The sequence below is a fragment of the Brevundimonas sp. FG8 genome (assembly GCF_057808845.1).
The window spans coordinates 54268-110128 of record NZ_JBMDIU010000003.1; the positions used below are offsets into that span (position 1 = coordinate 54268).

58 protein-coding genes (2 of these 58 running past the window's edge) are annotated in these 55861 nt (G+C 67.7%); 40 read left to right on the forward strand and 18 right to left on the reverse strand.

What is annotated here, in order from left to right; genetic code table 11:
• Positions 1–267: the 5' end (the start) of an amino acid permease gene (locus tag ACODRV_RS06545; RefSeq protein WP_141626658.1), read on the reverse strand. The gene continues 1302 nt to the left of window position 1, outside the view; 267 of the gene's 1569 nt are visible here — the first part of the coding sequence; its start codon is at positions 265–267; its stop codon lies off the left edge, out of view.
• 178 nt (positions 268–445) lie between these two features.
• Between ACODRV_RS06545 and hrpB the strand changes: the two genes are divergently transcribed.
• The 15 genes from hrpB (at position 446) to ACODRV_RS06620 (ending at position 17914) form a co-directional block, all read left to right on the forward strand.
• Positions 446–2863 carry an ATP-dependent helicase HrpB gene (gene hrpB / locus ACODRV_RS06550; RefSeq protein ID WP_488907795.1) on the forward strand — a complete coding sequence of 806 codons (2418 nt, stop codon included), beginning with the start codon at positions 446–448 and terminating at the stop codon, positions 2861–2863.
• Positions 2864–2910: 47 nt separating this feature from the next.
• Positions 2911–3732 (forward strand): hypothetical protein, encoded by an 822-nt coding sequence (locus ACODRV_RS06555; protein WP_488907796.1) that lies wholly within the window; start codon positions 2911–2913, stop codon positions 3730–3732.
• Between the two features lie 182 nt (positions 3733–3914).
• The gene (gene rpsB, locus ACODRV_RS06560; RefSeq protein ID WP_141626656.1) at positions 3915–4787 is read left to right on the forward strand and encodes a 30S ribosomal protein S2; all 873 of its coding nucleotides are present in this window, start codon (positions 3915–3917) and stop codon (positions 4785–4787) included.
• Positions 4788–4894: 107 nt separating this feature from the next.
• Complete coding sequence (gene tsf / locus ACODRV_RS06565; protein ID WP_141626655.1) at positions 4895–5836, forward strand: translation elongation factor Ts; 942 nt, start codon at positions 4895–4897, stop codon at positions 5834–5836.
• A gap of 142 nt (positions 5837–5978) precedes the next feature.
• Positions 5979–6242 (forward strand): hypothetical protein, encoded by a 264-nt coding sequence (locus ACODRV_RS06570; RefSeq protein ID WP_488907797.1) that lies wholly within the window; start codon positions 5979–5981, stop codon positions 6240–6242.
• A 79-nt stretch (positions 6243–6321) separates the two neighbouring features.
• Entirely contained in the window at positions 6322–6726 is a 405-nt protein-coding gene (locus ACODRV_RS06575) for a hypothetical protein (protein ID WP_488907798.1), read from the forward strand.
• Between the two features lie 81 nt (positions 6727–6807).
• The gene (locus tag ACODRV_RS06580; RefSeq protein ID WP_488907799.1) at positions 6808–8427 is read left to right on the forward strand and encodes a M20/M25/M40 family metallo-hydrolase; all 1620 of its coding nucleotides are present in this window, start codon (positions 6808–6810) and stop codon (positions 8425–8427) included.
• Between the two features lie 256 nt (positions 8428–8683).
• Positions 8684–8944 (forward strand): DUF1467 family protein, encoded by a 261-nt coding sequence (locus ACODRV_RS06585; RefSeq protein ID WP_141626652.1) that lies wholly within the window; start codon positions 8684–8686, stop codon positions 8942–8944.
• A 9-nt stretch (positions 8945–8953) separates the two neighbouring features.
• The gene (locus ACODRV_RS06590) at positions 8954–9292 is read left to right on the forward strand and encodes a DUF3088 family protein (protein WP_488907800.1); all 339 of its coding nucleotides are present in this window, start codon (positions 8954–8956) and stop codon (positions 9290–9292) included.
• 179 nt (positions 9293–9471) lie between these two features.
• Positions 9472–10788: a proline--tRNA ligase gene (proS, locus tag ACODRV_RS06595; RefSeq protein WP_488907801.1), complete on the forward strand. Its 1317-nt coding sequence runs from the start codon at positions 9472–9474 to the stop codon at positions 10786–10788.
• Entirely contained in the window at positions 10785–12104 is a 1320-nt protein-coding gene (locus tag ACODRV_RS06600; protein ID WP_141626649.1) for a lipoprotein-releasing ABC transporter permease subunit, read from the forward strand. Before proS ends, ACODRV_RS06600 begins: the two co-directional genes overlap by 4 nt.
• Positions 12097–12810, forward strand: coding sequence for an ABC transporter ATP-binding protein (locus tag ACODRV_RS06605; RefSeq protein WP_141626648.1), 714 nt, complete (start codon positions 12097–12099; stop codon positions 12808–12810). The genes ACODRV_RS06600 and ACODRV_RS06605 overlap by 8 nt, the downstream gene beginning before the upstream one ends.
• The gene (locus tag ACODRV_RS06610) at positions 12810–13631 is read left to right on the forward strand and encodes a GIY-YIG nuclease family protein (RefSeq protein ID WP_488907802.1); all 822 of its coding nucleotides are present in this window, start codon (positions 12810–12812) and stop codon (positions 13629–13631) included. Before ACODRV_RS06605 ends, ACODRV_RS06610 begins: the two co-directional genes overlap by 1 nt.
• 330 nt (positions 13632–13961) lie before the next feature.
• Positions 13962–17459 carry a DNA polymerase III subunit alpha gene (dnaE, locus tag ACODRV_RS06615; protein ID WP_488907803.1) on the forward strand — a complete coding sequence of 1166 codons (3498 nt, stop codon included), beginning with the start codon at positions 13962–13964 and terminating at the stop codon, positions 17457–17459.
• Positions 17459–17914 (forward strand): DUF3224 domain-containing protein, encoded by a 456-nt coding sequence (locus ACODRV_RS06620; RefSeq protein WP_488907804.1) that lies wholly within the window; start codon positions 17459–17461, stop codon positions 17912–17914. Before dnaE ends, ACODRV_RS06620 begins: the two co-directional genes overlap by 1 nt.
• On the opposite strand, the gene ACODRV_RS06625 is transcribed toward ACODRV_RS06620, so the two are convergent.
• The 4 genes from ACODRV_RS06625 to ACODRV_RS06640 form a co-directional block, all read right to left on the reverse strand.
• Positions 17915–19069, reverse strand: coding sequence for a PDZ domain-containing protein (locus ACODRV_RS06625; protein ID WP_488907805.1), 1155 nt, complete (start codon positions 19067–19069; stop codon positions 17915–17917). It lies immediately after the preceding gene.
• A 64-nt stretch (positions 19070–19133) separates the two neighbouring features.
• Positions 19134–19931 (reverse strand): TrmH family RNA methyltransferase, encoded by a 798-nt coding sequence (locus ACODRV_RS06630; protein ID WP_488907806.1) that lies wholly within the window; start codon positions 19929–19931, stop codon positions 19134–19136.
• Positions 19928–20842 (reverse strand): class I SAM-dependent methyltransferase, encoded by a 915-nt coding sequence (locus ACODRV_RS06635; protein WP_141626643.1) that lies wholly within the window; start codon positions 20840–20842, stop codon positions 19928–19930. Before ACODRV_RS06635 ends, ACODRV_RS06630 begins: the two co-directional genes overlap by 4 nt.
• Positions 20814–22289: a glycosyltransferase family 2 protein gene (locus ACODRV_RS06640; RefSeq protein ID WP_488907807.1), complete on the reverse strand. Its 1476-nt coding sequence runs from the start codon at positions 22287–22289 to the stop codon at positions 20814–20816. Before ACODRV_RS06640 ends, ACODRV_RS06635 begins: the two co-directional genes overlap by 29 nt.
• Before the next feature lie 94 nt (positions 22290–22383).
• Here ACODRV_RS06640 and ACODRV_RS06645 point away from each other — a divergent pair, with 94 nt between their 5' ends.
• Genes ACODRV_RS06645 through ACODRV_RS06660 form a run of 4 tightly spaced genes read left to right on the forward strand, consistent with a single transcriptional unit; the run spans position 22384 to position 25563 of the window.
• Positions 22384–23013, forward strand: coding sequence for a TetR/AcrR family transcriptional regulator (locus ACODRV_RS06645; protein ID WP_488907808.1), 630 nt, complete (start codon positions 22384–22386; stop codon positions 23011–23013).
• Positions 23013–23807: an ABC transporter substrate-binding protein gene (locus ACODRV_RS06650; RefSeq protein ID WP_488908064.1), complete on the forward strand. Its 795-nt coding sequence runs from the start codon at positions 23013–23015 to the stop codon at positions 23805–23807. The genes ACODRV_RS06645 and ACODRV_RS06650 overlap by 1 nt, the downstream gene beginning before the upstream one ends.
• On the forward strand, positions 23804–24784 hold the full coding sequence (locus tag ACODRV_RS06655; RefSeq protein ID WP_488907809.1) for a FecCD family ABC transporter permease: 981 nt from the start codon (positions 23804–23806) through the stop codon (positions 24782–24784). The genes ACODRV_RS06650 and ACODRV_RS06655 overlap by 4 nt, the downstream gene beginning before the upstream one ends.
• Positions 24781–25563, forward strand: coding sequence for an ABC transporter ATP-binding protein (locus tag ACODRV_RS06660; RefSeq protein ID WP_488907810.1), 783 nt, complete (start codon positions 24781–24783; stop codon positions 25561–25563). The genes ACODRV_RS06655 and ACODRV_RS06660 overlap by 4 nt, the downstream gene beginning before the upstream one ends.
• Here ACODRV_RS06660 and ACODRV_RS06665 read toward each other — a convergent pair.
• Positions 25527–27620, reverse strand: a complete 2094-nt coding sequence (locus ACODRV_RS06665; protein WP_488907811.1) for a lytic transglycosylase domain-containing protein — start codon at positions 27618–27620, stop codon at positions 25527–25529. The genes ACODRV_RS06660 and ACODRV_RS06665 overlap by 37 nt on opposite strands.
• A 112-nt stretch (positions 27621–27732) precedes the next feature.
• Here ACODRV_RS06665 and dapA point away from each other — a divergent pair, with 112 nt between their 5' ends.
• On the forward strand, positions 27733–28614 hold the full coding sequence (gene dapA, locus ACODRV_RS06670; protein WP_488907812.1) for a 4-hydroxy-tetrahydrodipicolinate synthase: 882 nt from the start codon (positions 27733–27735) through the stop codon (positions 28612–28614).
• Between the two features lie 15 nt (positions 28615–28629).
• Complete coding sequence (smpB, locus tag ACODRV_RS06675) at positions 28630–29100, forward strand: SsrA-binding protein SmpB (RefSeq protein WP_141626638.1); 471 nt, start codon at positions 28630–28632, stop codon at positions 29098–29100.
• A gap of 174 nt (positions 29101–29274) precedes the next feature.
• Here the strand turns inward: smpB and ACODRV_RS06680 are convergent, their stop codons facing one another.
• Together ACODRV_RS06680 and ACODRV_RS06685 are read right to left on the reverse strand one after the other, a co-directional pair.
• Positions 29275–29469 carry a hypothetical protein gene (locus ACODRV_RS06680; RefSeq protein WP_141626637.1) on the reverse strand — a complete coding sequence of 65 codons (195 nt, stop codon included), beginning with the start codon at positions 29467–29469 and terminating at the stop codon, positions 29275–29277.
• Positions 29470–29589: 120 nt separating this feature from the next.
• Positions 29590–30147, reverse strand: a complete 558-nt coding sequence (locus ACODRV_RS06685; protein ID WP_141626636.1) for a LabA-like NYN domain-containing protein — start codon at positions 30145–30147, stop codon at positions 29590–29592.
• Between ACODRV_RS06685 and folK the strand changes: the two genes are divergently transcribed.
• The 11 genes from folK (at position 30146) to ACODRV_RS06740 (ending at position 40366) form a co-directional block, all read left to right on the forward strand.
• Positions 30146–30706: a 2-amino-4-hydroxy-6-hydroxymethyldihydropteridine diphosphokinase gene (folK, locus tag ACODRV_RS06690; protein WP_488907813.1), complete on the forward strand. Its 561-nt coding sequence runs from the start codon at positions 30146–30148 to the stop codon at positions 30704–30706. The two genes, ACODRV_RS06685 and folK, sit on opposite strands and share 2 nt — an antisense overlap.
• 99 nt (positions 30707–30805) lie before the next feature.
• Positions 30806–31165, forward strand: a complete 360-nt coding sequence (gene rpoZ / locus ACODRV_RS06695) for a DNA-directed RNA polymerase subunit omega (RefSeq protein ID WP_141626634.1) — start codon at positions 30806–30808, stop codon at positions 31163–31165.
• Positions 31166–31383: 218 nt separating this feature from the next.
• Positions 31384–33450: a RelA/SpoT family protein gene (locus ACODRV_RS06700; RefSeq protein ID WP_488908065.1), complete on the forward strand. Its 2067-nt coding sequence runs from the start codon at positions 31384–31386 to the stop codon at positions 33448–33450.
• Entirely contained in the window at positions 33447–34265 is an 819-nt protein-coding gene (locus ACODRV_RS06705; protein WP_488907814.1) for an LOG family protein, read from the forward strand. Before ACODRV_RS06700 ends, ACODRV_RS06705 begins: the two co-directional genes overlap by 4 nt.
• 9 nt (positions 34266–34274) lie before the next feature.
• Positions 34275–34862: an orotate phosphoribosyltransferase gene (pyrE, locus tag ACODRV_RS06710; protein ID WP_141626630.1), complete on the forward strand. Its 588-nt coding sequence runs from the start codon at positions 34275–34277 to the stop codon at positions 34860–34862.
• Positions 34863–34866: 4 nt separating this feature from the next.
• Positions 34867–35634 (forward strand): pyridoxine 5'-phosphate synthase, encoded by a 768-nt coding sequence (locus ACODRV_RS06715; protein ID WP_141626629.1) that lies wholly within the window; start codon positions 34867–34869, stop codon positions 35632–35634.
• Entirely contained in the window at positions 35631–36032 is a 402-nt protein-coding gene (gene acpS, locus ACODRV_RS06720) for a holo-ACP synthase (RefSeq protein ID WP_488907815.1), read from the forward strand. Before ACODRV_RS06715 ends, acpS begins: the two co-directional genes overlap by 4 nt.
• A 687-nt stretch (positions 36033–36719) precedes the next feature.
• The gene (gene lepB / locus ACODRV_RS06725) at positions 36720–37463 is read left to right on the forward strand and encodes a signal peptidase I (protein ID WP_488908066.1); all 744 of its coding nucleotides are present in this window, start codon (positions 36720–36722) and stop codon (positions 37461–37463) included.
• A complete protein-coding gene (gene rnc / locus ACODRV_RS06730; protein WP_141626626.1) occupies positions 37463–38179 on the forward strand; it encodes a ribonuclease III in 717 nt (238 codons plus the stop codon). The genes lepB and rnc overlap by 1 nt, the downstream gene beginning before the upstream one ends.
• Positions 38176–39123: a GTPase Era gene (gene era, locus ACODRV_RS06735; RefSeq protein WP_488907816.1), complete on the forward strand. Its 948-nt coding sequence runs from the start codon at positions 38176–38178 to the stop codon at positions 39121–39123. The genes rnc and era overlap by 4 nt, the downstream gene beginning before the upstream one ends.
• Before the next feature lie 13 nt (positions 39124–39136).
• Positions 39137–40366 carry a serine hydrolase domain-containing protein gene (locus ACODRV_RS06740; protein ID WP_141626624.1) on the forward strand — a complete coding sequence of 410 codons (1230 nt, stop codon included), beginning with the start codon at positions 39137–39139 and terminating at the stop codon, positions 40364–40366.
• Here ACODRV_RS06740 and ACODRV_RS06745 read toward each other — a convergent pair.
• From ACODRV_RS06745 to ACODRV_RS06765, 5 genes are read right to left on the reverse strand one after another with little or no spacing between them, the layout of a single operon-like run.
• Entirely contained in the window at positions 40363–41028 is a 666-nt protein-coding gene (locus ACODRV_RS06745; protein ID WP_488907817.1) for a dihydrofolate reductase family protein, read from the reverse strand. The genes ACODRV_RS06740 and ACODRV_RS06745 overlap by 4 nt on opposite strands.
• A 56-nt stretch (positions 41029–41084) precedes the next feature.
• Positions 41085–41528 (reverse strand): VOC family protein, encoded by a 444-nt coding sequence (locus tag ACODRV_RS06750; protein WP_141626623.1) that lies wholly within the window; start codon positions 41526–41528, stop codon positions 41085–41087.
• Positions 41529–41552: 24 nt separating this feature from the next.
• Positions 41553–42029, reverse strand: a complete 477-nt coding sequence (locus ACODRV_RS06755; RefSeq protein ID WP_488907818.1) for an SRPBCC family protein — start codon at positions 42027–42029, stop codon at positions 41553–41555.
• Between the two features lie 16 nt (positions 42030–42045).
• Positions 42046–42549 carry an SRPBCC family protein gene (locus ACODRV_RS06760; RefSeq protein WP_488907819.1) on the reverse strand — a complete coding sequence of 168 codons (504 nt, stop codon included), beginning with the start codon at positions 42547–42549 and terminating at the stop codon, positions 42046–42048.
• Positions 42533–42883 carry an ArsR/SmtB family transcription factor gene (locus ACODRV_RS06765; protein ID WP_141626620.1) on the reverse strand — a complete coding sequence of 117 codons (351 nt, stop codon included), beginning with the start codon at positions 42881–42883 and terminating at the stop codon, positions 42533–42535. The genes ACODRV_RS06760 and ACODRV_RS06765 overlap by 17 nt, the downstream gene beginning before the upstream one ends.
• Positions 42884–43167: 284 nt before the next feature.
• On the opposite strand from ACODRV_RS06765, the gene ACODRV_RS06770 reads away from it, so the two are divergent.
• Positions 43168–43647: a nuclear transport factor 2 family protein gene (locus tag ACODRV_RS06770; protein WP_488907820.1), complete on the forward strand. Its 480-nt coding sequence runs from the start codon at positions 43168–43170 to the stop codon at positions 43645–43647.
• A gap of 29 nt (positions 43648–43676) precedes the next feature.
• Here the strand turns inward: ACODRV_RS06770 and ACODRV_RS06775 are convergent, their stop codons facing one another.
• Positions 43677–44555 carry a hypothetical protein gene (locus tag ACODRV_RS06775; protein ID WP_141626618.1) on the reverse strand — a complete coding sequence of 293 codons (879 nt, stop codon included), beginning with the start codon at positions 44553–44555 and terminating at the stop codon, positions 43677–43679.
• 127 nt (positions 44556–44682) lie between these two features.
• Here ACODRV_RS06775 and recO point away from each other — a divergent pair, with 127 nt between their 5' ends.
• Positions 44683–45414 (forward strand): DNA repair protein RecO, encoded by a 732-nt coding sequence (recO, locus tag ACODRV_RS06780; RefSeq protein WP_141626617.1) that lies wholly within the window; start codon positions 44683–44685, stop codon positions 45412–45414.
• A gap of 3 nt (positions 45415–45417) precedes the next feature.
• On the opposite strand, the gene ACODRV_RS06785 is transcribed toward recO, so the two are convergent.
• Positions 45418–47145 (reverse strand): cytochrome c biogenesis protein DipZ, encoded by a 1728-nt coding sequence (locus ACODRV_RS06785; RefSeq protein ID WP_141626616.1) that lies wholly within the window; start codon positions 47143–47145, stop codon positions 45418–45420.
• A gap of 55 nt (positions 47146–47200) precedes the next feature.
• Positions 47201–48280, reverse strand: coding sequence for an NAD(P)H-dependent flavin oxidoreductase (locus ACODRV_RS06790; RefSeq protein ID WP_141626615.1), 1080 nt, complete (start codon positions 48278–48280; stop codon positions 47201–47203).
• A gap of 164 nt (positions 48281–48444) precedes the next feature.
• Here ACODRV_RS06790 and ACODRV_RS06795 point away from each other — a divergent pair, with 164 nt between their 5' ends.
• From ACODRV_RS06795 to ACODRV_RS06810, 4 genes are all read left to right on the forward strand, one after another.
• Complete coding sequence (locus tag ACODRV_RS06795) at positions 48445–48960, forward strand: hypothetical protein (protein WP_488907821.1); 516 nt, start codon at positions 48445–48447, stop codon at positions 48958–48960.
• Between the two features lie 112 nt (positions 48961–49072).
• Positions 49073–51286, forward strand: coding sequence for a DNA topoisomerase IV subunit A (gene parC, locus ACODRV_RS06800; RefSeq protein WP_141626613.1), 2214 nt, complete (start codon positions 49073–49075; stop codon positions 51284–51286).
• 89 nt (positions 51287–51375) lie between these two features.
• Complete coding sequence (locus ACODRV_RS06805; protein ID WP_488907822.1) at positions 51376–51945, forward strand: LemA family protein; 570 nt, start codon at positions 51376–51378, stop codon at positions 51943–51945.
• 9 nt (positions 51946–51954) lie between these two features.
• Complete coding sequence (locus ACODRV_RS06810) at positions 51955–52989, forward strand: M48 family metallopeptidase (protein WP_141626611.1); 1035 nt, start codon at positions 51955–51957, stop codon at positions 52987–52989.
• Here the strand turns inward: ACODRV_RS06810 and ACODRV_RS06815 are convergent.
• Together ACODRV_RS06815 and ACODRV_RS06820 are read right to left on the reverse strand one after the other, a co-directional pair.
• Entirely contained in the window at positions 52959–53720 is a 762-nt protein-coding gene (locus ACODRV_RS06815) for an arginyltransferase (protein ID WP_255431452.1), read from the reverse strand. The genes ACODRV_RS06810 and ACODRV_RS06815 overlap by 31 nt on opposite strands.
• Before the next feature lie 127 nt (positions 53721–53847).
• A complete protein-coding gene (locus ACODRV_RS06820; protein ID WP_488907823.1) occupies positions 53848–54750 on the reverse strand; it encodes a flagellar motor protein MotB in 903 nt (300 codons plus the stop codon).
• Between the two features lie 126 nt (positions 54751–54876).
• Between ACODRV_RS06820 and ACODRV_RS06825 the strand changes: the two genes are divergently transcribed.
• Entirely contained in the window at positions 54877–55377 is a 501-nt protein-coding gene (locus tag ACODRV_RS06825) for a flavin reductase family protein (protein WP_141626609.1), read from the forward strand.
• Positions 55377–55861: the 5' portion of an NAD(P)-dependent oxidoreductase gene (locus tag ACODRV_RS06830; protein ID WP_488907824.1), read on the forward strand. It continues 385 nt past the right edge of the window; 485 of the gene's 870 nt are visible here — the first part of the coding sequence; the start codon lies at positions 55377–55379; its stop codon lies off the right edge, out of view. Before ACODRV_RS06825 ends, ACODRV_RS06830 begins: the two co-directional genes overlap by 1 nt.

Below are 55861 nucleotides of genomic sequence, written 5' to 3' on the forward strand. Positions count from 1 at the left end.
GGTGTAGGCAGAGCCCGAGACGGGAGCCATGGCGGCCAGTTCGGAGTAGCAGAGCGCCGCGACGGCGCAGACGGCGCCGGCGATGACGAAGCTGAGCATCATGCCCGGGCCGGCCTTCTGCGAGGCGGCGGCGGTCAGAACGAAGATCCCGGTGCCGATGATGGCCCCGATCCCCAGAAGTGTGAGTTGGACCGGACCCAGCGACCGATGAAGAGACTTCTTCTCGGCCGTGGCCAGAATCGCGTCTAGCGATTTAACGCGCCACATAAATTACCCCTCCGACATTGGTACGGGGCAGCCCTCTCGCCACCCTTTATTGAGCAGCCCTCTCGCTGCTTTGGCCGGACGCTAGCGACGTGAAAGGCCGGTGGCAACGCGGTTTCCGATGCGTGAACCTGAGACGACGCTTTCGTGAACCGGCCCGTTGCCGCTAGACCGCACCTCGATGTTACCGATCCACGCCGTTATCGACCCTCTGAAGGCCGTGCTCGCGCAAGGCAATGTCGCCGTGCTGGCCGCGCCTCCGGGGGCGGGCAAGACCACGGTCGTGCCCCTGGCCCTGCTGGACCAGTCCTGGCTGGGCGAACAGCGTGTGCTGGTCCTGGAGCCGCGACGCCTCGCCGCACGGGCCGCCGCCGACCGGATGGCCTCGTCGCTTGGCGAGCAGGCGGGCGGCGCCGTCGGCTATCGCACCCGCCTCCAGTCGCGCATCGGCCCGAAGACCCGGATCGAGGTCATCACCGAGGGGGTCTTCACCCGTATGATTCTGGACGATCCCGCGCTGGACGGCGTCGGCGCGGTCCTGTTCGACGAGTTCCATGAACGCAGTCTGGACGCTGATCTCGGGCTGGCGCTCGCCCGCGAGGCGCAGGGTCTGCTGCGCGACGATCTGCGCCTGCTGGTCATGTCCGCGACGCTCGACATCGCGGGCGTCTCGAGGTTGCTGGAGGGCGCGCCGGTCATCGAGGCCGAAGGGCGGATGTATCCGGTTGAGACCTGCTATCTCGGCCGCAATCCGGCCGAGCGGTTCGAGGACGCCGTCGCGCGCGCCGTGCGTCAGGCGTTGGCGGACGAGACCGGCTCCATCCTCGTCTTCCTGCCGGGGCAGGGGGAGATTCATCGTACCGCCCGCGCCCTCGGCGACCGCCTCGCGGCCAATGTCGATCTGGTCCAGCTCTATGGCGGCCTCGACAAGGACGAGCAGGACCGGGCTATCGAACCGGCCGCGCCGGGCCGCCGCAAGATCGTTCTGGCCACCTCGGTCGCGGAGACCAGCCTGACCATCGAGGGGGTGCGCGTGGTCATCGACGGCGGCCTGTCCCGCGTGCCCCGTTTCGAGCCGTCCAGCGGCCTGACCCGACTGGCGACGGTCAGGGTCAGCCGCTCCTCCGCCGAACAGCGTCGGGGCCGGGCGGGGCGGGTCGAACCCGGCGTCTGCTATCGCCTGTGGGACGAGGAACAGACGCGGGGTCTCGTCGCGCACCAGCGCCCGGAAATCCTCGAGGCCGACCTGACCGCCTTCGCGCTCGATCTGGCCCGTTGGGGCGCGCGCTCGCCGGACGGACTGGCCCTGCTGGACCCGCCGCCCGCCGGCGCTTTCGCCGAGGCGCGCAAGGTGCTGACCCGGCTGGACGCCCTCGACGCCGACGGCGCCCTGACCGACCACGGCCGTCGCCTGACCCGCATTCCCCTGTCGCCACGTCTGGCCCATATGGTCGCCTTGGCCAGCGACAGGGGCGACGCCCTGCTGGGCACGAACATCGCCGCCGTGCTCAGCGAACCGGGCCTCGGCGGAACCTCTGTTGATCTGACCGAGCGCCTGCGCGGCTTCGACCGCGACCGCTCGCCCCGCGCCCGCGACGCCGCGAAGCTGGCGGATCGTTGGGCGAAGGCGGCGGGGGGCGGGAAGGGAGGGCATCCCGATCCGGGCGCCCTGCTGGCGGAGGCCTTCCCGGAACGGGTCGCCAAGGCGCGCGGAAAGCCGGGCGAATTCCTGCTGGCCTCCGGCCGGGGCGCCTTCCTTGAGCCCACCGACGTCATGGCGCGCGAAGGTTGGCTGGCCGTCGCCGAGCTGGGCGGCGGAGACGCCCGCGATCGCATCCGCCTGGCCGCGCCGGTCGCGCTGGCCGATCTCGAACACCGGCTCGAGATCGAGGACCGACTCACCCGCGAGCCCTCGGGCCGCATGGTGCTGAAGCGCATCCGCCGGATCGGCGCCGTCGTGGTCGACGAGAAGATCATGGGCGCGCCGGACCGCAAGGCGATCACCGCCGCCCTGAAGAGCGAGATCGAGGCGGACGGACTGAAGGCGATCCGCTGGGGCGAACGCGCCTCGGCCTTGCGCGCCCGGCTGGCCTTCCTGTCGGCGCTTGAGGAGGGCTGGCCCGACGTGTCCGACGAGGGCCTGCTGGCCGAGCGCGAGACCTGGCTGTGGCCCCTGTTGGAGACGGTGCAGTCGCTGGACGCCCTCGCGGACGGCCCTCTCGCCGACGGCCTGCGCGCCCTGATCCCGTGGGACCGTCAGCGCGCCCTGAACGAGCTGGCGCCCGAGCGGCTGGACACCCCGCTGGGCTCCGCCGCCATCGACTACGCCGCCGAGGGCGGGCCGCGTGTCGACATCCGAGTGCAGGAGCTGTTCGGGGTGAAGGCCCATCCGACGGTCGGCCGGGGGACGCCCCTGACGCTCGCCCTTCTGTCGCCAGCCCGCCGCCCGATCCAGATGACCAAGGACCTGCCGGGCTTCTGGGCCGGCTCATGGAAGGATGTCCGCGCCGACATGCGCGGCCGCTACCCCCGCCACCCCTGGCCCGAAGATCCGTCCGTCGCCGAGGCCACGAATCGCGCCAAGCCGCGCGGGACGTGACGCACCTGCCGGTCTGCGGCAGGATGGAGCCTTGAGGGAGCTTGCGTATGAAGCAGTGTGTTGCGGCCCTGACCTGCGTCGTTCTGCTCGGCTGCGGTCGCGGCGGACCCGAAGCGCCGAAGCCGCCTGAACCACCCGCCGCTCCGGCAGCGCCCGAGGCGCCCCCGGCTTCGGAAGGGACAGCGGCCGCCGTCGTGCCGGTCGGCGACGACAACCGGCTGAACATCCCTCCGGCGATCTATCCGCCCCTGCCGGGGCGCTTCGCCGATGCGGCAGCCGTCACGCCCAAGGGGTGGCGTGTCGAATATCGGGTCGAGGGCGATCTGAACGGCGATCGGCGCGCCGATCTGGTGCTGGTGATGCGCGAGCAGAACCCGGCCAATATCGTGAACAATGACGGACTTGGCGGCGAACGTCTCGACACCAACCCGCGTCTGCTCGTGGTCGGCCTGGCCGGTCAGGACGGCTACCGGCTCGCCGTCGCCAATCACAGCTTCATCCCGCGCCACCTCGAACCGACCCTGTCCGATGCGCTCGAGCAATCACCTGAAATCCGCAACGGCGTGCTGTCGATCACGCTCAACTATTTCGCCAGCGCCGGCGGATGGACCATGTCCAACGCAACATCCCGCTTCCGCTGGCAGGACGGCGCCCTGCGCCTGATCGGCCACGACTATTCAGAAGTTCAGCGCAACACCGGCGAGACGCTGGATCGCAGCGTGAACTTCCTGACCCGCCGCGTCAGCACCACGACCTCCAGCATCGAGGCCGACAAGGATCCCGCGCCCGTCTGGACCAGACTGCCGGACGGTCCGCTTTTGACGATCGATCAGGTCGGCGACGGTCTGGAGTTCAATCCGGTCGGTTGACGACGGGCGACGGGACCGGTCTTCGCTTGCCTTTTCGTCCCATCCCGACTAAACGGCCCGCGCACTTCGCACGTGGGCGTGGCGCGGCCGGGGGAGACATCCCCGACCGCACCATTCCGAGGGTCCAGCCGGATCTTTAAAACGCCCGCGCAACGTCTATCGGAAAAAGGACACTACCGATCATGGCTCTGCCTGAATTCTCCATGCGTTCGCTGCTCGAAGCCGGCGCTCACTTCGGTCACCAGACGCACCGCTGGAACCCGAAGATGGACCGCTACATCTTCGGCGCCCGCTCGAACATCCACATCATCGACCTGTCGCAGACCATCCCGCTGCTGCACCAGGCTCTGGTTGAAGTCCGCAACGTCGCCGCCAAGGGTGGCCGCGTTCTGTTCGTCGGCACCAAGCGTCAGGCCGCCGATCCGGTCGCCGAGGCCGCCAAGCGCTGCGCCCAGTACTACATGAACAACCGTTGGCTCGGCGGCACGCTGACCAACTGGAAGACCGTTTCGGGTTCGATCGCCCGTCTGCGCGAACTGGACGGCCTGCTGGAATCCGGCGGCGAAGGCCGCAACAAGCGCGAACTGCTGAGCCTGCAACGCGAGCGTGACAAGCTGGACGCCTCGCTGGGCGGCATCAAGGACATGGGCGGCATCCCCGACATCATGTTCGTGATCGACACCAACAAGGAAGCGATCGCGATCCAGGAAGCCCGCAAGCTGAACATCCCGATCATCGCGATCCTGGACACCAACTCGGATCCGGACGGCATCACCTACCCGGTCCCGGGTAACGACGACGCCGCCCGCGCCATCCAGACCTACTGCGACCTGATCGCCGATGCCGTCCTGGACGGCCTGGCCGCCGGCGCCGGCGCCGCCGGCGTCGATCTGGGCGCTTCGGTGAACCCGGAAGAGCCGATGCTGCGCGAGGCTTCGGCCCCGGTCGCCGCTGAAGCCGCTCCGGCCGGCACGGAAGCCGTCGCCGCCGAGCTGGAAGCCGCCGCTGAACCGGCTGCCGAGCCGGCCGCCGACGAAGACAAGGCCGCGGTCTGAGACCGCAGTAAGGCCTTCCCTGAAGGCCCTACGTCGAACTGACACACGGCCGGGGCACAACACCCCGGCCGTTACCGCATACGAATACCCCTCCAAGGAGACTGAACATGGCCGAGATCACTGCCGCCCTCGTCAAGGAACTGCGCGAGCGTTCGGGCGTCGGCATGATGGACTGCAAGAAGGCCCTGCAAGAGAACGACGGCAACATCGAAGCCGCGATCGATTGGCTGCGCGCCAAGGGCCTGTCGAAGGCCGCCAAGAAGGCCGACCGCGTCGCCGCTGAAGGCCTGGTCGCCGTGGCGTCGAAGGAAGACGGCAAGGGCGAAGTCGCCGCCGCCATCGAGTTCAACGCGGAAACCGACTTCGTCGCCCGCAACGAGCTGTTCCAGAACGCCGCCAAGCAATTCGCCCAACTGGGCCTCGAGCACCACACCGTGGAAGCTCTGCACGGCGCTGAACTGGAAGCCGGCAAGACCGTCCAGGACGAAGTCACCAACATGATCGCCACCATCGGCGAGAACATGCAGCTGCGTCGCGCCGCCCGTCTGTCGGTGTCGGAAGGCGTGGTTTCGACCTATGTCCACAACGCCGTCTCGCCGGGCGTCGGCCGTATCGGCGTGCTGGTCGCCCTGGAAGGCGAGGGCGACAAGACCGTCCTGCGCGAACTGGGCCGCAAGATCGCCATGCACGTCGCCGCCACGGCGCCGCTGTCGCTGAACACCGACGACCTGGACCCGGCCGCCATCGAGAAGGAACGCGCCGTTCTGATCGAAAAGGCCAAGGAAGAAGGCCGCCCGGAAAACATGATCGAAAAGATCGTGGAAGGTCAGATCAACAAGTTCCAGAAGGACGTCGTGCTGTCGAAGCAGCCGTTCGTCATGGACCCGGACGTGACCATCGAGCAGCTGGTCGCCAACTCGGCCAAGGAACTCGGCTCCTCGAACCTGCACCTGGCCGGCTTCGTCCGTCTGGCGCTGGGCGAAGGCGTCGAGAAGGTCGAAGGCCCGGACTTCGCTTCGGAAGTCGCCTCGATGATGGGCGGTCAGTAAGACCGACTTCAGGTCCTGCCGAACCTGAGACGATCAAGGGGATCGATGGCTTGCCATCGATCCCTTTTTTCGTCCGGCTCCGGGCCTTGCCAGGACGGGGCGTCCATTTCAACATTCGCCCTTATCCGAGGGAGGGCGAGCGATGGTGATGATCGGGTTGCTGTTCATGGCGATCGGAGGTGTGACCCTCTGGCTCGCCTCACGGACCTATCATGAGCTGAAGAAATACGAGTTCGAGAACCGGACCGGCGGCGGGACAGTCCAGTTCGACACCTATGAGGACTCGCGCAGGCATGAGCGTCGCATGCGTTCCGTCATGGCCACCCGGACGCGGGGCGGGTATCTTGTAGCCATCGGCATCGCCATCCTCTGCTTCTACTTCGCCTTCAGGATGTTCGCGAACTAGCGGGATGGCGTTCGTCCCGGGACTGTGTCCGTCGGGCGATCTTTGGTATCGCCGCCGAAGCGAAGACGGAGCGGATTTCATGCAGGACGAACTGCCGCAACACGAAGAAGACGGCGGCGGCTACGACGCGGACGACTGGTCCCGCCTGACCGCCTTCACTGGCCGCATCGCGACGCTGGACGACGTGCGGGCCAAGGTCGCGGTCTTCGCCCTCAATGACACCGCCGATCCCCGCGTCATCGACATGGACCTGCCCCAGCCCGTGATCTGGTGGGAGGACGGCGGCGAGCAGGCGGCCGTGGCCGTACAGGCCGAAAGCCATCTGAGCGACGAGGGCGACGAGATGGACGTTCTGGGCCTGATCCTGCCGGACGGCGGCGCCGCTGTGGCCCTGATGGAGGATTGCGACCTCGTGGACGACACCGACCCCGTCTGGCGCAAGCTGGTCGAGGACGCGATTGATCCGGACGCCGCGACGGACTGACGCTCCGTGGACGTTCTTCCTTTGCACTGAGGCGAGGCTTGCAGTCTTATCGCCGCCGTTCAGTGATTCAGGGGAGTTTCCATGCGTCTTGCCGCCTTTTTGTCCGCCACCGCGATTGCGTTGACGGCTGTTCCGCTCGCCACGCCCGCTCTGGCCCAGTCGCCTGATCTGGTCGCCATCAACGGCATCATCGACCAGGGCCTGAACCACAGCGAGGTGATGAACACCGCCGCCTACCTGACCGACCGCATCGGCGGCCGCATGACCAACTCGCCCCAGATGCGTCAGGCCGAGGCCTGGACCCAGCAGCGCTTCCGCGACTGGGGCCTGACCAACGTCCGCGCCGATCCGTTCGATTTCGGCCGTGGCTGGTCGGTCGTCCGCTCCAGCGCCCGCATGACCGCGCCGCGTCCGCTGGACCTGCGCGCCATCCCCATCGCCTGGACCCCGTCCACGCCCGGAACCATCAGCGGCGAAGTCATCGTCGCCCCGATGAGCAGCGCCGGCGACTTCGCCCGCTATCGCGGCAAGCTGGCCGGCAAAATTGTTCTGGTCTCGCGCCCGACCGCCGGCTCCGAGCCGACCGACCCGGCCTTCCGCCGCCTGACCGAGGAAGACCTCGAGAACGCCGGGAACGCCTACAACATCCCCAACCATTCGGCCCAGTCGGTCGACAGCCTGCGCGGCCCGGATTTCGCCCGCCAGCTGGACGCCTTCCTGCAGGAAGAGGGCGCGCTGGCGTGGGTTCGCATGTCGCAACGCGACGGCGGCCTGTTGCATGGCAACGGCACCGGTTACCGCATGGACGATCAGCGCAGGACGCCGGGCATGGAACTGGCCGCCGAGGACTATCGTCGTCTCGCCCGTCTGGCCCAGACCGAAGACGCCAAGCCGACCCTCGAACTGATGAGCGAGGTCCGGTTCCACGAGGAAGACACCAACGGCTACAACATCCTGGCAGACATTCCGGGGACCAGCCGTTCGGGCGAATACGTGATGGCCGGCGCCCATCTGGACAGCTGGGCCGCCGCTGACGGCGCCGTCGACAACGCCGCCGGCAGCGCCGTGGTCATGGAGGCCGCCCGCATCCTGCGCGCCTTGGGCGTCCGTCCAAAGCGCACCATCCGCTTCGCGCTGTGGAGCGGGGAAGAGCAGGGGCTGTGGGGGTCGCTGGCCTACACGGACCGCTATCTGGCCACCCGCGCCCCGCTGGGCGACGCCGCGTTGGACGCCTTGCCGAACAACCGCACCTGGCGCCAGCGCTGGCCCGTCCAGCCGCGCGAGGGTCACGGCTCCCTGGTCGCCTACTTCAATCTCGACAACGGCTCGGGCAAGATCCGCGGCATCAACGCCGAGGGTAACGTCGCCGCCGCCCCGATCTTCGAGGAGTGGCTGAAGCCCTTCAACCCGATGGGCGCGACGACCGTCTCGCTACGCACCTCGGGCGCGACCGACCACGTCTACATGCAGACCGTCGGCGTCCCGGGTTTCCAGTTCATCCAGGACCCGCTCGACTACGGCGCGCGCCTGCACCACACCTCGATCGACACCTATGACCACATGCGCGCCGAGGACCTGCGTCAGGCCGCGGTCATTCTGGCGTCTTTCCTGCTGAACGCCGCCAACTCGGACGAGCCCCTGCCGCGCATGCCGCTGCCGACCCGCCCGAACCCGACCGACCCGTTCCCGCTGCAGCAGTAACGGAACCGGCCTGAAGGCCTGAGCAAGGGCGTCGCGGCCTCCGCTGCGACGCCCTTTTTCCGTTCACGGCAACCGCAGCAGCGGCCCCGGTCCGCCTCGAGACCGCTCCACGCTGTTGACGTGATTTCGGGAGTCCGTTCGTGATTTCGCGAACGGGCATTTCGCGAAGATGTCGGTGCGACACCCGCCGCGCCTTCTCGCCGCCGCCGACAGCCGCTAAAGCAACCTCAGCCTGTTTTCGGCGTGGAGCCCCGTCATGCCCATCGGTCCGCTGACCATGTTCGCCATCTATGTCGTCGTCTGGTGGACGGTGCTGTTCGCCGTCCTGCCGCTCGGCATGAATCAGCAGGGACAGGCCAAGCCGACCGACGGCGCCCAGTGGGGCGCGCCGGAGAACCCGCAGCTGAAGAAGAAATTCATCACCACCACCTGGGTCTCGGCCATCGTCTGGGTGGTGATCATGATTATGGTCTTCTTCGGCTGGATGCCCCTGCCGCCGATGGCGCCGCCGGTCTAGGGTCTCGTCATGACCGACCGTCTCTACCTCCTGAATCCCGACTGGCATGATGACGCCGGCGGCCCGTGGTTCTGCCCGCCGGGCGCCTTCGTGGAGGGCATGCTGTCCTTCTATCCGGCGCTGCGCGAGCAACTCCTGATCACCTATCTGGATCACCCGCGGCCACGTCCGCCGGTCATCGCCGAGGTCGGCGAGGATCACCAGAGCTGCCCGCTGCTGGTGCTGGACGGAACCTTTGACTGGCCCGACGCCGAAACCAGCGCCGCCACCGGCCGCCGTTTCCTTCAGGACCACGCCATCGCCCCCTATCTGGCGGCCCGCTACGGCATCGGTTTGCCACACCCCTGAGGGATTAGGGAACAGGGATTAGGGATTAGGATTTCTGGGACTGTGATCAGGCGTTGGCGCGTCTTCGCGCCCCTGATCCCTAATCCCCGGTCCCTAATCCCCCATCCACCGCCTAGCTTTCGCCCCGTCCTCCCGGCTACACCTGCCACTCCCAAGCCTGTTCTCCCGGATTCCCGACCATGCGCCTGTCGCGCTACTTCCTGCCCACCCTGAAAGAGGCGCCTTCGGACGCCCAGATCGTTTCCCACCAGCTGATGCTGCGCGCCGGCCTGATCAAACAGGAAGCGGCGGGCATCTACGCCTGGCTGCCGCTGGGCCTGCGGGTGCTGCGCAAGATCGAGCAGATCGTGCGTGAGGAGCAGGTGCGGGCAGGGGCCGTAGAGCTGCTGATGCCGACCCTGCAACTCGCCGACCTGTGGCGCGAGTCGGGCCGTTACGACGCCTACGGCCCGGAGATGCTGCGCATCACCGACCGTCACGAGCGCGAACTGCTGTACGGCCCCACCAATGAGGAGATGATCACCGACATCTTCCGCGGCTTCGTGAAGTCCTACAAAGCCCTGCCGCTGAACCTCTTCCACATCCAGTGGAAGTTCCGCGACGAGCGCCGTCCGCGCTTCGGCGTGATGCGCGGCCGCGAGTTCCTGATGAAGGACGCCTATTCGTTCGACATCGACGAGGCCGCCGCCCGCGTCGCTTACAACCGCATGTTCGCGGCCTATCTGAACACCTTCGCCCGCATCGGGCTGAAAGCCGTTCCGATGCGCGCCGACACCGGCCCCATCGGCGGCGACCTGTCGCACGAGTTCATCGTTCTGGCCGAGACCGGCGAGAGCGAGGTCTTCTGCGACCGCAAGCTGGTCGAGATGCCCGCGCCCGGCCACGACTTCAGCCCCGAGGCCGTGCAGGCCGTCTTCGACGAACGCACCGCCCTGTACGCCGCCACCGAGGAAATGCACGACGCGGCGGCCTTCGAGGCCGGAACCGCCGAGGGCGACCGGCTCTCGGCCCGCGGCATCGAGGTCGGCCACATCTTCTATTTCGGCACCAAATACTCCGCCGCCATGAAGGCTAACGTCCAGGGCCCGGACGGCAAGGAAGCCCCGGTGCACATGGGCAGCTACGGCGTCGGCGTCTCGCGCCTGCTGGGCGCCATCATCGAGGCCAGCCATGACGCCGGCGGCATCATCTGGCCGGACGCCGTCGCTCCGTTCGACGTGGTGGTCATCAACCTGCGCGCCGGCGACGAAGCCGTCTCGACCGCCTGTGAGGAGGCCGTTCACCGCCTCGAGGCCACCGGCAAGGACGTCCTCTACGACGACACCGACGAACGTCCGGGCGGCAAGTTCGCCACCGCCGACCTGATCGGCGTGCCTTGGCAGCTGACCATCGGGCCCAAGGGTCTGGCGGACGGCGTGGTCGAACTGAAGCGCCGCGCCACCGGCGAGAAACTGACCCTGCCGCTGGACGAAGCCATTTCGAGGCTCATCGGATGACCAACGCCACGCCGGCCGCCCAGCCGACGAAGCCGACGAAGCCCGCCGGTCCCTTCTCCGCCTGGGAGATCGGACTGGCCCTCCGCTACCTTCGCGCCAAGCGCAAGGAGGGCGGCATCGCCCTGATCGCCATCATCTCCTACGTCGCCATCGCGCTGGCCGTGATGGCGCTGATCACGGTGATGAGCATCATGGCCGGCTTCCGGGCGACGCTGCTGGACCGCATGCTGTCGTTCAACGGGCATATGTATGTGTCCGGCGACCTGCTGAACTCGCCCGAGCGGGACGCGGCAGTCGCTCGTCTGAAGGCCGTCCCGGGCGTCGCCTTCGTCACCCCGATGACCAATGACCAGAGCATCGTCCGCGCGGGCGGGGCCACGACGGGCGCCATCGTGCGCGGCGTCGCCCCCGGCGACCTGCCCTCCATGCAATACGTCTACGAGAGCCTCGAAGAGACGCCCGAGGCGATCCGCAGCTTCGGCCGGGGCGAGTTCGGCGGCGACAACGTCCTGATCGGCAAGGCGCTGGCCGAGGGGTTGGGTCTTCGCATCGGCGATCCCATCACCCTGTATTCGCCCACCGGCGCCTCCAGCGCCTTCGGCAATCTGGGCGGGCTGGAGAAGACCTACCGCGTCGGCGGCGTGTTCAGCTCCGGCACGACGGACTTCGATCAGGCTTTCATCTTCATGCCGCTGGAACAGGCCCAGCTGTTCTACGGCAAGGATTCCGTCTGGGACGTGATCGAGCTGAAGATCGACCAGCCTGACCGCGTCGAATCCATGCGCCTGCCCGTCCAGCGCGCCGTCGGTCAGACCGGCGTCGTCACCGACTGGCGCGACCGCCTCGCCGCCTTCTGGGGCGCGCTGAAGGTCGAGCGGGCGGCCATGAGCATCATCCTGGGCCTCGTCGTCGCCATCGCCGCGCTGAACATCATCTCCGGCATCGTCATGCTGGTGAAGAACAAGACGCGCGACATCGCCATCCTGCGCACCGTGGGCGCCAGCCAGTCGTCCATGCTGCGGATCTTCTTCCTGTCCGGCGCCATGATCGGCGTGGCGGGCACCCTGACCGGCCTGCTGCTCGGCCTGCTGTTCTGCCTGAACATCGGCTCGATCCAGCATTTCCTGGAGTTTGTCTTCCAGACCAAGCTCTTCGACGCCGACGTCTATATGCTGGACGCCGTCCCGGCCCTGGTCGATCCGGTCGACGTCTTCTGGGTCACCGTCTGGTCCTTCTTCATGAGCTGCGTCGCCGGACTGATCCCGTCCTGGCAGGCCGCCAAGCTCGATCCGGTCGAGGCCCTCCGTTATGAGTAAGACGACCGTGGCTCCCGTCCTTTCGGTGCGCGGCCTGACCCGCACCTACGACACCGCGGCCGGCGGCCTGACCGTCCTGCGCGGCGTCGATCTCGACATCATGCCCGGCGAGATCGTCGGCCTGATCGGCCCCTCCGGCTCGGGCAAGTCCAGCCTCCTGCACGCCGCGGGCCTGCTGGAGCATCCGACCGAGGGCGAGGTGAAGATCGACGGGGAAGCCGTGGCCGCCCTCAGCGACCGCCAGCGGACCCACATCCGTCTGGACCGCATCGGCTTCGTCTATCAGTTCCACCACCTGCTGCCCGAGTTCGACGCCCGCGATAACGTGGCCCTGCCGCTGCGCATCGCCGGCTGGAAACAGGCCGACGCCCGCGCCCGCGCCGAGGAGCTTCTGACCGCCCTCGGCCTCGGCGACCGCCTGACCCACCAGCCGTCACAAATGTCGGGCGGCGAGCGTCAGCGCGTCGCCGTGGCCCGCGCCCTGGCCAACCGTCCGCGCCTGCTTCTGGCCGACGAGCCGACCGGCAACCTCGACCCGGCCACCAGCCAGACCGTGTTCGAGGCCCTGCACGACGTGGTGAAATCCACCGGCGTCGCCGCCCTGATCGCCACCCACAACATGGAACTGGCCGGCCACATGGACCGCGTCTTCGCCATCAAGGACGGGCACCTGGAAGAGCGTCCGGCGGAAGCCCACGCTTATTGATGGGCGTCTCGGCGCCCATCCTTCTGTCTGACATCTGGCCGCTGGCGGCGCCGGCCACCTTCAAGATCCACTTCTCGCGGTGGAACCGGCAGCATGAGCCGCTGGACGTGTGGGTGAACAGCCCGGCGGATTATCAGACATGGCAGGAATACAGACCAGCTCGGGACGAGTTCAATCGCCCACGCATCTTCTCGCTCGCTCGCTTCTATCATGAGCCCGACATCTGGCTATTCACGGGCATCTTCGATGTTCTTGACCGCAAGGCTGATCAGTATGTGGTCTCCCGCTCCGCCGAGGGATCCGCATTCATCGGCCGATTGAAGATCAGACATCCTTACCGAGACCGTTCTGTCCGGTTGAACGTTGAAAACCACTATCCGCTCATGCAGGTGTCTGAGGTGCTGGCAGAGCCCTACAGCGGTCGCGCATTCCCGGGTTTCGACGGTATCGACCTGTCTTTCGCCGAACTTGAAAATCTGGCGCGCACAGGACGGGCTGATTGGATGGCGGCCCTCAGCAGCATCAAGGGCATCTACCTGATCTCCGACGTTCTGACGGGGAAACGCTATGTCGGCTCGGCGTATGGGCAAGGCGGTGTCTGGTCGCGGTGGTGCGAATACGCCGCAACCGGGCACGGCAACAACGCGGAACTTCGCCAACTCGTGACGAACCCGAACCTCGACTATGTACGCAAGGCTTTCCGGTTCGCCCTTCTCGAGCACCGCCCGGTCGCCACGCCTGATCAGACGATTCTGGATCGCGAGGGTTTTTGGAAGACTATCCTGCTCACGCGTGGCGCCTTCGGGAACAATCGGAACTGACGACCCCTTGACGCGAACAGAATGAGAACATAGAACACAACCAGAACATATATCCGGGAGGCCGTCATGGCGCGTTGGGTTCGGGAGTGTCTGTCATTGGCGTCGTGCGCCGGTTTCGTGCTGCTGGTCTGGCAGGCGGTCCTGCTGCTCCCCGCCGCCTGATCGAAAAGGCCACTAAAGTGCACTCAAAAATTAATTGAGTGCACATCCGCCCGGCGCGACGAGGTCCGCCCGGCGCCGGTCCACAGGCCATCCCCGGTCACATCCGCCCCGCGTCGCTTTCCGGTGTTTCCGGCGACCAGGATGTGAGACTCGGTTCACCATGGACGGATGGCGGACGAACGGAGCGGTGAAGCGGTGAGCGAGGTGTTGAACAGTCAGGGCTTCATCCACCTGCGGGTCCGCTCGGCCTATTCGCTGCTGGAAGGCGCGATCAAGGCGGGCAAGATCCCGAAGATGGCGGCGGACAATGGTATGCCCGCCGTGGCCGTGGCCGACCGCGCCAACCTGTTCGGCGCGCTCGAGTTCAGCCAGGCCGCCAAGGATGCGGGCGTCCAGCCCATCGTCGCCTGCGCCCTGCCGATCACCGGCATCGGCGGGCAGGGGACCGAACGCTGGACCAAGGTCCCGACCGTCGTCCTGATCGCCCAGAACGAGGCCGGCTGGCTGAACCTGTGCAAGCTGTCGTCGTCGGCCTACCTGGACATCGCCCCGACCGACGAGCCGGGCGTGCCGTGGAGCACCGTCGTCGAGCATTCCGACGGCCTTTTGCTGCTGTCCGGCGGCCCCGACGGTCCGGTCGATCCCCTCTATGTTCAGGGCAAGGTGCGCGACGGCGACGCCGCCCTGAACGAGATGTTCGCCACCTTCGGCGACCGGATGTACGTCGAGCTTCAGCGCCACGGCTTGCCGACCGAGGCCCAGGCCGAACGGGGTCTGGTCGCGTGGGCCTATGAGAACGACGTCCCGCTGGTCGCCACCAACGACGTCTATTACGCCAAGGCCTCGCAGGCGAAGTCGCACGACGCCCTGCTGTGCATCGCCGACGGCGCCTTCACCGGTCAGGAGGACCGCCGCCGCATCACCGGCGAGCACTGGTTCAAGACGCCCGCCGCCATGCGCGAGCTGTTCGCTGACCTGCCCGAGGCCTGCGACACCACCCTCGACATCGCCCGCCGCTGCGCCTTCCTGGTGAAGACCCACGCGCCGATCCTGCCGCGCTTCGACACCGGCGCCGGGAGGTCCGAGCCCGACGAACTGGCCCATCAGGCGCGCGAGGGGCTGAAGTTGCGCCTGCAACAGGTCACGCCCGCCGTGCCCGAGCAGGAGTATTGGGACCGCCTCGAATGGGAGGTCGGGATCATCGTCCAGATGGGCTTCCCCGGCTACTTCCTGATCGTCGCCGACTTCATCAAATGGGCCAAGACCCACGATATTCCGGTGGGGCCGGGGCGGGGTTCCGGCGCCGGTTCACTGGTCGCCTGGGCCCTGACCATCACCGATCTGGACCCCTTGCGGTTCGGCCTGCTGTTCGAGCGCTTCCTGAACCCGGAACGCGTCTCGATGCCCGACTTCGACATCGACTTCTGTCAGGAGCGGCGTGAAGAGGTCATCACCTATGTCCAGCAGCACTACGGCAAGGACCGGGTCGCCCAGATCATCACCTTCGGCACCCTGCAGGCCCGCGCCGTGCTGCGCGACGTCGGCCGTGTGCTGCAGATGCCGCTCGGTCAGGTCGACCGCCTCTGCAAGATGGTGCCGAACAATCCGGCCGCGCCCGTCACCCTCGCCCAGGCCATCGACCTTGAGCCGCGCCTGAAGGAGGCTCGCGACGCCGAACCGGCGGTTCGCAACCTGCTGGAGACGGCGCTGGAGCTGGAGGGGCTGTACCGCAACGCCTCGACCCACGCCGCCGGCATCGTCATCGGCGACCGCCCGCTGACCGAGCTGGTGCCCCTGTACCAGGACCCGCGCTCGGACATTCCGGCCACCCAGTTCAACATGAAGTGGGTCGAACCGGCCGGTCTGGTGAAGTTCGACTTCCTCGGCCTGAAGACCCTGACCACGCTGGACCGCGCCCACGGCTATCTGTCGCGGCGCGGGCTGGCCCCGATCTGGAACCAGCTGCCGCTGGACGACGCCCGCACCTATGAGCTGATGGCCTCGGGCCAGACGGTCGGGGTGTTCCAGCTGGAATCCCAAGGCATGCGCGACACCCTGCGCAAGATGCGCTGCGGGTCGATCGAGGAAATCACCGCCCTGATCTCCCTGTACCGGCCCGGGCCGATGGAGATGATCGACACCTACATCGACCGGAAGTTCGGCCGGGCCGAGGTCGACTATCTCCACGACAGCCTGAAGGAGACGCTGACCGAGACCTACGGCGTCATCATCTACCAGGAACAGGTGATGAAGATCGCCCAGATCCTGGCCGGCTACTCTCTCGGGGAAGCCGATCTGCTGCGCCGGGCCATGGGCAAGAAGAAGAAGGAGGAGATGGATTTCCAGCGCCTCCGCTTCGTCAGGGGCGCCGCCGAGAAGGGCGTATCCGAGGCCCAGTCAGGCGGCATCTTCGATCTGGTGGCCAAGTTCGCCGGCTACGGCTTCAACAAGTCGCACGCCGCCGCCTACGCCCTGATCTCGTTCCAGACGGGCTGGCTGAAGGCAAACCATCCGGTCGAATTCTTCGCCGCCTCGATGAGCCTCGATCTCAGCAACACCGATAAGTTGGCTGTTTTCTATCAGGATTGTCGGCGCTTCGATATTCCGGTCAGGGCCCCGGACGTCAACCGGTCCTCTGCCGACTTCGACGTGGAATGGGTGGAGGGCCAGGACGGGCCGGAAGGCGCTGTCCTCTATGCGCTGGGCGCCGTCCGCAACGTCGGCCTCGAAGCCATGAAGCATCTGGTCGAGGTGCGCGAGGCGGGCGGCCGCTTCACCGACATCTTCGACTTCCTCGAACGGGTCGACCCGCGCTTCGTCAACAAGCGGGCGCTGGAGAACCTGGCCCGCGCCGGCGCCTTCGACAGTTTCCATACCAACCGTCGCCAGCTGTTCGAACAGGCCGACAAGCTGATCGCCTACTGCCAGAGCGTGGCCGCCGAGCGCGCGTCCTCGCAGGTCTCCCTGTTCGGCGGCGATCAGGTCGCCGCCGGTCGTCCGCGCCTCCAGCCGGTCGAGCCCTGGGTCGGGCCGGAGAAGCTGGATCAGGAACTGGCCGCCGTCGGCTTCTACCTGTCCGGCCACCCGCTGGAGGACATGGCCCCGGCGCTCAAGCGCAAGCGCGTCACCTTCGTCGCCGAGGCCACCGCCCTGGCCGAAAGCGGCCACGAGGCGTTCATGATGGCCGGCGTGGTCCGTCGCCGTCAGGAGCGGGCCAGCGCCCGGACCGGCGAGAAATTCGCCTTCGTCACCTTCTCGGACCCGACCGGCGAGTTCGAATGCCTGTTCCCGCCCGAACAACTGCGCAAATGCCGCGACGTGCTGGAGACCGGCGCCTCCGTCATGGTCAAGGTCCGGGCCAAGAGCTCGGACGGCGAGGTGCGCTTCTTCGGCGACGACGCCAGCCGTCTGGATAATCTCATCGACGACGGCCAGATGGGCCTGCGCATCCACGTCTCGGCGCGCGGCGCCGACCCGGAGACCCTGCGAACCCGTCTGGAGCGCGCCGCCGCCGCGGGCGGGAAGGGCGGAGAGGTCTTCCTCGTCGCCAGCCTCGACGGCCGCCGCGAGGTCGAGATGAAGCTGCCCGGCCGCTACCGCCTCGACGGCGCCCTGCGCGGCGCCCTGAAGTCCGCGCCGGGCGTCAGCTATCTGGAGGACGCGTGATGCTGGCGTCCATCCTCGCCGCCGTCAGCCTTGCCATCGCCCCACAGGAGGCCCCCATGTCCCATCAGGCCAGCGGAACGTTCACCGTCTCCATCACACCGGTCCCGCCCGCCGAGGGCGCGGCGGCGGACCTTCACGGCCGCATGACCCTGTCCAAGACCTTCCACGGCGGCCTCACCGGAACCGGGGAGGGCGAGATGCTCGGCTCCATGGGCCCGAACCAGTCGGGCGCCTATGTCGCCATGGAGCGGGTGCGCGGCGCCCTCGACGGCCATGAGGGGACCTTCCTTCTGGTCCATCGGGGGATCATGGATCGCGGCGCGCAGGACCTGTCCATCACCGTCGTCCCCGGCTCGGGCACGGGCGCGCTGGAGGGCCTCGTCGGCGTCTTCCACCTGACCATCGCTGACGGCGAGCACCGCTACGTCCTGGACTACACCCTGCCGGCGGAGTGATCAGCGGACCGGAACGAAGGCCTCCCGGGGTGTCCCGTCCACGGCATGGAGCCGCTCCACAGGGATCTTGATGACCAGCCCGGAGTTCTCCAGCCGCAGGTCGTAGATAGCTCCAAGAAGGCCCGCCATCCGGTCCCCCTCGACCCGCGCGCCCAGCGCATCCATCCCGACCGCCAGCCCTTCGCCCATGCTGCCGGTCCAGCGCCCCACGCGCACCACGACCCGCCCCTCAAACCGCTTGCCCGCCCGGGGCAGGACCTGCTCGACCCACTGGCGCGGCACCCCGGTCTCCCGCGCCTCGGCGGGCAGGTTGTGGATCTGATAGGGCCGGGCCTCGCTGACGAACCAGCCCATCACGCCCCGCGCCACCACCGTATTGCCGCCGCTCGCCGTGTCGGTCAGGTCCAGCACCACCGTCTGCCCCCGCCGCGCCCGCGCCATGGCCGTGTCGAAGGCCGCGACCGTGTCGTTGTTCCCCAGCGAGTCATTGAACCGGATCGTCAGCCGGTCTCCGGCCTCGGTCACGGTCACCGGCGGCCGATCGCCCGCGCTGACCGTATAGAGATTGGCCAAGGTCAGTCGCCGCCCCGAGACGGTCAGGTCCCGCGGTCGATCCCGCCGCCCCGCCGCCAGCACCCGCGCCGCATAGCCGTCCCGCTCGCCGCCCGGCGTCAGCCCGATCTCGCTCCAGAAGGCGCGCACCGCCTCGGTCGTGACGACCCCGCCGACCGCGTCCAGCGTCTCGCCGGCCCTTACACCCGCCGCCTCGGCCGGGGAGCCTTCACGCACGGCGGTGATCCGCCAGACCTCGCCCTCCCGCTCGACCCACAGGTCCCCGTAGCTGGGAACCAGCGCCCAGCTGTCACGGAACGAGCTGCCGGTGATCGCATGATGGTCCGCCAGCGCCGTGACCGCATGCTCGAGATAGCGCAACAGGCTGGACCGGTCGTGTACCGCCGAGGCCTCCGCCCGCAGGGCCTCGGTCATCGGCATGACCCCGTCAGGGAAGCGATCCAGATAGGCGTACTGGCGGTTCACCAGCCCTTCGACCGACAGGGCGTCGGCCCGGTACGCCTCCGGCGTCAGGTCCGTCGTCTGGGCCTGAACGGACCCCGCGAAGGGCAGGAGGACGGTGAGGAGCAGGAGTAAGCGCATGCGCCGAAGCTTCACCCGTCCCGTCGTCCGGGCAAGTGAATCTCCCGTCACCTTCGGGGCGGCCTCAGACGGCGTCAGTCACCGCATAGACCATCACGCCCGTGGCGATGGCCAGGTTCAGGCTGTCCGCCCGACCGCGCATGGGAATCTTGACGTTCACATCACAGGCGGCCGCGAGCGTATCGGTCAGCCCCGCCTGCTCATTGCCCATGAGGATGAGGGCAGGATGCTGAATCGCCGCGTCGCGATAGCCGTGGGTCGCGTCCAGACGGGTGCCGATCACGCTGCCTGGCCAGGACTGCCGCCAGGCGATGAACTCGGCCGTCGTCGCCTTCGCGATGGCCACGGCGAAGACCGAGCCCATGGTCGCCCGCACCGCTTCGGTGGAATAGGGGTCCACGCAGTCGTCGATCAGGATCACCCCGCCACAGCCCGCCGCATCGGCGGTGCGGATGATGGTGCCCAGATTGCCCGGGTCGCGCACCTGCTCCAGCGCCACCCAGCAGGGCGCGCTCTTCGGGTTGATGGCCGACAGGGGCGTATAGACCTGCTCGAACACCCCCAGCACGGTCTGCGGGTTGTCCCGGCGGCTGATCTTCTCGAGGATCGGGTGGGTGACCACGATCACCTCGCCGCCCGCCTTGCGCGTCTCGGCCTTGGCGCGCTCCAGCAGCGGATGCTCCCGCGCCTCCATCCCGACCAGCAGCAGCTTCGGCGTCTGGCCCTGATCCAGAGCCTCGCCGATGAACTTGAGCCCTTCCGCCAGGAAGCGACCCGTGGTCTCGCGCTCCTTGCGCATGTTCAGCGCGCGCACGGCCTTGACCGTCTCATTGGTCAGGGAGGTGATCAGGCGGTCGCTCATTGCCCGTTCCCTCCATCCTTGCTCCATCGGGCGAAGAAGCTCAGGCCGATAGCCCTTCCGTCATTGCCGTGCTCAGCCAGCGCCAGCTCGCCCCAGTCGATGACGCCGCCCCGGTCCGCCGTGGCTTCCGCCATCATGTGGGCCAGAGACAGGCCCGAGATGCGGGCGGCATAGGCGTTCAGCAAAAGGAAGGACGCGTCGTCCGACAGCAGGGCGGCGCAATCCTTCAGCAGGCCCGGCAGGTCCTCGAACAGCCGCCAGACCTCGCCGGTCGGCCCGCGCCCGTACTTGGGCGGGTCCAGAATGATGCCGTCATACTTCACACCGCGACGCACCTCGCGCGCCACATATTTGCGGCAGTCCTCGACGATCCAGCGGATCGGACGGTCGGCCAATCCCGACTGCTCGGCGTTCTCACGAGCATAGGCGACGGACTTCTTTGAAGCGTCCACATGGGTCACCTCTGCGCCCGCCGCCGAACAGGCCAGAGAAGCCACGCCGGTATAGCCGAACAGGTTCAGCACCTTCGGGCGTTTCAGGGTCCGCACCCGCGCATCCAGCCACTCCCAGTTCGCTGCCTGCTCCGGGAAGAAGGCGAGGTGGCGGAAGGGCGTGAAGCGGCCGGTGAAGCGCACATCACGCCAGGCCAGCGGGAAGGTCTCGACCGGCTTGCCGGCGAAGCGCCAGCGGCCGTCGTCGTCCTCGTCCTGCGCCTGCGGGGCGAAGGTGGCGTCGGCCCTCTCGAAGGCCGCGGGATCCCGCGGCGACCAGAAGCACTGGGGCTCGGGCCGTACCACGGTGAACCGGCCGTAGCGCTCAAGCTTCAGCCCGTTGCCGCTGTCCAGCAGGGCGTAGTCCTGCCACCCCCGGGTGAAGAGCGTTTCAGGCGATGGGTTCAGGCGTGGCGACATGGGCCGCTGATAGGCCGGGCAGGGCCGTTTCGTCCAGCGCGGCGTCATCCGCCGGGGGTGCGACCTCCAGCCGATGCCGGGTCTTGTCCCACCTGAAGGGCTCGATCAGCAGCCGCCAAAGCGCATGGCTGAACGCCAGACTGAGCAGGCACCAGTAGATCGGCGCACGGATCATGTCCCACGGACCATAGGCTATGCCCGCCCGCCGTGCGCCGACCTTGCACGACAGCCAGGCGGTCGCCGCGCCCAGCACGAGAACGCTTAGCGCCAACTGCGAGGTTTCCGGCGGCAGGCCCGCCGCCAGCGCCACCAGCACAGACGCCGCCACCCACGACAATGTCGGCCCATAGAGCGCCGCCGAAGCCAGACCCACGCCTAGCGTCACGCACAGTGAAATTAGCCCCCTCGGCCCGAGCGCAAGTGGGTTTCGCGTGTGCACGCCCCACGTCTGCATATAGCCCTTGAGCCAGCGCGTGCGCTGGGGCAGCCAGTCATACAGCGCCCCCGGCGGGGTCTCCCACGTCGGCCGGTTCATGACGCCCAGCCTCCAGCCGCGCCGCCAGAGACGGAACCCCAGGTCGGCATCCTCGGTGACGTTCCAGGAGTCCCATCCCCCGACCGCGCGGAGCACATCCACGCGGAAGTGGTTGCTGGTGCCGCCGAGCGGGAAGGGCAGCCCCAGCCGGGCCATGCCGGGCAGGGTGGTCTCGAACAGGCTGGCGTATTCGGCGGCGAACTGCCGATCAATGAAGGGCGTGGTCGATCCGTCCGGGGCGCGGACCCGAAGCGGCGCCTGCAGGCAGGCCAGTCGCCCGTCGCCCTCGGCCAAGAACCGCGACGCGGCTTCCCTCAACTGGCCGGGGTCCGGCGCATCCTCGGCGTCATAGATGGTCAGCAGATCGCCGGTGACGAAGGGCATGGCGCAGTTCAGGGCGCGCGGCTTGGTCTTCGGCTCGCCCGGCGGCGCGATGAAGACCTCCAGCCAGTCCGGCTTCGGCGCGGCGCGGGCGGCGGCTATGGTCGCGACGTCCCGCGCCTCCAGAACCAGAAATCCCTGCAGCCGATCTGCCGGATAGTCGAGAACGGCCAGACGCGCGATCAACTGTCCCACCACCTCCGCCTCGTCATAGAGGGCGGCGAGGATGGTGTAGCGCGGCCAGATGTCCGGAGCCGCCGGAACGGGAGTCCGCTTCGAGCCGACGACCACCAGAAGACATCGCCACCCGGCGACGCCCAAGAAGCCGACGCCGGCGACCGCGGCGGCCTGATCGAACAGCGCGCGAGAGGCGTTGCGGGCGACCCAGACCACCAACAGCAGCACGACGGCGCCCACGCCCCACTGAAACAGGGACAGGCCGCGACGGGCGGCGCTCTGGTCGCGCGGAAGCCCGCCAGACGGGGACTCGCCGCCCGATTTCCCGTTTTTGATGTGCGTATACAGCCCCACACGCAAAAGTTAACGTCCAGTTGCGCGACTTTGCAACTGCTTGGCGTGTGGGAGAGAATGTCGCTATTCAGTGGGCAGACCTTCGGAGTCGCGCGTGACAGCCACCACAGCCACCGCCAAATCCGCCCGCAAGCCCAAGGGCGAGGGCCACGAGCGGCGCGCCGAGATTCTCGCCGCCGCCGAACGCATCTTCGTCGAACTGGGCTATGAGGGCGCGACCATTCGCAAGATCGCGGATGAAGTCGGCCTGTCCTCGACCGCCCTCTACATGCATTTCGCCGACAAGGGCGAAATCCTTCAGGAGATCTGCCGACAGGCGTTCGAGTCCCTGCTGAAGGCCAATCGGGAAGCCCTCGCCGAGGCCGTTTCGCCCGAGGAACGCATGCGCAAGATGATGCGCGCCTATGTTGACTTCGGCTTCCACAACCCGAACGCCTACCGGCTGGTCTATATGACCCGGCCGTCCGAGCTGCGCGAGGGCGCCCAGGACGCGGCCCAGACGATGGGCGGAGAACTGTTCGGCGCCTTCCTGGAAGTCATTCAGGAACTGGAGTCCGCCGGGCGGCTGAAGAGCGACGCCCGCACGACCGCCCAGGCCTTCTGGGCGGGCGGCCACGGCGTGATTTCGCTGATGATCGCCAAGCCCTATTTCGATTGGGTTGACCGGGAGGAGCTGGTCCGGACCCTGCTGGAGGGTCTGTTCGCGGGCCTGCTCAAGTCTTGATCCGGCGGGCGGCCATCGCCGCCACGGGGCTGATGATCATGGCCGGCCCCGCCGAGGCGAGGCCGACGCGTATCCTGTCGCTGGATCAGTGTGCGGACCAGTATGTGCTGGCCCTGCGTCCCGACGCGGACCTGGCCCTGTCGCCCCGCGCTGACGATCCCGATTCCTGGCTCCGGGAAGCCGCGAAGGGCAGGGCGCGGGTCCGCCCAACGCTTGAAGCCGCCGTCGCCTTCCAGCCCGATGTCGTGGTGCGCTACTGGGGCGGAGAGCCGCGCCTGTTGAACCGACTTGAGGATCGCGGAACGGCCACCGTCGTCATCGCAGACGCCACGGACTTCGACGGAATCCGCGCCAACATCCGCGCGGTCGCACAGGCGCTGGACGCCGAGATGCGCGGCGAGGCCCTGATCGCCCGAATGAACGCCCGGCTGGCGCAGGCCGCGCCGACGGCGCCGGAGCGCCCCACGGCCCTCTACCTGACGCCCGGCGGCTTCACGGCGGGCAAGGAAACCCTGATCGACGCGATCTTGCGCGCCGCCGGCTACCGCAACGCCGCGGACAAGCCCTACTTCAATCCGGTCAGCGTCGAGCGCATCGCCCTGTTCCCGCCCGTGCGGTTCGTGCTGGGTTTCTTCGACCAGTCCCGGGCGGACTGGCGCGGCCCCGGCCGCCACCCCGTCGTCCGTGAGGCGGCCCGGGGCAAGGTCGCCGCCAAGCTCCCGGCCGCTACCCTGACCTGTCCGGCTTGGTTCGCCGCCGATGCGGCGGCAATGTTGAGAGACGGCGCTGCGTGAACCGTCTGATCCTGATCCTCGCGGCGACCATCATCGTCGCCCTGGTCCTCGCCGTCAGTTTCGGCGAGAGCGCGCTGACCGCCGTCCAGTTTGGACAGGCCTTCGCTGATCCCGCGTCAGCCCCCGGCGAAGTGCTGTGGGCCGTGCGGGCGCCCCGCGCCGTGACCGCCTTGCTGGTCGGGGCGGCCCTGGGCCTGTCGGGCGCCGTGATGCAGGGCCTGTTGCGCAATCCGCTGGCCGATCCCGGCGTCCTCGGCGTATCGGCCGTGGCCGCCTTCGGCGCCGCGAGCGCCATCGTGCTGGGCGCGGCCGCCGTTCCCGGCGCGGTCGAGGTCTCGGCCCTGATCGGAGCAGGTCTGGCGGGCGGCCTGCTGATCCTGTTTTCCAGCCGGGTGCGGTCGCCGGAGGCCCTGATCCTGTTCGGCGTCGCCCTGTCCAGTTTCGCGGGCGCCGCGACGGCGCTCATCTTCAACCTGTCGCCATCACCCATCGCCTCGGCGGAGGTGATGAGCTGGCTGCTTGGCTCGGTGCAGAACCGCAGCTGGATCGACGTCCTGTGGGTGGCGCCGGTCCTCGCCGTTTCGGCCGGTCTATCCGTTGTGGCCGCGCCCGGCCTGAAGATGCTCAGCCTCGGGGACGAAACGGCCCGAACCTCGGGCCTGCCGATGGCCCGGCTGCGTCTCTTGGCTCTGCTGGCGGCGGCGCTGGCGACCGGGGCGGCGGTGGCGGTGTCCGGCGTCATAGGTTTCGTCGGACTGGCCGCGCCCCATCTGGTGCGCGCCACGGTGAGAGGCGACCCGGCGCGGCTGCTCCTCCCGGCGGCGCTGGCGGGTGGCCTGATGCTGATTGGCGCGGATCTTCTGGCCCGGATCACGCCGACGGATCAGGAGCTGAAGCTGGGGGTCTTCACCGCCCTGGTCGGCGCGCCTCTGTTCGCCCTGATCGCCTGGCGCGCGGCGCGGGAGTGGCGGCTGTGAGCGCCCTGCAACTGATCGACGCGACCGCAGCCCTTGGCGGGCGTGAGGTCTTGAAGACCGTCACTCTCTCGGTGGCGACCGGAGAGCTGGTGGCGATCGTCGGTCCGAACGGCGCGGGCAAGTCCAGCGTCATTCGCGCCCTCGCAGGCCTGCTTCGGCTGACGGGCGGGAGCGCGCGGCTGGACGGAACGGACCTGCCCCGGCTGTCGGCCCGTGAACGGGCAGAGCGGCTTACCTATCTGCCCCAGGGAGGGCGGATCGCCTGGAACCTGCCCGCCGTCGAGGTCGCCGCACTCGGTGCGCCCTTCCTGTCCGGCGACGAGGCGTTGGCGGCGGCGCACGCGGCGCTGGCCGAGGTTGAAGCCGCCCATCTGGCGGACCGCGGCGTGGCAGAAATGTCCGGCGGGGAAAGGGCGCGCGTGCTGCTTGCGCGGGCTCTGGCGACGGGGGCGAAGGGGCTGCTGGCCGATGAACCGGTCGCCGGACTGGACCCCGACGCCCAGCTTCTGGTGCTGGAACGAGTGCGGGCAAGGGCGAGGGCAGGGCAGGCCGTCCTGATCAGCCTGCACGACCTTGCGCTGGCGGCCCGCTACGCCGACCGGGTCATCGTCCTGCACGAAGGGCAGGTGGTCGCCGACGCCTCGCCGCTGAAGGCGTTGACGCCAGAGGTTATGAAGACTGTCTTCGGCCTGAACGCCCACTGGATCGACGGGCCGTATGGCCCGCTGCTGTCCAGCCTGCGTCACTCGCCCGAAGGATCGGGCTCCGGCGTCCGGTAAGGTTCCTCGCCGTCCACGGCCGAATAGGCTTGGGGCCCGCGCGGAACGCCACGACGCAGATCGTCCGACAGGGTCAGCGGCGCCGTGCCGCCGTTCAGCCGGGCCTTGTAGATCGACATATTCTCCATGACCCGCATCATGTAGTTGCGGGTCTCGGTGAAGGGCGCGCACTCGATGAAGTCGACCGGATCGACTGAGCCCGCGCGCGGATCGCCGCACCGCGCCACCCACTGCGGCGGTCGCGCCGGACCGGCATTGTAGGCCACCGTCGTCAGCAGCATCGACCCGTTGAAATTGTTCATCAGGTCGCCGAGGTGGAAGCTGCCCAGCGTCATGTTGAAGTCGGCGTCATAGAGCCGCTCGTCCGAGAAGGGCAGGCCCAGCTGGCGCGCCACCCCGCGTCCGGTGGCGGGCAGGAATTGCATCATGCCACGCGCATTGGCGTGCGACCGGGCGCGCGGATCGAAGCTGGATTCCTGACGGGTGATCGCCTGGGTGAACTCCTGCGGCGCGGCGCCCGGCACGACCGGCGGAATGCGGATCGGATACTGGCGCTCGGGCAGCAGATAGCCGCGCTGGCTGGCGGCGCGCCCGATCATCATGGCCGTGAAGCCTTCGCCATAGCCTCGCGACGTATCCATCATGAGGGCCAGTTGTTCGATGTTCGGAACGTCATCGTCCAGCTGGTAGGCGAAGACGCGGAACAGGCTGGCCTCGCCGGTCTCGCCCAGAATGCGCCAGGCGCGCACGACCTCGTTGCGCTCGAACGCGGCGCGGTCGGCGTCGGACGGAACGGGGTCGGCGGGCAGGGTGATGCTGCGCTGTCCGGCCTTCTCGGCGGCCAGCTGGCCATAGAAGGTCTGGAAGTGCCGCGATCCCGCGCGGTAGTACTCGACCGCCGAAGGCGTGTTGCCCTGCGCCTCGGCGGCGCGGCCCAGCCAGTAAAGCGCCCGCCCCTGGGTGATCGGGGTGGACGAGGTCTGGCGCAGAACCTCGAAATGCTGCGCCGCCCGCGCCGGATCGTTCAGCTTTACCAGCGCAACCCAGCCGGCGAAGAACTCGGCGTCAACCTTGCGGTCGCCGCCAGGGAAGCCGTGGCCGTTGAAGGCGTCATAGGCCGCCTGCCAGTTCCGGGCCTGCAAGGCGTCGAGGTAATAGTTCCGTCGCTCGGCCCACAGGGTGTTCTGGGCATCTGTCGAGGACGGCGCGGCGGGCAGGTAACGGAGGATCGGGAAGGCTTCGGACTGACGATTCTGCGAACGCAGGACGCGAACGCGCTCCAGCACGACGGCGGGCTCGATCGCCTGCGACGGGGTCAGTCCGGCGACGATGGCGTCGGGACTGTAGGCGGTTCGCAGAGCCATAACGGCATTGGCCACCGTCTGCCGCTCGGGCGAAACCATGGTCACCATGGCCCGGGTCGCGGGTCCATGTGGCCCGAGCAGAAGCATGTTCAGCCGGGTCTCGTGATCGTCCTGCGTCAGGGTCGAGCCCCAACGAGCCAGAACACGGGCCTGCTGGTCCGCGTCGAAGGTGCGGGTCCGCCACCAGTCCTTGATCAGACGACGCGCCTCGTCGCCGCGGCCACGCTGATCCAGCGCCTCCGCCAGAACAATGGCGCCCTGCACCGTGGTCGGGGCGTCCCGGCTGAACAGGGCGATGGCGGCGTCCGGCCCGGCATAGGCGCGATCCAGCGCCCGCTCGACGGCCTGACGGCGGCTGTCGGCGCGGGGCCACCCGGCGAAACGGGTGTTCACGTCCGACAGGTCGCCCCAGGACATCGCGTCTGCCGAGGTGTCCAGCAGCGCCCATTCCACCAGCTTGCGGGCGGCCGGATCTCCGATCCGGGCCATGGCCGCGCGGGCGCCGGGCACGTCACGCGCACGGGCGGCGGCCAGTCCCTGACGGAAAAGCGCGGTGTCCTGATCGTTCAGCGTGCGCGGCTGGTTGCTGGCCGGATTGACGGGGGTGGAGGCGTAGTAGGGCACTTCCTGCGACAGCAGGACTTCCGGCGCGGGAGAAAGAGCCAGTACGGCCGCGAGACTGATTCCGATCATTCCGTGTCCGATTCCCATTCGTCGCGGTTGCGGTCGCCGAACCGGCAACCTACCCTCCGGCGCTTCATATTCAGGCGACTACCGCCCAACTCCACGCAGGACCATCGTTTCAATGACCGCCCCCTTGTTCAAGGGCGTGATCACCGCCCTGATCACACCACTTCGTGACGGAAAGGTGGACGAAGCCGCCTTCACGACGCTGCTCGAACGCCAGATCGCCGCCGGAGTTCACGGCGTGGTGCCCATGGGCACGACCGGAGAGAGCGCTTCCCTGCATCCGGAGGAACATCAACGGGTTGTCGAACTTTGCGTTCAGGTCGCGGCCGGTCGCGTGCGGGTGATCGCCGGCGCCGGCGCCTCGTCCACCGACAAGGCCATTGATCTGGTGCGTCATGCCAAGACCGTCGGCGCCGACGGCGCCCTGGTGGTGACCCCCTACTACAACCGGCCCTCGCAGGCCGGGTTGGCCGCGCATTTCGAGGCCATCGCCGAAGCCGTCCAGCTGCCGGTCCTGCTGTACAACGTGCCGGGACGCACCGGCGTGGATCTGGCCAATGAGACTGTGGCCCGTCTGGCCGCCCATCCGAACATCGTCGGGATCAAGGACGCCACCGGCGACCTGTCGCGGATCAGCTGGATGCGTGCCAACATCGACGGCCAGTTCGACCTGATCTCGGGCGATGATCCCAGCTACCTCGGCTATCACGCTCACGGCGGGGTCGGGGTGATCTCGGTCACCTCGAACGTCGCGCCGGAAGGCATGGTCGCCCTGCACAACGCGGCCCAGTCGGGCGACTACGCCACGGCGCGCCAGTGGCAGGACCGTCTGATCGGCCTGCACAAGGGCCTGTTCCTGGACAATTCGCCGTCGCCCTCCAAATACGCCCTGTCACGTCTGGGCTTCTGCACCGAGGAGGTCCGCCTTCCGCTGGCGCCGACCGCCGACGCCGTGAAGCCCGCGATTGACCGCGCGATGGCGGACGCCGGACTGTAAGGACAAGAAGGGCTCATGGCCTCCGAGAAACCCAAGATGAAGGTGCTGGCCGAGAACCGGCGCGCCAGGTTCGACTACTTCCTCGAGGACTACACCGAGGCGGGCATCGCCCTGCTCGGAACCGAGATCAAGGCGTTGCGCGACGGCCGGGCCAATATCGCTGAATCCTACGCGGCGGTGGAGGGCAGGGAGATCGTTCTCGTGAACGCTGACATCCCGCCCTACAAGCAGGCCAATCGCTTCAACCACGAGCCGCGCCGCCACCGGAAGCTGCTGCTGCACCGCAAGCAGATCGACAAGTTCATCGGCGCCGTCCAGCGCGACGGCCAGACCATCATTCCGGTCCGGCTGTATCTGAACGAGGCGGGCAAGGCGAAGATCGAGATCGCGCTGGCCAAGGGCAAGAAGCTGCACGACAAGCGTGAGGCCAGCGCCGAACGCGACTGGCAACGCGACAAGGCGCGGCTGATGAAGGAACGGGGCTGAGCGCCTCCGAGCGGACGGAATGTCGCGCGCGATAACGCCGCATCCTCGCCCCGAGCCGATCAGGATAACGTTGAAATCAGTGAGCGCCCCCGCCTCCTGGGAGCGTTCACGCGGCGGTGCGCCGGGATTTCGATCCGGGCGCACCGCTGATCGGCGCAAGGTTCAGCCCAAGGGTCAGCCGAGCGGCACAGCATCCATAACGCCCTGCGCCGGCGCGGAACTGTAGGCGTCCGCGCCGCCGGGACCGAGCGACGGCTTGATCATCGGTTGCAGCACGATCCCGCCGGCCGCGATCGCGGCGGCGCCCAGCAGTGCGATGATTGCGGTTCTCCGTTCGCGGGGGGAGAAGACCCCGTTGCCCCTGATCATGACAGCCTCCAAAGCTGCGCGATCAACGTAACCGACTGTCCGCCGTTCCACGCTCGCTGAGCGAGGTTTTTCGGGGTCTGATTCCCGTGGCGCCGTGGCCACAGGCGCGATCCCCTCTCGTCAGTCCCGCAAAGGCGCTCCACCCGAATGCCGGGGGCGTCCGATCTCGCCCAGCAGGTCGATCAGGTCCACGAAGGCGTCGGCCTGACGGCGCAGTTCATCGGCGATCTGGGGCGGCTGGCTCTTCACGGTCGAAACGACGGTGACCTTCACCCCCTTGGCCTGCACCGCCTGCACCAGACGCCGGAAGTCCCCATCGCCGGAGAACAGCACGACGTGGTCCAGCCTCGCCGCCAGCTCCAGCATGTCGACGGCGATCTCGATGTCCATATTGCCCTTGGTTCGCGTATGACCCTGGGCGTCAGTGAAGCGCTTCACCGGCTTCTTCACGACCGTGAAGCCGTTGTAGTCCAGCCAGTCGACCAACGGCTTGATCGGCGAGAACTCCTCACCCTCGACCACGGCGGTGTAATACAGGGCCCGAACCAGATCGCCCTTCGCGCGATACATTTCGACCAGCTTGCGAAAATCGAGGTCTGTATTCAGCGCCTTGGCGGCGGAGTAGAGATTGGCGCCGTCGATGAACAGGGCGGTGCGGTCAGCGGGATTGGGCGTCATGGAAAAGGGCTCCGAGGAAATGGGCGTCCAGCTCCCCGTCGAAATAGACGGCGAGCCTGATCCGGACACCGCTGTGATCGTCGCCCTCGGCTGCAATGACAAGGGGGCCTGGCGCGATTGCCGTGAAGCGCTGGAGGCGGCGCTGGCACGGTTTCGAACGGAGGGTATCGACATCGTCGCCCGCTCGTCCTGGTGGAGTTCGGCCGCCTGGCCGGACCCGACCGATCCGCCGTTCCTGAACGGGGTGGTCATCGTGCGTACCGACCACGACGCCCACGCCCTGATGGCCGCGCTCGGCCGCATCGAGGACGCCTTCGGCCGCCAGAGGTCCGTGGCCAATGCGCCACGCACCCTGGATCTGGACCTGATCGCCTATGGCCGCCTGACCGGCGATCTGGATGGCCTGATCCTGCCCCATCCGCGCGCGCGCCAGCGCCTGTTCGTCATGGGGCCGCTGGCGGAGATCGCGCCGGACTGGATCGAACCGGAGTCAGGCCGCCGCGCCGCGGAACTGGCGAGAACCGCCGATGGCGGCCGGGACGCCCGTCCGACGCCCTGATCATCAAGGGCTTATCGCCCAAAATACGCCCATGTGGCGTTGCACAAACAGGTCCACATCTATATTTTGCGCGGTTCTATCCCGCGTCCGAGGAAATTCATGGCCCGCGTCACTGTCGAAGATTGCATCGAAAAGGTGCCGAACCGCTTTGGTCTGGTTCTGCTGGCCGGTCACCGCGCCCGCAACATCGCAAACGGCGCCGCCCTGACGATCGACCGCGACAACGACAAGAACCCGGTCGTCGCCTTGCGCGAACTGGCCGATGACACGGTCATCCCGGACGAGCTGCAAGAGAACATCATCACCACGCTGCAACGCGTTGACGAGCGGACCGAAGCCGAGGACGAGGCCGAGACCGTCGCCCTGCTGGCCGAGCCGCAGCACATGAACATGGCTGAAGCCGAGCTGATCCGCGCGCTGCAAAGCGACCGCGACGGCGGGCAGGAGGAGCGATACTGACGGCCGATCCCGCCAACGGTATCACCATCCTGCCGGCGCGGCAGTCCGCGCCGCCCCCTGAAGCTGCCAATCTGAACGACCCTGACGGCGCGGCTCCGGTAAAGACCCCGGAGCCCGTTCGAAGCAAGGTGTTGCGCCAGTTCGAACTGGTCGAAGCCGTTCGCGCCTATGACCCGACCGCGGACGAGAACCTTCTCAACCGCGCCTACGTCTATGCGATGAAGATGCACGGCTCGCAGCTGCGGGCCTCGGGTGATCCGTATTTCGCTCATCCGATCCAGGTCGCGGGCATCCTGACCGACTACCGGCTGGACACCGCCACCATCGTCACGGCCCTGCTGCACGACGTGGTCGAGGACACCTCGGCCACGCGCGACGACATCGCCCAGATGTTCGGCGAAGAGGTCGCGGTTCTCGTCGAGGGCGTGACCAAGCTGTCGCGCCTCGAGCTTCAGGCCGAACACACACGTCAGGCCGAGAACCTTCGCAAATTCATCCTCGCCATCAGCCGTGACGTCCGCGTCCTGCTGGTCAAGCTCGCCGACCGTCTGCACAACATGCGGACGCTCCAGTATGTGAAGCCCGAGAAGCGCGAGCGTATCAGTCGCGAGACCCTGGAAGTCTATGCCCCGCTGGGCCGTTCCATCGGCATCCACTCGATCGCGTCCGAGCTGGAAGAACTGGCGTTCGAGCATCTGAACCCGACCGCCCGCACCGCCATCGAGCGCCGTCTGGAGGCGCTGAAGCTGGAGCACGGCCGCGCCATCGACGGCGTGTCGCGCGAGGTCGAGCGGGTGCTGGCCGAAGCCGGCGTCACGGCCCGCGTTCTGGGCCGCCAGAAGACGCCGTACTCGATCTGGCGCAAGCTGCAGCGCAAGTCGGTCGGCTTCTCGTCCCTGTCCGACATCTACGGCTTCCGCGTCATCGTCGAAGCGGAGGACGACTGCTATCGCGCCCTGGGCGTCATCCACCGCGCCTGGCCGATGGTGCCCGAGCGGTTCAAGGACTTCATCTCGACGCCCAAGTCGAACAACTACCGCTCCCTTCACACCACCATCGTCGGGCCGGGCGGCCTGCGCATCGAGATGCAGATCCGCACCGAAGCCATGGACCGCGTGGCCGAGGACGGCGTGGCCGCGCACTGGGCCTACAAGAACAAATCCTATGGTTTCGACAAGGAAGCCATGGAGGCCGACGGCGGCCGCGACCCGCTGCAGAACCTGCGCCACCTCGTGCAGGTCATCGAGCATGGCGAGGGCGGCGAGGACTGGGTCGAGCACGCCAAGCTCGAGATGTATCTGGATCAGGTCTTCGTCTTCACGCCGAAGGGCTCGCTGATCACCCTGCCGCGCGGCGGCATGCCGCTGGACTTCGCCTATGCAGTTCACACCGAGGTCGGCGATTCCGCCGTCGGGGTGAAGGTCAACGGCGAACTGAAGCCGATGCGGACCCAGCTCCAGAACGGCGACGTGGTCGAGATCATCCGCGGCGCCAAACGCGAGATTCCCGTCGACTGGCGCTCACTGACCGTCACCGGCCGCGCCCGCTCGGCTATCCGGCGCCACATCCGCACCTCCGAGCGCGGTGAATTCCAGAAACTGGGCCGCGCCACGCTGGAACAGACCCTGTCCCGCGCCGGCAAGGCGATGGACGAGGTGTCGCTGAAGCCCGCGCTGGAAACCCTGGCCGTCGCTTCGGAAGACGATCTGTTCGAGGCCATCGGCAAGGGGCGTCTGTCGGCGGCCAAGGTCGGCGAAACCCTGTTCCCGGCCCTGAAGGGCCGCCTGAAGGCCGGGCCGGACCGCAAACGGATCGCCGACGATCAGGCCCGCCTGTTCGTGCGCGGCGGCGGCCTGACGCCGGGCGTCAGCATCCACTTCGGCCAGTGCTGCTCGCCGGTGCCGGGCGACCGCATCGTCGGCATCATGGAACCGGATGTCGGCCTGACCGTGCACACCATCGACTGCCAGCGTCTGGCGGACTTCGCCGACGACGATTCTGTCTGGCAGGATCTGCAATGGACCCCGCAGGCCGAACAGGGCGCCGTCGCCGCCGCCCGCCTGCGCGCCACCATCAAGAACGCGCCCGGCGTCCTGGGTCAGGTCGCCACCCTGATCGGCGAAGCGGGCGGAAACATCCTGAACCTGGTAATGAGCCACCGGCAGCAGGACTTCTTCGACGTGGAGATCGACGTCGAGGTCGAGGACGCCCGCCACGCCACCATGATCATGGCCGCCCTACGCGCCAATCCGTCCGTTGATACAGTGGAGCGCGCCCGCGGGTGAGTGAAGAGCGTCCCCTGAATGCGGCGCAGCTGGCGTCGCCCTCCTACCGTCTCGCCGCCCTCGATCAGGACTTCGTGCTCAGCGAAGCCATGCGCGGCGCCCGCTTCCTGATGGAGTACGAGAAGGCCGAACAGGCGCTGAAGGCCTGGGGCGTGCGCTCGACCATCGTGGTGTTCGGCAGCGCCCGGGTAGGCGAGGACGCCGGACCCAGCCACGCCCGCTGGTACGCCGAAGCCCGGAGGTTCGGCCGCATCGCGTCGGAACGGGGCGGCGCGATGCGCGGCGATGTCGGTCATCCGCGCGACAATGTCATCGCCACCGGTGGCGGACCGGGCATCATGGGTGCGGCCAACCGGGGCGCCCATGACGTCGGCGCCCCCTCCATCGGCTTCAACATCACCCTGCCGCACGAGCAGGAGCCGAACCCGTGGTCGACGCCGGAACTGACCTTCCGCTTCCACTACTTCGCCATGCGCAAGATGCATTTCGCCATGCGCGCCAATGCGCTGGTGGTGTTCCCGGGCGGCTTCGGCACCTTTGACGAACTGTTTGAAATCCTGACCCTGCGCCAGACCGGCAAGGAACGGGCGATCCCGATCGTGCTGGTGGACGAGGCCTACTGGAAGGCCGTTGTCGGCTTTGACGCCCTGGTGGAGCACGGCATGGTCGCGCCCGCCGACCTTGAACTGATCAGCTTCGCCGAGGACGCCGAAGGCGCCTGGGCCGAGCTTCTGGCCCGCGGCCTGAACCCCGGCGGCGAAAACCGCACCGATCCGCATCAACCGGCCCTTCAAAGCGAGGCCGTGACGGAGTAGGGGACGCATATGACCTCCGAAGACGTTCTCTCCGAATTCCGCGACGCCGGCGCCCTGCGCGAAGGCCACTTCGTCCTGTCGTCCGGCCTGCACAGTCCGACGTTCCTGCAGAAAAACCTGGTCTTCATGGACGCGGAGCGCTGCGCCCGCCTGTGCAAGGCGTTGGCGGAGAAGATCGTCGCTGCCGTCGGCCCGGTGGACGTGGCCATCTCGCCCGCGGTCGGGGGCATCATCCCCGGTTACGAGACCGCCCGCTGGCTGAAGGTCCCCTCGATGTACGTCGAGCGGGTGGACGGCGAATTCAAATTGCGGCGCGGTTTCCACGTCGAACCCGGCCAGAAGGTCGTCATGGTCGAGGACATCGTCACCACGGGCCTGAGCTCGCGCGAGTGCATCGCCGCGATCAATGCCGCGGGCGGTGAAGTCGTCGCCGCCGCCTGCATCGTGGACCGCTCGGGCGGCCGCGCCGATGTCGGCGTGCCCCTGATCGCCCTGGCGACGCTGGACGTGCCCGCTTACCCCGCTGACGCCCTGCCGCCGGAACTGGCCGCCATTCCGGTGGAAGACCCGGGCAGCCGTCGTCTGTCGAAAGGCTGATTGAATGAGCGAACGGGTCCGGCTGGGCGTCAACATTGACCATGTCGCGACCGTGCGGAACGCGCGCGGCGGCCTGGCGCCCGACCCGGTACGCGCGGCGCAGGACGCCCTGATCGCCGGCGCCGACGGCATCACCGCCCACCTGCGCGAGGATCGCCGCCACATCTCGGACAGCGACATCGACAGCCTCTCAGCGGTGCTGCGCAGCCAGTCGCGCCCGCTGAACCTCGAGATGGCCGTCACGCAGGAGATGCTGGCCATCGCCCTGCATCACCGCCCGCACGCCGTCTGTCTGGTGCCGGAGAAGCGCGAGGAACGGACGACCGAGGGCGGTCTGGACGTCGTCGGCGGCCACAACTGGATCACGCCGGTCGTGCGCCAGCTCACCGAAGCCGGATCGCGCGTCTCCCTGTTCATCGGCGCGGACGCCGCGCAGATCGCCGCCGCGCACAGCACCGGCGCGGCCGTGGTTGAGTTGCACACCGGCGCCTTCTGCGACGCCGTGCGCGAGGGCCGCGAGGAAGAGGCCAAAGCGGAGCTGGCCGCCCTGCGCGCCGGCGCGGCGCAGGCCTCCGCTCTGGGGCTCGAAGTCCACGCCGGACACGGCATCGACTACGACACCGTCATTCCGGTCGCGGAAATCCCCGAGATCGTGGAACTGAACATCGGCCACTTCCTGATCGGTGAGGCCATCTTCGTCGGTCTGGGACCGGCGATCAGCAGGATGCGCGATCTGATGGATCAGGCGCGTGGGATCGGAACGGCGGCATGATTCTCGGCGTCGGCGCGGACCTGTCGGATATCCGGCGTATCCAGGACACGCTCGACCGCTATGGCGAACGCTTCAAGGAGCGCTGCTTCACGCCGTTGGAACGCGCCCGTTCGGACCGCAAGCCGGACCCGTCGTGGAGCTACGCCAAGCGGTTCGCCGCCAAGGAAGCCTGCGCCAAGGCGCTGGGCACCGGCATGCGTTCGGATGTGTACTGGCGCGACATGGGGGTGGTGAACCTGCCCTCCGGCCAGCCGACCCTCGCCCTGACCGGTCCGGCGGCCGAGCGTCTGGCCCGTATGACGCCCCCCGGACATGAAGTCCGTATCCATCTCACTCTCAGCGACGAACACCCTTACGCCTTGGCTTTCGTGGTCATCGAAGCCTTGCCCGTCGCTTAATCACGTTATACCGCTTTGCCCGCTGAAAACCGCGCAAAGCGGCTGGGGGACAGGGTTCACATGAGCGACGAACACAAGCCGCACGACGACCACGCCGCCGACGGCGCGCATGACGCCGCGCACGGCCACGACGATCACGCCGCGCCGGAAGCCGCTGCGCAAGCGCACGACCACGCGGACCAGGCGCCGACCTCCGACGCCGCGCAGGGGGAGCCCCCCGCTGAAGCCGGGGTCGTGTCTGAAGAGACTCACGCTCCGATCGAAGCCCACGATGCGCCTGCCGCAGAGCAGGTGACTCTCGAGGACGCGCCAGCCGAAGCCGCTCCGGTCGAGGCGGCCGCTGTCGTCGAGGACACGCCCGGCGACTCTCCGGCCGAAACTCACGAGCCGGCGCCCGTCGCCGAAGAGATCGTGCACGAGGCGCCCGCGGCTCCGGTGGAAGCCATCGAGGAACCGGCGCACATCGAGCCTGTCCACGAAGAGCCCGTCCACGAGGGCTCCAGCGTCCCCGAGACCACTGCCACCGCCGCCACCGTTGCGGGCGCCGCCGCTGTCGCGGCCAGCACGGAACAGAAGCGCCCGATCTGGAGCGACGCGGGCGACGCCCCCTTCGAGGACGTCGATACGACCCCCGTCTATGCGCGCGGCAAGAAGGACAGAAAGGCGAAGAAGCAGTCGCAAGGCTTACTGGGCGAGCTGTGGGAGATCGCCAAGACCATCGCCGTGGCCCTGTTCATCGCCCTGGTCCTGCGGATCCTGCTGTTCCAGCCCTTCACCATTCCGTCCGCCTCGATGGAGCCCAACCTCTATCAGGGCGACTACATCGTCGTGTCGAAATGGTCCTACGGGTATTCGAAGCACTCGATCATCGGCAGCCCGGACATCTTTGACGGCCGGATCGAACTGCCGTTCGTCAGCAATGCGCCCAAGCGCGGCGACATCGTCGTCTTCAAGCTGCCGAGCAACAACAGGACCGACTACATCAAGCGCCTGATCGGCCTGCCCGGCGACCGCATCCAGATGGTCAACAACGTCCTGAACATCAACGGCCAGCCGGTGCGCGACGTGGTCCTGACCAACGCGGACGTGACCAACCTCTACGGCCTGCCGGTCATTCAGCTGGAAGAGACCTTCCCGGACGGCTCCAAAACCTTCCGCGTGCAGGACTTCGGTCCGGGCAACGAACTGGACAACACCCCGGTGTTTGAAATTCCCGCCGGTTACTACTTCATGATGGGCGACAACCGGGACAACTCGAGCGACAGCCGTGTTGATCCGGCCCAGGGCGGCGTGGGTCTGGTCCCGGCCGAGAACCTGATCGGCAAGGCCGAGATCATCCTGTTCTCGTGGAACGAGGGCGCCTCCTTCGGCAATCCGGTCAGCTGGTTCTCCAAGGTCCGCCTGAGCCGCTGGTTCAAAGTCCTGAACTGATGACAGACAGACGGGCCGAGGCTGTTCGTGCGCTCACGCGCAACCTCGGCCATGACTTCAGGGATCGGAGCCTGCTGGAGCAGGCCCTGACCCACGCCAGCGTGGGCGAGGGCGCCGAGCGTGATGCGCGCGGCCGGCCTTTCATCGACAATCAGCGGATGGAGTTCCTGGGCGACCGGGTGCTGGGTCTGCTGGTCGCCGACCGACTGATGCGCGATTTCCCCGAGGCCGACGAGGGCGACATGTCCGCCCGCCTGCACGCCCTTGTCGACAAGGCCGCTTGCGCCCGCGTCGCCGAACGGCTGGATGTCGGCCCCGCCATGCGCCTGTCGCCGGGCGAAGCGAAACAGGGCGGGCGCCGCCGTGAGGGCGTTCTGGGCGACGCCATGGAGGCCATCCTCGCCGCCGTCTGGCTGGACGGCGGGATCGAGGCGGCCCGGCAGGTCTTCGACCACGCGTGGCAGCCCGAGTTCGCGGCCACCCCAAAAAAGGCCCTGACCAACCCCAAATCCGCGCTTCAGGAGTGGGCGCTGGGGCAGGGGCGCGCGCTTCCGACCTACAGAATTGTCGAGCGAACAGGCTCGGACCACGCCCCGACTTTCACGGTCGAAGCAAGCGTAGCCGGATATCCGCCCTTGACCGCACAGGGGCGATCACGTCAGGACGCGGAGAAAGCGGCCGCGACGGCCCTTCTCCAACGTGAAGGCGTGATTTGACCGATCTCCAGAACCAGCATGCCGGCTTCGCCGCCATCATCGGCGCTCCCAACGCGGGCAAGTCCACGCTGGTCAATCGCCTGACCGGGACCAAGGTCTCGATCGTCACCCAGAAGGTGCAGACCACGCGCTTCCCGGTGCGCGGCATCGCCATCTACGGCGACGCCCAGATCGTGCTGGTCGACACCCCCGGCATCTTCAGCCCGCGCCGCCGTCTGGACCGCGCCATGGTCGCCTCGGCCTGGGGCGGCGCCGATGACGCGGACGTGGTCGTCCACCTGATCGACGCGGCCTCGCACATCGCCGCCGAAGGCAAGGACGGCACGGCCGCTGACCGCCGCTCGGCCGAGGACACCGAGACCATCATCGCCGCGCTCAAGGAGGCCGGAAAGCAGGTCATCCTGGCGCTGAACAAGATCGACGGCATGCGCCGCGACACCCTGCTGGCCCTGTCGCATTCGCTGTATGAGACGGGCGTCTACAGCGAGGTCTTCATGATCTCGGCCCTCAGCGGCGACGGCGTGGACGATCTGGGCAAGCGGTTGGCCGAGGCCATGCCCGCCGGACCGTGGCTCTATCCCGAGGACCAGTCCGCCGACGTGCCGATGCGCGTTCTGGCCGCCGAAATCACCCGCGAGAAGGTCTACCTGCGCGTCCACGAGGAACTGCCCTATTCGGCGGCGGTCGAGACCACCTCGTTCGAGGACCGCGCCGACGGATCGGTCCGGATCGAGCAGACCATCTATGTGGAGCGCGAAAGCCAGCGCCCCATCGTGCTGGGCAAGGGCGGCCAGACCCTGAAATGGATCGGCCAGAAGGCGCGAGAGGAACTGAACGAACTGCTGGACCGGCAGGTGCACCTGTTCCTGACCGTGAAGGTCGACCCCAAATGGCAGGACAGCCGCGCCCTCTACGCCCAGTTCGGGCTGGACTACGACGTCTAAGAGTTCGCGTTCGGTGTTCAACGTCCCCCGTCGCGCCGGGAACCATCCCCGGCTGGCTCTCGGCTTTCTGGCTCTGCTGCTGCTCACCGTCATCGGGCTGATCGCCTGGGGTACGGTGCGCACGCCGCAGATCGCCGAGGCCGCGCCTGATCCCCTGCCGCCCCGTCCGCCGGTCGAGGTGGTGGAGCGTCTGCCGGACCTGAAGGCGCAACTAGACCGCTGGGGCGCCTCCGGCCAGTTCAGCGGCGGCGTTCTGGTCGCCAAGGGTGACGAGGTTCTGTTCCGTCAGGTTCACGGCTGGGCGAACCGCAGCCTCGACAAGCCGATGGCGCTGAACACCCGTTTCCGCCTGGCCTCCGTCAGCAAGCAGTTCACCGCCGCCGCCATCCTGCGCCTGCAGGACGAGGGCAGGCTGTCGGTCAACGACCCGGTCTGCAAATACATCCAGCCCTGTCCCGCGGCCTGGGCGCCGATCCGGCTGCACCATCTGCTGTCGCACACCTCCGGCATCCCCGACCTGATGGCCCGACCGGGCTGGGGCCTGCGCCGTGTGACCCCCGCAACGCCGGAGGAACTGACCGCGGATTCCATGCGCTACGGCCTCCAGTTCGCGCCGGGCACGAAGGTTCGGTACGACAACGCGGGCTTCAACCTGCTGGGCGCCGTGGTCGAAAAGATCACCGGCATGGGTCTGCATGACTATCTTCAGCAGGCCTTCTTCAGGCCGTTGGGCATGACCGACACAGGTTATGACGACGGCGGCGCCGACATGGCCATGGGCTACGCCAATCTGGCCGGGGGCGTGACGCCGCAACCGAACGCCAACGTCAGCATCGTCTACGCGGCGGGCGCCCTGTATTCGACGCTGGACGACCTGCTGATCTGGCAGCGCGCCCTGCACCACGGCCATGTCCTGTCGCCGGACAGCTATCGCCAGATGATCGCCGATCACGCGCCGCAAGACACGCCCGACGAGCGTGGCAAGCCCCGTCGGCTCTGGGGCTACGGCATCTATGAGAAGGCGCTGGGGCGGCAGGTTCGGCCCGAATTCGAGGACAACCAGATATTCCACACCGGAAGTTGGTCCGGTTTCCGCAATCTGATGACCTATCAGCCGGATCAGGATGTGACCGTCATCGTCCTGTCCAACAACTACCACCAGCGCGAAGCGGTCTTCCTGCTGTCCCAGCAAGGTATGGCCGAGGCCCTGGGCCGGGATTTCCCCAGAACGGTCGCCCGCTAGCCACGATCCTCGCGCGCCCACCGGTCCCGGCGCGCCAGTTCGGCGGGGCCGGGCTCCTGTTCGGCGAAGCTGCCGGTCTCAACATCGCCCGCCAGCCGGTAGCGATTCACGACCACGCCGGTCGCGGACTGAACGCTCTTTTCCAGCGCCCAGCTGCGCGGGCTCGCTGACCCGTCGAACAGTCGCTTGCCGCGCCCCAGCATGATCGGGAAGGTGAGGGTGGCCAGTTCGTCGATCAGCCCCTCCGCCAGCAAGGTCTGCACCAGCTCGCTGGACCCCTGGATCAACAGGTCACGCCCGTCCGTCGCCTTGAGCGCCCGCACAGCCTCGACCACATCCCCCTCCAGCCGGTGGCTGTGAGCCCAGGTCATCGGCGTGTCAGGCCCGGCGGCGACGTATTTGTTGATGGCGTTGAAAGTGCGGCCGATCTCATCGTCCATGGTCGGCCAGTAGGCGGCGAAGATTTCATATGTCCGCCGCCCCAGCAGCAGGTCGTAGCCGTCGCCCATGGCCTCGCCCATCAGGCCGCCCGCCGCCTCATCAAAATGAGGCCAGACCCAACCGCCGAAGGCGAAGCCCCCGGTCGTGTCCTCCTGCGGACCGCCCGGTCCCTGCATGACGCCGTCGATGGAGATGAAGCTGGCCAGTCGGATCGTGCGCATCATCGGTCTCCGCGATCAAAGGGCCGCCCACTGGGGCGGCCCTGTTGCATCCCTTGTCAGGCCGCCGAAGGCGCCCATCCCTCGGCCGGGATCGTGTTGACCATCCACGGGATGCCGAACCGGTCGACCAGATTACCGTAGCCCGGCGACCAGAAGGTTTCGCCAAAAGGCATATGCACCGCGCCGCCCTCCGACAGGGCGTCGAACCACGCCTTCGCCTGGGCTGCGTCCCCGGTGTGCAGGGTGACGTCAAAGCCGTTCTTCGGCTTGTCGATGTTCGGGCCGAACTCCGGCGGAATGTCCGCGCCCATGATCGACTGGTCGCCGACATCCAGCCAGCAATGCATCAGCCAATCCTTGTATTTCGCGTCCACGGGCATGTCCGGCGGTCCATCGCCGAACGGATAGGCTGCCGTCACCTTGCCGCCCAAAACCTTGGCGTAGAAATCGAACGCCTCGCGGCATTCTCCCTTGAAACTCAGGCTCGTCACGATCTTCATGGTCGTCTCTCCCTGTGGTTCTTGTCAGCTCTTGTTGGCCGCCAGCCAGGCCTCCAGCCGGTCAGCGGTGCTGTTCCAGCCATGCTTGTGGCCGGTCAGGCTCTGTTCGGACTTCAGGCCCTCGTGGGTGAAGTCCATCCGGGTGCGCCCGTCCTCTGTCTCGGTCAGGACCATGGTGACCAGCGTGTCGACCGGCGGCCCGTCCTCGTGGGACTCGTCCCATTTGAAGGTGAAGACCAGCCGCTCGGGCGGCGCGATCTCGCAATAGACGCCACCCTGCCAGAGGTCCTGCCCGGTATCCGGCGAACGCAGGCAGGCCCTCCATTCGCCGCCGACCCGCAGGTCCTGGGTCACGCTGACCGCCGGCCACTCGACCGGACCCAGCCACAGAACCATCGCTTCCGGATTGGTCCACGCCCGCCAGACCAGCGCACGGGGCGCATCGAACACGCGTCGCATGTTCAGGGTCGGGCGGGACGTCTCGGCTTGTGTCAGGCTCATGGAGGCGTCCGCTCGCTCAGTGGGTCTTCAGCAGTTCGGCCAGCTGATCGGCGCAGGTCCCCCAGCCTTCGTGGAAGCCCATGGCCTCGTGCTGTTTCATCGTCTCGGCGTTCCAGTGCCGGGCGGTGGCGACATATTCGGTCCGACCGTCGGCGGTCGGGGTCAGTTCGACGGTCCCCACCATGAAAGGCTGTCCGGCGGGCTTCCAGTCCGGTGTCAGGGCGTCGGTCGTGATCCAGCGCTTGCCCGGCTCGACGTGCAGGAAGATGCCGCTGTTGGGCATGGTTTCGCCGTCCGGGCCATGCATGACGAAGTTGAACACCCCGCCCGGACGCGGGTCGATCTTCACGTCCGACAGGGTCCACGGACGCGGCACGAACCACTGCTGCAGAATTTCCGGCGTCATCCACGCCTTCCAGATCTGTTCGGGCGTCGCATCGATCACGCGACGCAGGGTCAGGGCGTGCTCATGCGCCTCGCCGTCGGTGTGACAGGGATTGTTTTCAGTGTCCTGGGCCATTGGAGGAGTCTCCCTTCTGGATTTTCTGGAGGTAGGCGTCGAGGCGGTCGAAGCTGGCCTCCCAGTACCGGCGATAGTGCTCAAGCCAGTCGGCGACGGTCTTCAACGCTTCCGGTTCGAGGCGCGCGGGACGCCATTGGGCTTCCTTGCCCCGGCTGATCAGCCCGGCCTTCTCCAGCACCTTGAGATGCTTCGACACGGCCGGAAGGCTCATGTCGAACGGCTCGGCGAGCTGGTTCACGCTCGCTTCGCCTTCGGTCAGCCGCGCGAGGATGGCCCGACGGGTCGGATCAGCCAGGGCGGCGAAACGGGCAGAGAGAAGGTCGGTGTCCATCAGGCGTCTTTATATATAACCGATAAGTTAAATGCGCCCGATGCACCTCATTGTCAACCATCAGGTTAAATAAAGATCGAGGCCACCCGCGAGGGGCCTCGGCGCTTACGCACGCATCGAGCCGGTCTTTTGAACCGCCGGCGCCCATACGGGCCTCCGGCGGGAGATGCGGCTCCCGTGCTTCGCGACAACCGGGGTGAGCGCAATGGCGATGATGCCTGTGTTCGCACGCGACAATCGGACGGGGAGGGGTAATCATGTACGGCACAAGGGGAGATCGAACCATGAAAGCCATCGCCGTCGCCGCAGCCGCCCTGACCCTGCTGAGCGCCCCCGCCGTGCAGGCGCAGGATGCGCAGGCCGAGATCGGTGAGGTGCTGGACCAGTTGAACGTCGCATCGACCGCCGCGGACACTACCGCCTATTTCGCCCTGTTCACGCCCGACGCCCGCTTCATCGGCACGGATGCGACCGAGCGTTGGTCGCTGGCGGAGTTCCGCGCCTATACCGAGCCCTACTTCGCTCAGGGGCGCGGCTGGACCTACACCCCTCGCGACCGGGTCATCACCATCGCGCCCATCGACTGCCGCTGCCTCGCCTGGTTTGACGAGGTGCTGCACAACGCCAGCTACGGCGTCACCCGCGGCTCCGGCGTGCTACGCCTGACCGAAGACGGCTGGAAGATCGAACAGTACGTCCTCAGCTTCACCATCCCCAACGACAAGGCGCGCACCGTAGTCGAGGTGGTGGGGGGCGAGAACTAGCCCCCCCAAAAAAGCAGGTCAGCGACGGATCACGGCCGACGCCGGGCCATCGCGTCCAGCTCCGCCGAAATCTCCTGAATCCGGCGGGCCCGGGTGTTGAAGTCGTTCATGTCCGACAGGCTGGTGAAGGCGATCTGGCCGTACTCCACCACCCAGCGACGGCGCTCCAGAATATCGAGCTGAGCGTCCATCTCGTCGAACATCATGGTGCTGAGTTCAAGACTGACCTGGGTGTCTTCCTTCTCGCTGGCGACGCCCTGCTCGAACGCCCTGAGCATCTGGGCACGACGGGGGCCGGACACGGGCAGTTGACCGATCTCGGCGCGGGCCTGGACGCGCAGTTGCTCATCGTCCGCCTGCGCCTTGACCATCATCTCGCGCAGGTCACGGACCTTGCCGCGGGCGCGGGCCAGACCGCCCCGCTCGGCCAGAGCGCCGGATTCGAAGAAGTCCTCCTGAACGATGGCCGCGCGCTCGTCCCACATCCGGTCGGACAGCGCCTCCCGGCGCGCCTCGACGCGCTGGCGGACCTCATCCATGGCCTTCTGTTCGGCCATCATCCCGGCCCCGACCACGCGGAAGCCGGAGGCGGGCACGGCGCCGACCACCGCGATCCCCGCCAGGATCGCCAGCAGCGTCAGGCCGCCGGAGGTGTGCCTGCGTCCCAGCACGAAATACAGCAGCGCCCAGACCAGCGCCGCGCCCAGCAGGCCGCCGACCAGACCCACGCCGACGCCCAGCGCCAGATCGACCGGCATGTTGGCCGTGCCCGTCACCTTGGTGAAGGACTGGCTGACCGAGAAGATGAAGGCCCACAGGAAGACGGCGATCGCCCCGAACACCGGCCCGGCGAAGCCCGTCGGCCCGCGCTTCTTGCGTCGGGAATTCGAGGTCGGAAAATCGGTCACAAACGCCCCCCGGCGAACTCTGTACGCCCTGACCGTAGCCCATCGGGACAGCCGCCGACAAGGCGCGGAGCTTTCTGGATAATCCGGCGGCTGTTCCCCGGACGTTCCGCAGGCTAAAGCAACCCTCATGGACTTCACCGAAGACGCCTTCGTCCTTTCCGCCCGCGCCCATGGCGACACCGGCGTGGTGGTCGATCTGCTGACCGAGGGGCAGGGGCGGCGCGCGGCCTATGTCGCGGGCGGCGCCTCGCGCAAGATGAAGCCCTTTCTGCAGCCCGGCGCCCGGGTCGTGGCCGAGGTCCGCGCCCGCACCAGCGAGCATCTGGGCACGGCGCGTCTGGAGCCGGTGGGCGAGGGGCCCAGCGCCCTGTTCGATGACCCCATGGCCCTGACCGGTCTGGCCGCCGCCGCCGCGGTGGCGCAGGGCGCCCTGCCGGAGCGCGAGCCGCACCCCGGCGCCTTCCTCGCTTTCGAGGCGCTGATGGGCGCCTTCATCCTCCCGGACGTCTGGCCCGCCGTCTTCGTCCGGTTCGAGGCGGGGCTGCTGGAGGATCTCGGCTTCGGCCTGGATCTCAGCCGCTGCGCCGCCACCGGCTCGACCGACGACCTGTGCTGGGTCAGCCCCCGCACCGGCCGCGCCGTCAGCCGCGAGGCGGGCGAGCCCTACGCCGGAAAGCTGCTGAAGCTGCCGCCCTTCATGCTGGGCGCCCAGGCGGGTCTGGCCGACGGCGACATCGGCGACGGCTTCGACCTGACCGGCCACTTCCTCGAACAGTTCGTCTTCCACCCGCTGGACCGCCCCCTGCCGCCCGCCCGGGTCTGGATGATCGACAAGCTGCGCCAGTCCGGGCGGCTCTAGGCGCTAGCCGAAGGTGAAGGCGAAGACCTGCGCGCCGGGATCGAGAAACTCGATCTCGAACACCCGCTCCCGCACCTCTCCCGACTGCCGAACCAGCTGATACAGTCGTTCGCTCTCGATCCGACCCAGCCCTTCGGCATTGATGTCCGCCCCTGCGTCCCCGCGCGGCGGCTGGCCGTCGATCCGGACCCGGAAGCGGGGCGAGGCGCCGGTCGCGCCCGGTCCCATGACCAGATGCAGATCCCGCGCCCGGAAGCGGAAGGCGACGCGTCCCCCGGCGGCCCGCAGGTCGGCATGCTCGTCCGTCACCCGCCAGCGCCCCGCCAGGCTCCATTCGTTCAGTGACAGCGGCCGGGCGACATAGTCCTTCACCACATCCCGGGCGAATCCGCCGGGCGAGCGGAAATTCTCCGCCCGGGCATAGCCGACATAGGTCTCGGGCGAGGCGATGCGCGCGAAATCGGCGGGGGCGGCGGCGCCCGCGCCCTCGACCCGCACCGTGCCGCCTTCGACCTGTGCGCCGGCCTCCTTCAGCAACTGCTGGATGACCCGCTCCGACCCCTCGTAATCCCCCTCGCCGAAATGGTGGTGGCGGATGCGGCCTTGTGCATCAATGAAATAGTGGGCGGGCCAGTAGTTGTTCCGGAACGCGCGCCAGATGGCGAAGTCATTGTCCATCGCGACCGGATAGTTCACGCCCAGCCGCTCGATGTTCTGACGGACATTGGTCTCGGACTTCTCGAAGGCGAACTCGGGCGTGTGGACGCCGATCACGACCAGCCCCTGTTCCCGGTACTTCTCCTCCCACGCCTTCACATAGGGAATGGAACGCAGGCAGTTGATGCAGGAATAGGTCCAGAAATCGACGAGCACGACCTTCCCGCGCAGCTGCCCGGTCGTCAGGGGCGGGGAGTTGATCCAGGTCGTCGCCCCGCTCAGCGGCGGCATGACGCCCTCGACGGGCAGATCGCTCACATCCTCCGGCGCACGGTTCAGCGGCACGCCGCGACCGATGGACGTCAGCAGGGTCTGTTCGATCCGGGCGGTTCCGGCGGCGGAGATGCGGGTCAGCAGCCCGGTGTCGAGCCCCAGGGCGATGGCGGCGACCCCGACCAGCACAAGCGCCCCCAGACCGCGCCTCAGCCATTCCCCGGCCCCCAGCGCGCCTTTCATCGCCCTGAACACCCGCCCGCCGGTCAGCAGGGCCAAGGCCAGGGACGTCGCCGCCCCCGCCGCATAGGCCAGCAGCAGAACGGTCGATCCCACGCCCGCCCCCTGCAAGGCCGCGCCGGTCAGGATCACGCCCAGGATCGGCCCGGCGCAGGGCGCCCACAGCAGGCCGGTCGCCACGCCCAGCAGCAGGGACGCGCGCACGTCGCCCTCGTCGCCCGATCGGGTCTCCACCCGGTCGGTCAGCCACGACCCCATGCTCACGAAAGGCCGCATCAGCCGGTCGCCAAGGGCCGGAACCAGAAGACTCAGGCCCAGCACGGCCATCACGGCCAGAGCGATCCAGCGCCCGACCTCATTGGCCCGCACCGCCCATCCTCCGCCCAACGCCGCGAGGGTGGCGACGCCGGCGAAGGTGACCGCCATCCCCGCCAGCAACGGAAAGCCGTTGCGCATGAAAGGACGGTCGGCGCGGGCGAAGACGAATGGCAGAACGGGCAGGATGCAGGGGCTGACGATGGTCAGGGCGCCGGCCAGATAGGAGAGCAGGAACAGGATCATGCGAGGGCCTTTCCGATGCGGCTACAGTCCGGATACGTCGACGGGGCGGTCCGGATCATTCCTGGGCACGCAGATCGCCCATGCGGCCCAGCGCCTGACGCGTCTCCCGGACCAGCGTCTCAACGAGGGCCTCCGCCGGCATCGCCCGGCTCAACGGCGCGCCCTGACCGGCCCAGTTGGGCATATAGCCCGTATCGCCCGCCGCCGTGGCCGCCGCGTTCAGCGCCTTGCCGATGTCATAGGCGAACGGATAGGGCGCGATCCGGCCCTCGTCGGCGCGGCGCATGAAGTCATTCTCCAGCCCCCGCGCGGGTCGCCCCGAGATGGCCGCGCTGACCCGTGTGCGTCCCGCATCCGCTCCGGCCAGCTTCGCCCGATAGGTTGCGCCCGCCGCGCTTTCCGGGCACGCGACGAAGGCGGTGCCCAGTTGAGCCCCCGCCGCGCCCAGCGCCAGCGCCGCCGCCACGCCCGCGCCGTCCATGATCCCGCCCGCCGCGATCACCGGAATGTCCAGCGCCGTCGACAAAAGCCGGGTCAGGGGCAGGGTGGCGAAGCGGGGATCGTCCGCCGGATCGAACACCCCCCGATGCCCGCCCGCCTCGACGCCCTGCGCGATCACCATGTCGATGCCCGCCCCCTGAACCGCGCGCCCTTCCTGCGGCGAGGTCGCAGTGGCCAGCAGCACGATCCCCGCCGCCTTCAGCGCCGCGATCCGCGCCGCGTCCGGCAGGCCGAAATGAAAGCTGACCACGGCGGGCCGTTCCTCGATCAGCAGGGCCAGCGCCGCGTCGTCCACGCGGAAGCTGCGATAGATGTTCTTCAGCTCGACTGGCGGCTCGGCGCCGAAGGCCGCGAACCACGGCTTCAGGCTGTCGATCCAGTCGGCGTTGCGCGCCGGATCGGCTTCGACGGGATCATGGCAGAAGACGTTGACGTTGAACGGCCCGCCGGTCAGCGCCCGGGTCTTGCGGATCGCGGCCCGCGCCTCGTCCACGCCCACCGAACCGATGGCGATGGAGCCCAGCCCGCCGGCCTCCGTCACCGCCGCCGCCATCTCCGGCGTCGAGGTTCCCGCCATCGGCGCCTGGATGATCGGGTGACGCAGGTTCAGGCGGCGGGTGAGGGCGGTCTGCATGACGAAACTCCGTTGCTTCCCACATAGGCAATGCCCGCCTTGGAGCCAGCCACCGACAAAAGTTCAGCCGAATTTGTGCGAAGAAATTCAGCATTGTCAGGGCGTTGTTTTTTACAGTTCGCCATTTGCCTCGCACGACTCCGACAGAGGCGAAAATACAAGGCATGACACAGCCCCCCTGCATCAACCGCACCCACCGCCCGGAAGACGTCTGGACCGCTATTCGCCATGACTACTGCGCTGGCGCTTCCACCCTGCTTCTGGCTGAGCGCTATGACCTCACGGACCGCAGCATTCGCCGCCGCGCCGCGCTGGAGAACTGGCGGCGCGACGCCGACACCGAGGCCCTGCGTCCTCGTCCCCGCGACCAGCGGGGACAGGAAGAGCAGGTCTATCCCGCCTTGGCGCAGATCGATGATCTGAACAGACAGGACCTCCATGACCTGCTGTTCACCCCTGACGTCACCGAACTCGCCCGCTTCGCTTTCCGACGGGCGGCCGAGTGCGCAGCCCTGGATGGACCGGTCCAGACGGCGGCCTGGCTCCGCGTGGCGCGTCTAACCACAGATCTGCGCGACCGCCGCGCCGACCTGACCGGGGTGGTCTACCGGGACGCCGACTACATCCGGGCGGAAATGATGCATGAGCACTCGCCGCCCGACGAACAGGAGGACGGGTGAACGCATCCGGCTGTGGACACAGGGTCCGATATGTCCGCTATGTCCGCTAAATTCGAACCGGACCGGACTCTGACCGCTAGACTTCCGGGCTCAGATTGCCGATTCGGACCCCATGAGCATTCATACGCCTCCGCCCGAGGGCGGCCGCATCGTTGACGAGCCCATGGGCGACGCGCTGTCCAGGCGCTACCTCGCCTACGCCCTGTCGACCATCACCAACCGGGCCCTCCCGGACGTGCGCGACGGATTCAAGCCGGTGCACCGCCGGATCATGTACGCCATGCACCAGATGCGGCTGAACCCGCAGGCGGCCGCGCGCAAATGCGCCAAGGTCGTCGGCGAGGTCATGGGCGGCTATCACCCGCACGGCGACGCCTCGATCTATGACGCCCTGGTCCGCCTCGCCCAGGACTTCTCCCAGCGCTATCCGCTGGTCGACGGTCAGGGCAATTTCGGCAACATCGACGGCGATAGCGCCGCGGCCATGCGCTACACCGAGTGCAAGCTGACGCCCGCCGCCGTCCTGTTGATGGAGGGCATCGACCAGAACGCCGTCGACTTCCGTCCCACCTACGATGATCAGGACGAGGAGCCGGTCGTCCTGCCCGCAGGTTTCCCGAACCTGTTGGCCAACGGTTCGTCGGGCATCGCGGTCGGCATGGCGACCTCGATCCCGCCGCACAACGTCGGCGAACTGATCGACGCCTGCCACCTGCTGCTCGAAAACCCCGATGCGACGACCGAGGAACTGGTCACCCGCGTGCCGGGACCGGACTTCCCGACGGGCGGCGTGTCGGTTGAGGGGCACGCCTCCATCCTCGATGCCTATGAGACAGGCCGGGGCGGGGTGCGCCTGCGCGCCCGCTGGGAGACCGAGGATCTGGGCCGCGGCGTCTGGCGCATCATCATCACCGAGATTCCGTATCAGGTGCAGAAGTCGCGCCTGATCGAGGCGCTGGCCGACCTCATCGAGAACAAGAAGGCCCCTCTGCTGGGCGATGTACGCGACGAGTCGGCGGAGGACATTCGCCTGATCCTCGAGCCAAAGACCCGGACCGTAGAGCCTGAAGTTCTTATGGAAAGCCTGTTCAAGCTTTCTGACCTGGAAGTCCGCTTCCCCATCAATATGAACGTTCTGGACGGCACCGGAACGCCCCGCGTTCTGGGTCTGAAGGCCTGTCTGCGCGCCTTCCTCGATCACCGTCAGGAAGTTCTGATCCGACGCGCCCAATGGCGGATCGAGCGCGTCGAGAAGCGCCTGCACCTTCTGGAAGGTCTGCGGATCGTCTTCCTCAACCTCGACGAGGTCATTCGCATCGTCCGCGAAGAGGAACAGCCCAAGGCCGTCCTGATCGCCCGCTTCGGCCTGACCGAGATGCAGTCCGACTACATCCTCGACACCCGGCTGCGTCAGCTGGCGCGCATCGAGGAGATGGCGATTGAAAACGAATTCAAGGAACTGTCGGAAGAACTTGCCACCCTGCAATCACTTTCGACCTCGCCGGCCAAGCAGTGGAAGCAGATCGGCAAGGACCTCGAAGCCGTTCGCAAGGCCCTGATCTCGCCGCGTCGCACCACCATCGCCGAAGCCGTGGACACCTCCGCCTTCGTCGCCCCCGAAGCTTTCATTCCGCGCGAGGCGATCACCGTCATCCTGTCGGAGCGCGGCTGGATCCGCGCCGCCAAGGGCAAGGTCGAGGACCCGTCGGAACTGAAGTTCAAGGAAGGCGACAGCCTGGCCTTCCTGGTGCCCGCCTGGACGACCGACAAACTGCTGGTCGCGGCCTCCGACGGCCGCATTTTCACCGTCGGCGCCGACAAGCTGGCCTCCGGGCGCGGCCATGGCGAGCCGCTGCGCCTGATGATCGAGCTGGACGAGAAGGCCGAGATCATCAACCTGCTGGCCCACCAGCCGGGCGGCAAGCTGCTGATCGCCTCGAAGGCCGGCTACGGCTTCATCGCGCCGGAAGACGACCTGCTGGCCCAGAAACGCGGCGGCAAACAGGTGCTGAACGGCGAGCTTCTCGCGGCCCTGCGCGTGCCTCAGTCTCCGGCGGGCGATCACATCGCCACCATCGGCGAGAACATCAAGGCGTTGATCTTCCCGCTGGCCGAACTGCCCGAAATGGGCCGCGGCAAGGGCGTGAAGCTGCAGAATTTCAAACAGGGCGGTCTGGTCGATGTCACCGTCTTCAACGCCGAACAGGGACCGGAATGGGCCGACGGCGGCGGTCGCCGTCGCAACTGGCCGGACTGGAAGGACTGGCTGGGCAAGCGCGCCCAGGCCGGCCGTCAGGGCCCGCGCGGCATGCGGAAGTTCCGCTGAACGACGGGTGACGCCGATTTCATTATCAAGCGCGGCCCTGTCGCGCGATAATCACGAAGGACCGGGCCTCCGGTCGGTTGGAGAATGAAATGATCACCTGGATCATCATCGGCGTCATCGTCGTCGTGCTGCTGTTCATCGCCGTCGGCGGCTACAACAAGCTGGTCGCGCTGGATCAACGCGCCGACCAGTCGTTCGCGGACATCGACGTCCAGCTGAAGCAGCGTCAGGACCTGATCCCGAACCTCGTCGAGACGGTGAAGGGCTACGCCACGCACGAACGCGGCACCCTGGACGCCGTGACCCAGGCCCGCGCCGCCGCCGCCGGCGCCACCTCGGTCAACGACAAGGTGCAGGCCGAGAACATGCTGACCGGCGCCCTGGGCCGCCTGTTCGCCGTGTCCGAGGCCTATCCGGACCTGAAGGCCAACACCAATTTCCAGCAACTCTCGGCCGAACTGTCGGACATCGAGAACAAGCTGGCCGCCGCCCGTCGCTTCTTCAACAGCGCCGTGGGGGAGTTCAACGCCATCCGTCGTCAGTTCCCGACCATCCTGTTCGCCGGTCTGTTCGGCTTCGGCTCGGACAAGCCCTTCTTCGACGTGGGCGAGGGTGAGCGCGCCGCGCTGAACGCCGCGCCGCCGCAGGTGAAGTTCTAAGTCGCGATCATGGGCGCCGTCGGGCTCCAGACCCACATCTGGGCGAATAACACCCGGTCGATCCTGCTGCTGGCGACCTTCCCTATTCTGGTGGGCTTCATCCTGTACGGGGTGCAGCTGGTCCTGATGGGGATGGGCGTCCTGCCGGGAACGGGCAAGGGGCTCGTTGACGACATGGCGCTGGCCGCGTCGTGGCTGGGCTTCACCGTGCCCGCGGCCTTCGTCATCGCCGGTCTCTGGTTCGCCATCGCCTACTTCGGCAGCCAGACGATGATCGACATGCTGACCGGCGCCCGCAAGGTCGAGCGCCGGACAGAGCCGGAACTCTATAACCTTCTGGAAAACCTCGCCATTTCTCGGGGCCTGCGGACCCCGACCCTGCGCGTCATCGACAGCGACAGCCTCAACGCCTTCGCCTCCGGCCTGCACGAGGGCCAGTACAGCGTCACCGTTACGCGCGGGCTGGTCCAGACGCTGAACCGCGATGAGCTTGAGGCGGTGCTGGCCCACGAACTGACCCACGTCATCAACAAGGACGTGCGGACCATGATGATCGCCAGCATCTTCGCGGGCATCATCAGCGTCATCGCCGAGATGGTCTTCCGGGGTCTGCTCTACTCCGGCGCCGGTCGCCGCCGCGAGGACAACAAGAACGCCATGCCGCTGATCCTGATCGGCATCGGCTTCGCCGTGGTCGGCTTCGCCCTGGCCATCGTCATTCGCATGATGCTGTCCCGGACCCGCGAGTTCGTGGCCGACGCCGGCGCGGTCGAACTGACCAAGAACCCCGACGCCATGATCTCGGCCCTGCGCAAGGTCGACGGCCGGTCCAGCCTGAAGGGGCCGGATGAGGTCCAGCAGCTGTTCCTCGACAACCAGCCGGACGGCGTGGGTCTCGAAGGCCTGTTCGCCAGCCATCCGCCGATCCAGAAGCGCATCGAGGCCCTGGTGAAGTTCGGGGGAGGGCGGGACCCCGGCCCCTGGTCAGGCGAGGCCCTGGCGGCGTCGCCCGGCTATTCGACCTCGGTGCCCTCGACAGGCTGATCCGACATCCGCTGCCAGCCGAAGCGGGTCAGTTGCTCCATCGGCCGGAACGAGGCCTTGTAGTCCATCTTCTGCGACCCCCGGACCCAGTAGCCGAGGTACAGATAGGGCAGGCCCACCGCATTCGCCTGACGGATATGGTCAAGAATGGCGAACCGGCCGGGACTGCGGTCCTCCAGCGCCGGATCGAAGAAGCTGTAGACCATCGACAGCCCGTCCGAGAGCAGGTCGGTCAGACAGACGCCGACCAGATCACCCGGCCCGCCGTCCGGCGACGGCAGGCGATATTCGATCAGATGGGTCCGCACGGCCGTATCCTCGACCATGGCGACATAGTCGGCCCAGCCCATGCCGTTCATACCGCCCTCGGCATGCCGGGCGCCGAGATAGCGGCGCAGCAGCTCGAACTGCTCCGCCGTCGCCTCGGCCTCGACCAGATCGCGCGACAGGTCGTCGTTGCGCCTCAGAATACGCCGCTGGGAGCGTGAAAAGGCGAACCCGCCCACCGGCACTCGCACCGAAACGCAGGCTTCGCAGGCCTCGCATGCCGGGCGGTAGGCGATGTTCTGGCTGCGCCGGAACCCCGCCTGGGTCAGCTCGTCATTGACGTGGGCGCCGTCGCTGAACGGCAGGTTGGCGAACACCTTCCGCTCGGTCTGGCCGGGCAGATAGGGGCAGGGCGCCACCGAGGTCATGTAGAAGCGAAGCTGTCGCTGCGGAACGAAGGTCACGGAGTCATCTCCGCACCCGAACACGCCCGAATTCCGGCGAACCACTCATTCCCGTATCTGGCGCCGCATTTCAGCGGGGCGCAAGCCCGTTCGCCCGTCGCCCGAACCCGGCGCGACAGGCGGCCGGTCACAGGCTGGTGTCCGTCGGCAGGACAGGCGCCTCGCGCAACAGCACGATGGCGATCCGGCGGTTGCCCGCCAGCGTCGGATCATCGGGGTAAAGCGGATCGGAGCCCGCCTTGCCCGAGACCTGATAGACCCGGTCCGGATCGACGCCCGCGGCCTGGAGCACCAGCCGCGAAGCATTGGCCCGCTCTGACGAGAGCGCCCAATCATTGGGGCCCGTGGCCCGGTTCGATCCCGGCGCCGCCGAGGTGTGGCCGGTTACCGAAATCCGGTTCGGCAGCTGGTTGATCACCCGGGCCACGGCACGCAGCAGGATCTGGGCGCGGGCGTTCGGACGGGCCGAGTTCTGGTCGAACATCGAACGCCCTTCCTGATCCACCAGCTGGATACGCAGGCCTTCCGGCGTCTGGTCGATGATCAGCTGCTTCGACAGCTCCGCCAGCTCCGGCATCGACTGCATGGCCTGACGCAGGGATTCAGCGGCCGAGGCGAAATCAGCCGACTCGCGACGGGCGATCTCATCGCGGAGCTGTCGCTCGCTTGCGCCGGTCAGGTCCGAGCTCTGCCCGGCCTGCTGCGACGGGTCCTGCGGCGATTCCGGCGCCAGCTGGGTGATCACCGAATTGGTGCCCGACGACTTCGAGCCGTCATCGCCGAGCGCCGTCCCGCCCAGAATACCGCCCGAGCCCGAGGTCGTCGCCGACACGCTGGCCGGCGCGAAATACTCGGCGATGCCGCGCTTCTGTTCCGGATCAGTCGTGTTGATCAGCCACATCAGCAGGAAGAAGGCCATCATCGCGGTCACGAAGTCGGCGTATGCGACCTTCCAGGCGCCGCCGTGGTGGCCGTCATGGCCGCCCTTCTTGATCTTCTTGATGAGGATCGGACGATCACTCATGGACATGGGGAGGGGCCTTCAGCGCGCGAAACTGTCCGAACATGGGACAACAGGGTTAAGGCGACGTTTCCCATATTCGATCTCACGCACACCGCGCTTGTTTTGCCGCGCCGGGGACCGTAGGTCCGTCTGGTGACGCTCGAACCGCCGCCCGAACATCCAACCGATGAAACCCGCGCCTACCGCCGGGCGCTGGGCTCATTCGCGACCGGCGTCTGCGTCGTGACGGCCGACAGCCCGCAGGGGCCGCTGGGCCTGACCATCAACTCCTTCACCTCGGTCTCGCTGGAACCGCGCCTGCTGCTGTGGTGCATCGACGAGCGCTCGGAACGGTGGCCGGTCTTCGCTGCCGCCGACCGTTTCGCCGTGCACATCCTGCCGGCCGAGGACCTGGACAAGGCGGTGCGCTTCGCCCGCGGCGTCGCCTTGCTGGAACCGCATGAGTTCGAACGCCGCCCCGACGGCCCGCCGTGCCTGCCGGAGGCGCTGGCCCGGTTCGAATGCGCGGTGCACGACCGGATCCAGATGGGCGACCACATGGTCATCGTCGGCCGCGTCGAAGCCTGGTCGACCGCCGAAGGCGACGCCCTGACCTTCTGGCGCGGCCGCTACGGGTCACTGGGAGCAGACTGATGAAAACCGCATTCGCAGGGCTCGGCGTCATGGGCGGCCCGATGGCGCGCCACCTGATCAAGGCCGGTTATCCGGTCACCGGCTACAACCGCTCTCCGGAAAAGGCCCGCATATGGGCCGAAGCGAACGGCGGAGCCTTTGCGGCGACCGTGGCCGAAGCCGCCGACGGCGCGGAGTTGCTCGTCCTGTGCGTCGGCAACGACGACGATGTCCGTCAGGTCGTGACCGAGGCCCTGCCGTATCTGGCGAAGGACGCAGTGATCGTCGACCACACCACGACCTCGGCGAAGGTCGCGCGCGAAATGGCGGCGCTGGCGGCGGGGCAGGGGGCCTTCTTCATCGACGCCCCTGTCTCCGGTGGTCAGGCCGGCGCCGAGAACGGCCAGCTCAGCGTCATGGCCGGTGGCGATGCAGCGGCTCTGGCGCGGGTTGAGACCGCCTTGATGAGCTACTCCAAAGCCATCAAGCATATGGGACCGTCCGG

Coding starts and splice junctions, on each gene's coding strand:
- acpS (WP_488907815.1), top strand. CDS start 35,631: ATGATTCTCGGCGTCGGCGCGGACCTGTCGGATATCCGGCGTATCCAG.
- ACODRV_RS06635 (WP_141626643.1), bottom strand. CDS start 20,842: ATGTCGCCACGCCTGAACCCATCGCCTGAAACGCTCTTCACCCGGGGG.
- ACODRV_RS06590 (WP_488907800.1), top strand. CDS start 8,954: ATGACCGACCGTCTCTACCTCCTGAATCCCGACTGGCATGATGACGCC.
- ACODRV_RS06795 (WP_488907821.1), top strand. CDS start 48,445: ATGACACAGCCCCCCTGCATCAACCGCACCCACCGCCCGGAAGACGTC.
- smpB (WP_141626638.1), top strand. CDS start 28,630: ATGGCCTCCGAGAAACCCAAGATGAAGGTGCTGGCCGAGAACCGGCGC.
- hrpB (WP_488907795.1), top strand. CDS start 446: ATGTTACCGATCCACGCCGTTATCGACCCTCTGAAGGCCGTGCTCGCG.
- ACODRV_RS06715 (WP_141626629.1), top strand. CDS start 34,867: ATGAGCGAACGGGTCCGGCTGGGCGTCAACATTGACCATGTCGCGACC.
- dnaE (WP_488907803.1), top strand. CDS start 13,962: ATGGCGGACGAACGGAGCGGTGAAGCGGTGAGCGAGGTGTTGAACAGT.
- ACODRV_RS06685 (WP_141626636.1), bottom strand. CDS start 30,147: ATGACGCCCAATCCCGCTGACCGCACCGCCCTGTTCATCGACGGCGCC.
- ACODRV_RS06765 (WP_141626620.1), bottom strand. CDS start 42,883: ATGGACACCGACCTTCTCTCTGCCCGTTTCGCCGCCCTGGCTGATCCG.
- proS (WP_488907801.1), top strand. CDS start 9,472: ATGCGCCTGTCGCGCTACTTCCTGCCCACCCTGAAAGAGGCGCCTTCG.
- ACODRV_RS06625 (WP_488907805.1), bottom strand. CDS start 19,069: ATGCGCTTACTCCTGCTCCTCACCGTCCTCCTGCCCTTCGCGGGGTCC.
- ACODRV_RS06820 (WP_488907823.1), bottom strand. CDS start 54,750: ATGTCCATGAGTGATCGTCCGATCCTCATCAAGAAGATCAAGAAGGGC.
- ACODRV_RS06580 (WP_488907799.1), top strand. CDS start 6,808: ATGCGTCTTGCCGCCTTTTTGTCCGCCACCGCGATTGCGTTGACGGCT.
- ACODRV_RS06620 (WP_488907804.1), top strand. CDS start 17,459: ATGCTGGCGTCCATCCTCGCCGCCGTCAGCCTTGCCATCGCCCCACAG.
- ACODRV_RS06610 (WP_488907802.1), top strand. CDS start 12,810: ATGGGCGTCTCGGCGCCCATCCTTCTGTCTGACATCTGGCCGCTGGCG.
- ACODRV_RS06575 (WP_488907798.1), top strand. CDS start 6,322: ATGCAGGACGAACTGCCGCAACACGAAGAAGACGGCGGCGGCTACGAC.
- ACODRV_RS06585 (WP_141626652.1), top strand. CDS start 8,684: ATGCCCATCGGTCCGCTGACCATGTTCGCCATCTATGTCGTCGTCTGG.
- ACODRV_RS06665 (WP_488907811.1), bottom strand. CDS start 27,620: ATGATCGGAATCAGTCTCGCGGCCGTACTGGCTCTTTCTCCCGCGCCG.
- ACODRV_RS06680 (WP_141626637.1), bottom strand. CDS start 29,469: ATGATCAGGGGCAACGGGGTCTTCTCCCCCCGCGAACGGAGAACCGCA.
- ACODRV_RS06750 (WP_141626623.1), bottom strand. CDS start 41,528: ATGAAGATCGTGACGAGCCTGAGTTTCAAGGGAGAATGCCGCGAGGCG.
- pyrE (WP_141626630.1), top strand. CDS start 34,275: ATGACCTCCGAAGACGTTCTCTCCGAATTCCGCGACGCCGGCGCCCTG.
- ACODRV_RS06570 (WP_488907797.1), top strand. CDS start 5,979: ATGGTGATGATCGGGTTGCTGTTCATGGCGATCGGAGGTGTGACCCTC.
- ACODRV_RS06755 (WP_488907818.1), bottom strand. CDS start 42,029: ATGAGCCTGACACAAGCCGAGACGTCCCGCCCGACCCTGAACATGCGA.
- ACODRV_RS06810 (WP_141626611.1), top strand. CDS start 51,955: ATGGGCGCCGTCGGGCTCCAGACCCACATCTGGGCGAATAACACCCGG.
- folK (WP_488907813.1), top strand. CDS start 30,146: ATGGAAAAGGGCTCCGAGGAAATGGGCGTCCAGCTCCCCGTCGAAATA.
- rpsB (WP_141626656.1), top strand. CDS start 3,915: ATGGCTCTGCCTGAATTCTCCATGCGTTCGCTGCTCGAAGCCGGCGCT.
- parC (WP_141626613.1), top strand. CDS start 49,073: ATGAGCATTCATACGCCTCCGCCCGAGGGCGGCCGCATCGTTGACGAG.
- ACODRV_RS06785 (WP_141626616.1), bottom strand. CDS start 47,145: ATGATCCTGTTCCTGCTCTCCTATCTGGCCGGCGCCCTGACCATCGTC.
- tsf (WP_141626655.1), top strand. CDS start 4,895: ATGGCCGAGATCACTGCCGCCCTCGTCAAGGAACTGCGCGAGCGTTCG.
- ACODRV_RS06555 (WP_488907796.1), top strand. CDS start 2,911: ATGAAGCAGTGTGTTGCGGCCCTGACCTGCGTCGTTCTGCTCGGCTGC.
- dapA (WP_488907812.1), top strand. CDS start 27,733: ATGACCGCCCCCTTGTTCAAGGGCGTGATCACCGCCCTGATCACACCA.
- ACODRV_RS06745 (WP_488907817.1), bottom strand. CDS start 41,028: ATGCGCACGATCCGACTGGCCAGCTTCATCTCCATCGACGGCGTCATG.
- ACODRV_RS06630 (WP_488907806.1), bottom strand. CDS start 19,931: ATGAGCGACCGCCTGATCACCTCCCTGACCAATGAGACGGTCAAGGCC.
- ACODRV_RS06770 (WP_488907820.1), top strand. CDS start 43,168: ATGAAAGCCATCGCCGTCGCCGCAGCCGCCCTGACCCTGCTGAGCGCC.
- rnc (WP_141626626.1), top strand. CDS start 37,463: ATGACAGACAGACGGGCCGAGGCTGTTCGTGCGCTCACGCGCAACCTC.
- ACODRV_RS06805 (WP_488907822.1), top strand. CDS start 51,376: ATGATCACCTGGATCATCATCGGCGTCATCGTCGTCGTGCTGCTGTTC.
- ACODRV_RS06600 (WP_141626649.1), top strand. CDS start 10,785: ATGACCAACGCCACGCCGGCCGCCCAGCCGACGAAGCCGACGAAGCCC.
- ACODRV_RS06605 (WP_141626648.1), top strand. CDS start 12,097: ATGAGTAAGACGACCGTGGCTCCCGTCCTTTCGGTGCGCGGCCTGACC.
- ACODRV_RS06760 (WP_488907819.1), bottom strand. CDS start 42,549: ATGGCCCAGGACACTGAAAACAATCCCTGTCACACCGACGGCGAGGCG.
- rpoZ (WP_141626634.1), top strand. CDS start 30,806: ATGGCCCGCGTCACTGTCGAAGATTGCATCGAAAAGGTGCCGAACCGC.
- ACODRV_RS06700 (WP_488908065.1), top strand. CDS start 31,384: ATGAAGATGCACGGCTCGCAGCTGCGGGCCTCGGGTGATCCGTATTTC.
- recO (WP_141626617.1), top strand. CDS start 44,683: ATGGACTTCACCGAAGACGCCTTCGTCCTTTCCGCCCGCGCCCATGGC.
- ACODRV_RS06790 (WP_141626615.1), bottom strand. CDS start 48,280: ATGCAGACCGCCCTCACCCGCCGCCTGAACCTGCGTCACCCGATCATC.